This window comes from Gemmatimonas sp. (assembly GCF_046594945.1).
In the GTDB taxonomy this organism is placed as follows: Bacteria; Gemmatimonadota; Gemmatimonadetes; order Gemmatimonadales; family Gemmatimonadaceae; genus Gemmatimonas.
The window spans coordinates 1-40,506 of record NZ_JBKJRB010000018.1 but is presented as its reverse complement, the minus strand read 5'-3'; the positions used below and the strand labels follow the sequence as shown (position 1 = coordinate 40,506).

Below are 40,506 nucleotides of genomic sequence, written 5' to 3'. Positions count from 1 at the left end.
CAATCACCCCCAGCCCCCAGCCCCCAGCCCCCAGCCCCCAGCAACAGACTAGATTCCAGTAAGAACCCCTAAGCGTGTAAAGGAGTAGATGAATCGCAAGCACAAGCGTTTGATCGTCGTCGGCGACCGCGTTCTCGTGAAAGCCGAGGATGGCGACCAGCGATCCAAAGTCGGGCTGTATCTGCCGCCCACGGCCATCGACAACCAGGCCGTGCAGGGGGGAGAGATCGTCTCCACCGGCCCCGGTCTCGCGCTGCCGGAGCTCACCGACCAGGGCGAAGAGCCGTGGCGGATCTCCGGCGGCTCCGGTCGGGAAGCGCGTTTCGTGCCCATGCAGGCGCAAATCGGTGACTACGCGCTCTTCTTCAGGAAAGCCGCTGTCGAAATCACGTTCGAAAACGAGCAATATCTCGTGGTGCCGCAGGCGGCGATTCTCGCCCTCGTGCGCGAACCGCGTGAAGACATTCCGGAATACTAGGAGATCGACCCATGATGTATCCTGAGTACATGCTCCAGCCCATGCGCGAAGAACTCACGCGCCTCGGCGTGCAGGAACTGCGCACGGCCGACGCCGTGGACGCGCTCCTGCAGGAACACAAAGGCACGGCGCTCGTGGTGGTGAATTCCGTGTGTGGCTGTGCGGCGCGCAACGCGCGTCCCGCCATTGCCATGGCGCTGGCCAACGGCACGACGCCGAACGTGTCCACGACCGTATTCGCCGGGCAGGATCGTGAAGCCACCGACCGCGCGCGGTCGTACTTCACGGGCTACGCGCCCAGCTCCCCGTCGATCGCGCTGTTCAAGGACGGCGACGTCGTGTTCATGCTGGAGCGCTACCAGATCGAAGGACGCAGCGCGCAGGAAATCGCGACCGACCTCGCCGGTGCGTTCGATCAGTACTGCGCGGCGTAATGCGCGATCCGAACGACGGCACCGCCGCCGCGTTGGCGCGTGCCGTTGTCGGACAGTTCGCCATCGAACGCGAGATCGGACGCGGTGGGATGGGCGTGGTGTATCTCGCGCGCGATGAGCAGTTGCATCGCGCCGTCGCGATCAAGACGTTGCCGCCGCACCTGTCGTACGATCCTCAGGTGCGGGCGCGCTTCCTGCGCGAGGCACGCACCGCGGCGGCGCTCTCGCACCCCAATATCGTACCCGTCTTCTCCGCCGCCGAGCGCGACGCCGTCGTGTATTTCGCGATGGGCTACGTCGAGGGTGAGTCGCTCGCCGACCGGCTCGCTCGTGATGGACCGATGCCGGCCGCCGCGATCGTGCCCATCATTCGGCAGCTTGCTTCCGCGCTGGGCTACGCCCACGAACAGGGGGTCGTGCATCGCGATGTAAAAGCGGAGAACATTCTGCTCGATGCGCATGGTCGCGTCATGGTGACCGACTTCGGCATCGCACGCGTCACCGAAGCGCAGCCGCTCACGGCCACTGGGACCGTACTGGGAACCGTGCAGTACATGAGCCCTGAGCAGGTGTCGGGTGAGCCGTTGGATGGGCGCAGTGACCTCTACGCGATCGGCGTGCTGATGTTCTTCGCGGTCAGCGGTCGGTTTCCGTTTGAGCGTCCCAGCGCGTCGGCGGTGCTGGTGGCCCATGTCATCGCTCCGGCCCCGCGATTGCGGGACCTCGTGCCGGACGTCCCGTCGCCTTTCGACGATCTGGTGGCCACGCTGCTCGCCAAGTCGCCCGACCAGCGGTTGTCGTCGGCGCGCGATCTGCTCACGGCGCTGGCATTCATGTCGAGTGCCGTGGAGGGTGGCGTTGACAGTCGTACGCTGGCCCGCGCGCCGGTCGTTCCGCTGGCATTTCCTTCGCCGCTGTCGAGCGCCGACGCCCAGCAGGTGTGGGCGCGCGCGGCCGAGTTACAGGCCAACACCGGGGCGATGGTGCCGCCGGCGCACTTCGAGCCCAGTCCGGCGAGTGAGACACGGGGGTACACATCCGCCGTGGTGAGAGAAGCGGCGGTGGACGCCGGTATCGATGCGAAGTACGTCGAGCGTGCGCTTGTCGAACGGGCGGCTGCTGGTATCGGGCCGGTGCAGGTGCCGGTGCAGCGCGGCGACACGATGACGCGACGTCCGAACGTCTTTCTTGGGGCGCGCACAAAGCTCGAGCTCTCGGCGTCGTTCGACGGCGAATTGCACGGCGACGGCTTCGAGGAAGTTGCCGACGAAATCCGCCTCGCGCTGGGCGAGATGGTGACCGTGAGCGCGGTGGGGCGCACCCTCACGGTTACGACCGGCATGCCGACCAATCGGCAGGGCGGAATGCCGCGTTTCATTCAAGTGCATCTCGCCTCGCGCAACGGACGGACGACAGTGCGAGCGTTTGAGGATATGACGCAGCTGGCCGGCGGACTGTTCGGCGGATTGGGGGCAGGGCTTGGGGTTGGCGGCGGCGCGATGATGGCGGGAATTCTCGCCCAGGTCGCTGCGGTCGGGCCGGCGCTCGCCGTGGCGGCGGCCGCGGGCACGCTGCTGGCGGCGTTCAGCGCGGCGAGGTTTTTCTTCAAGCGAACCGCGAGCAGCCGACAAGACGAGCTCGAGCAGCTGGTTCGGCGGGTGATTGCGCGGGTGAGGGAGAGCCGCGGGTCGGTGTAAGGCGTCTGACGCACGGGTGCCTCATGTTTGTAGGGCAATCGTCCCTGTTGCGTTCGCACCGCGAAAACGCGGCTTGCGTGCAACGTATTTCCGAGCCTGGCGAAGGCGAACGTCATGACGCGTCGAAGCCTTGTACTACTGAGTAATACAAAATGAAGGCTTCTTAATGCGGCAATATGTTGTTGAGAATCGCTTTACATGTACTCGCGTTCACATTATGCTAGGGTTTGCCGTTCTTTTTACGCGACCATTTCAGTCTCCAACGCGGTGACGAGTCCGTCACACTGCTGGCGCGGCGATTGCTCACCAGTGGGCTGTGCGGCGAATCGCTGCCATATACCTCGAAAGGGCAGGATCGTCAGATTATTGCCCATTTCCCAACCCGGAGTGGAAATGATGTCGACCGTCAAGAACAACCTGCGCCGCTTTGTCCGTGAAGAAGAAGGCGCCTCACTGGCCGAGTACGCGCTGCTGCTCGGCGTCATCACCGTGGCCCTGATCACCGTGATCACGTCGTTCCGCAACTCGATCTCCAATATTTTCCAGAAGACCACGAACACGCTGAATTCCGCCGGCTCCTGAGCCGTGGGGCGGACCGGCGTGGTCTTGTCCCGGCGGTCTTCACGGTGCCGAGCCCTTTGCGCCTTCACCCTCACTAGGATTTGACCATGCGGAAGGTCACGAACATCGCCCGCCGGTTCCTTCGCGAAGACGAAGGCGCCTCGTTGGCTGAGTACGCGCTGCTGTTGGGTGTAATCACGGTCGCGTTGATCACCGTCGTCACCCAGTTCAAGGATTCGATCGCGAACATCTTCAGCAAGACGACGAACACGCTCAACTCCGCAGGGTCCTGATCCTCGTGCGACGTCGGTCTCTCCGTCGCCTGAACGCGCACACTTTCGCGCGGGAAGACGACGCTGCGTCGTTGGCCGAGTATGCCTTGCTGCTCGGCGTGGTAGCGGTGGCGCTCCTTGTTGTGCTGTCGCAGTTCTCGGGGGCCGTGTCGAACCTGTTTGCGCGGACTACGAACAGTTTCTCCCAGGTCAGTGCGGATGCCGGAGCGTCGGGTGGCGCCGGCGGTGGCGGCCAAGGAACGGGCACTGGAACCGGCACTGGAACCGGCGGAAACGGCGGCAGTCGGGGCAACAACGGCAACGCCAATTCCGGAAACAACGGCAGCAATAGTAAGCCGTAGGGTCGTTCCAAAAATGAACGTTGCATCATGATATCACCGACCTCAGTCGTCCTGTTGTCCTTCGCGCTGTTGGGGACGTTGCTGGCGGGCGCCGTCGTCAGTGATCTCCGTGCGCGCCGCGTCTCCAACGCGTTGAATCTTGGCGTATTGGTGGCGGGGGTTGTCGTTTCGGTGTTCACGCTTGGTGTTGCCGACGGTGCGCGACAGGTGCTGTCGGGCGTGGGCGTAGCGCTGCTGATCTGGTTCCCGATGTTCGCGTTGCGACTGATGGGCGCCGGCGATGTGAAATTGATGACGGCCAGCGCGGCGTGGCTGGGGTGGCAAGGCACGTTGGTCGCGTCGCTCGCGACCGGCATTTTTGGTGGTCTGCTTGGAGCCTTCTGGCTACTGCGGTCGCACGGCGCCGTCAGCGCGCTCCACACCATGGCAACGGCCGTTCGCGCGCCGTGGATTATGAAGTTGCGCCCATATGAAGCGCGTGATCGTGTACCATACGCCCTCGCCATCGCGGCCGGTGTCGCCACGGCCTGGTGGATCACCGTTGGTTCTGCTCTCCGGACGGCTCACCCATGATGCATGCTCTTCGTCGGTTTGTACGGGAGCGCGCCGCGGGACCTCTCGTGGAATTCGCGGTGGTGGTTCCGGTATTGCTGCTCATGCTGTTCGGGATCGTGGACTTCGCGCGGGCGTTTTTTCAACGCAACAACCTCGTGGCGGCGGTGCGTGAAGGTGCGCGCAACGCAGCGGTTCTCGAGTTCCCATGCGATGCGGCCAGCACCACAGCGATCAAGGCACGCGTAAAGAGCTATTTCTCGTCAGTGGGCGATACGGCACCGACCGATGCTCAGATTGCGGTTTCGCCGCTGCCCGCAAACGCGTGCGGTACCAATAGCATTGAGACGATTACGGTACGGATTCAAAACTACCCCTTCACGCCGGTCACTCCGCTCTTCACGCTGCTGGGTGGCAATCGAAGTATCCAATTGAACGCAAGCGCCGTCTATCGGTGGGAACGTGCCCCGTGAGTGGTGTCCTGCGGGGCACCGTCTGTCGTATACCTCTTGTCGTGACCACCTATGTTCGGTGACCGTCGCTATCGCTTCGTGCTGTATGTCGCCCTGCTCGTTGCTGGTTTGGCAACGCTCGGGGTGTATCGCGTCATTGACGGAATGCGCGCCAGCAGCCGCGTGGCCACCCAAAACGTCGTCATTGCCTCGGCCGACGTCCCAGAAGGCACTGCCCTGAGCCTCGCGACGCTGGCCGTCGTTCAGTTGCCGGTCGCTGCCGTACCGGCCGGCTCGTACACGTCGCCCGACTCGGTGGTCGGACGCGTCTCGCGCATCCCGATCTTCAAGGGCGAAGCGATCGTGCCGGGACGGCTCGCCCCCGACGGCACCGCCGGCGGCATCGAAGTGAAGATTCTCCCCGGCAAGCGCGCCATGTCGGTGCGCATCGACGACGTGGCCGGTATCGCCGGTATGGTGCAGCCCAACTCGCGCGTCGATGTCATGCTCACCACGCGTGACGGGACCGCACAGGGTGCGCAGGTCTCCAAGCTTTTCATGAGCAACATGCGCATCCTGTCGGTCGGTTCGCAGGTCGCGCGGGGCGAAGATGGTCGTCCAATCAACGCGCCCACCGCCACGCTCGAAGTCACGCCGTCCGAAGCCGAGCGTCTCGCGCTGGCGGTTCGGGAAGGCGCGATCCAGCTCGTGTTGCGCGGCTACGGCGATCCCGACTCGGTGCAGACCACCGGGGCCAAGCGCGGCGACCTCCTCACGCAGGTCGATAACGGTCCACCGCCAGCGCCGGCACCGGCGCCCGTGCCAGCGCGGAGCTTCCGCGCACCCACGCGACCGGCGCCGGTCGCCACGGTGCCGATCCCGGAAAAGACCGACTCGGTGGTGGTGCGCGTATATCGCGGCGACCAACTGTCGTCGATCAAGTTCGAACAGGCGCGAGACAGCGCGCGCCGCGATTCGCTCCGTCGCGCGGAACAGCGTAAGCGCGATTCCATCCCGCCGTCGCCGTTTCGCTGAGTGACGCGCGACCTGTCTATTGCCCCGTCATTTCGATTTCGCATTTCTGGAGACTTTATGCGTGCTTTGAACACAGCGTCCAGGCATACGGCCCACACGTCGATCGCCCGGCAAGCCATCGCTGTCGTGGTGCTCGTGGTCGGTTCGGTCACGTCACCGGTTGCTCACACGCCCCTGGCCGCGCAAGCAGTGCCCGCGGTGACGCCGATCGAGACAATCACGATGTCGGTGGGTCGCTCTCTGCCGCTCGACCTGCCCGCCGCCGTAACGCAGGTCACGCTCGCCAATCCGGCCATCGCCGACGTGGTGGTGCTCAACGAGCGTAGCGTCGTGCTGAACGCCAAGGCGGTCGGTGAAACCGACGTGTTGCTTTCCGGACCGGCCCTCGGCCGACGCCATCTACGCGTGTCGGTGTTCCAGGCTACCGACTCCCGGCAGATAGCCCTCGGTGTGAAGTTCGCCGAAGTTCGGCGTGATGCGCTGTACGAGCTCGGTATCTCCGGCCGCTACGACGGGAAGAACGGGAGCACCGTCGCCGGCAGCGGCGTGCTGGCGCCCACGGCGGCGGGCGACGGCATCGCCGGATCGTCATCCACGCGCTTTGTCGGCGCGCTCCTCAACTTCGGCACCACCGACATCACAGCATTTCTCGACGCGCAGCAGCAGGCTGGTCGTGCGCGCTCGTTGGCCGAGCCCACGCTTATCGCGGGCAATCGCGAAGAAGCCAGCTTCTTGGCCGGTGGTGAGTTACCGATACCGATCGCGCAGCCGCAGCCAGGGGGGCAGACCCTCATCACGATCCAGTACCGCCCGTACGGGGTGCAGCTCAAGTTCCGCGCCGAAGTCATGTCGGATTCGCTCGTGAAACTCAAGGTCACGCCGGAAGTGTCCAGTCTCGACTTCGGCAACGCTCTCCTGCTCTCGGGTTTCCGTATTCCGGCCATCCGGGTGCGCCGCGTGGAGACCACGCTCGATGTTCGCCCCGGCGAAAGCCTCGTGATTTCGGGCCTGTTCAACGAAGAGCGGGAGTCGGTGCGTACCGGAATTCCGGGCCTCATGAATCTCCCCATTCTCGGCGCGCTGTTCTCCAGCAATCGCTGGCAGAATTCCGAGTCGGAGCTGTTGGTGGTGGTCACGCCCACGCTGCTGAATCCGAATGCCGTGCGCGGCCCGCGCACGATCAAACTGACGCCGGACAGCCTCACGCCGGCCCTCGAGGCGCTTAAGAAGCGTCTCCCGCCGCAGTGATGCCGGGTTCCTTGTTCTCCCGGTTGTCCTGATGCGTCGTGCGGTCATCGTTCGTGACTCGCTCGGTCCCCTGACATCGCTGGTCCCCGTTTTTACGGGGGCCGGCTTTGGTAAGCCGATCGAGGTGGAAAGCGTCGAAGCGCTAGTCACCACGACGCAGGATGTCAGCGCCGATCTGATCGTCCTGCCGCTGCTCACGTCAAGCAGTGCGGCGCTCGACGAGGTCGAGACGCTGTTGCGCGATCGCCCGTCGATCGCGGCGATCGGCACCGCGCCGACCGCGAGCAGTGACCTGATTCTTGCGGGCTTTCGCCGTGGCCTTTCCGAATTTCTCGTCGTGCCCGCCGATTCCGCGGAACTGGCAGCGGCGCTGGCGCGTCTCGAGTCGCGCTGGCAACGCGCGCCCAAGGGCGGACACGTGACGGCGGTGTACAGTCCTGCTGGCGGCGCCGGCGTGACCACCGTGGCAGTGAACCTGGCCCACGCGCTCGCCCTGCGAAAGCCGGCCGGACGCGTGGCGGTCGCCGACCTCGTGGTCGGCCTCGGCGACGTTGCCACGCAGCTCAATCTCGCGCCCACCTACGATCTCGGTGAACTCGTGCGCAAGCTCGATCGCGCCGATCACGAGTCGCTGCAGTCGATCGTCGAGAACGTGGCCGACGGCATGGATGTGTTGGCGGGCACCAGCGATCTCGAACTTGGTGAAGAGGTCACGGCGGACGCGGTACAGCGCATCATGACGCTGATGCGCTCCACGTACACGTATACCGTGATGGATGTCGAACACACCGTCTCACCACGAACGATCGCGGCGCTCGACGGGGCCGATCGCATTGTGATGGTCTTTCAGGTTACCGTTGCCGGACTGCGCAAAGTGAAGCGCGCCCTCGCGCTGTTCGGCCAACTCGACTTCCCGTCGGAGAAGGTGGTGCTGGTGGCGAATCGCGTGGGCGCCGGCGACGTCATGTCGTGGCCCGATGTGGTCAAGGCCCTCGGACGGCCGGTCGATTTCCGCTTGCCGAACGCGTACCAGGTGGTGGCCGATGCGCAGACGCGTGGCGTGCCGATCACCGCCAACGCGGCCGGTCCCGGCGCGCAGGCCCTGATCGAAGCGTACCATTTGCTGGCCGTGCGTTTGATGGGACAGAAGGGATTCGTGTCGGGCAGCAGCGAGGTATTGCCGATCGCCCGCGCCGGGTTCGGGCGACTACTCGGAAAATTGAGGAAGTGACCGTGGAACGCTCGTTACGCGATCGACTCCTCGGCAAAAAACCAGCCTCCGGCGCAGGCCCGGCCGGCAACGCCGAGGCCAATGGCGTGGCGCCGATCGAGACGGTGATCGATCCGTTGCAAGGGCTGCCGCAGCCCGAAGCAAAGAAGGAAATGGACAACGGCGTGCTGTCGCCGGTCGACCTGCTCAAGCGCGACCTGCACCAGAAGCTCATCGACCGGCTCGATTTGGCCGCCCTCGAAAAAATTCGCGACGAAGCAGCGCTCGCGCAGCAGATTCGCGCGGCGGTACTCGAATTCTTGCGCATCGAGCAGGCACCGCTGTCGGCGGCCGAGCGCGATGAAGTCGTCGAACAGATCGTCTGGGAGGTCACCGGACTCGGTCCAATCGAGCCGCTCACGCGCGATCCGACGGTGTCCGACATTCTGGTGAACGGCCCGAAGTCGGTGTACGTGGAGCGCCGCGGCCGCCTCGAAAAAACCGGCATCACGTTCCGCGACAATGCGCACCTGCTCACAATCATCGACCGCATCGTGAGCAAGGTTGGTCGTCGTGTGGACGAGTCGTCGCCGATGGTCGATGCGCGTCTTGCCGACGGCTCACGTGTCAATGCGATCATTCCGCCACTCGCGATCGATGGCCCCGTGCTTTCGATTCGACGCTTTGGTGCGTCGATTGGTCCGCGTCGTCTGGTGGAACTGGGCGCCATGTCACCGCCCATGCTGCGTTTGCTCGCGGCGTGTGTGGTGGCCCGTCTGAACGTGTTGGTGTCGGGTGGTACCGGCGCCGGCAAGACCACGATTTTGAATGCGCTGTCCAGCTTCATTCCCGGCTCGGAGCGTCTGGTCACCATCGAAGACGCGGCCGAATTACGACTGCAGCAGGCGCATGTGGTCCGTCTCGAGACACGGCCGCCGAACACCGAAGGCCGCGGTGAAGTGAGCGCTCGCGATCTCGTGAAAAATGCGCTGCGTATGCGTCCCGATCGCATTATCATCGGCGAAGTGCGCTCCGGTGAGGCGCTCGACATGCTGCAGGCCATGAACACCGGCCACGAAGGGTCGCTCACCACGGTGCACGCCAACACGCCGCGCGACGCGCTTGCGCGCCTTGAAACGATGGTGCTGTTCGCCGGCACGGCGCTGCCGACGCGCGCCATTCGCGAGCAGATGGCATCCGCCCTGCACGTGATCGTGCAGGTGTCGCGCATGTCCGACGGGACGCGTCGCATCACGAGCATCACGGAAGTGACCTCGATGGAAGGCGACGTGATCACGACCCAGGAAATATTCCGCTATCGTCGGCGTGGCGTGGCCGATGATGGTACCGTCCTCGGCAATTTTGAGGCGACCGGTGTGCGCCCGTTGTTCATGGAAGCGATCATGGCCCGCGGCATCGACTTGCCTGCGGAAACGTTTGCCTTCGGCTCCGTCAGTCACGCCGGGCCTGGCGCGCTCGGACTGCTCGGCGAGGGCGGAGGGTCGGCATGACTGCGCTCGTTCTGACGCTGGTGTTTCTCGGAGCCATGTTGCTGGTGGTCGGCGGCTTCGTGTTCGCCAACCGTCGGCGGTTGTCGGCGGCCGATGCGGCGCGCGTGCGCGTGGGCGAAGTCGGCGGCGTATTGCGTAGCGACGTCCCCATTTCGATTCTTCGCGACGAGCGCGTCTCCGATTTCAAGACGCTCAACGAGCTGATGTCGGGCCGAAACATCACGGTGAAGCTGGAGAAGCAGCTGGCCCACGCTGGGTCGCGGCAGAAGCCCGGCGAGTTCGTGCTCTTCACGTTGCTCTCCGCCATGGTCGGACTCACCGTCGTGCAGTTCCTGGTGGGTGGCGTTGTGAACTTTGTCGGGGCATTCTTTTTTGCGTTCGTCCCGTGGCTGCTGCTGCGTCGGCGACAGCGCAAGCGGATGAAGCAGTTCGAAATCGCCTTTCCCGATGCGCTCGATCTGATGACGAATGCGCTGCGGGCCGGGTACTCGTTGCAGGCGGCGATGGAGTTCGTCGGGCGCGAGTCGCCGGCGCCGCTGCGCGGGGAGTTTCTGCGCTTCTATGACGAACAGCGACTGGGCGTCGACGTGCGCACGGCGCTGCTGGCCATGCAGGAGCGCATCGGCACCGAGGAAGCGCGCCTGTTCGTCACGTCGCTTATTCTGCAGCGCGAAACGGGCGGGAATCTCGTGGAGCTGCTGTCGAATATTTCGAACCTCATTCGTGAGCGGCTCAAGTTCCAGGGCAATCTGGAAACGCTCACCGCCGAACCCAAGATGTCGGCCCGTGTGCTGGCGGCGATGCCCTTCGTGATGTTCGGTATCATCTACACGATCAACCGGGAGTACATGCAGCCGTTGTTCACTGATACCCTCGGCAAGGCGCTGATCGTGTACGCGTTCGTGTCCGTGATCATCGGATATCTGATCATGGAACGGATCGCCAACGTGGACATGTAATGGCTGAGCTTCCGCTGTCGCTGCTCTTTCTCGTCGGCACGATCCTCGTGGCGGTGTGCACGATCGTCTACGTCGCGATCGCGGAACGCGAGCGCCGCGACACGATGCAGCGTGTATCGCCGGAAACCGATCCGGCTCGGCTGGCTGAGCGGTTGTTGCTGAACGAAGACGCCAAGGCGTCGTCGCGACTGGCGGCGTGGCTCCGTGAACGGATGCCCGAAGGGCTCATCTCCGACGAGGCCAGCTCCAGCAAGCTGGTGCATGCCGGATTCGATGGCACGGCGGCACCCGTGATTTTCTCGGCTATTCGCATTGCGTCCGCGCTGTTGATTCCTGTGCTCGCCTTCGTCGCTGCGCCGCGCGATAATTCGTGGTGGCTCACGATGTCGATCGTGATGGGCATCGTGGCTGGGGTGGCTGGACCGCAGGCTGTAGTGGATCGACTCGCGCAAAACCGTCAGGACCGGATTCGTCGCGCCGTGCCTGATGCACTCGATTTGTTGGTGGTATGCGTTGAAGCCGGTGTATCGCTTGATGCCGCGATCATTCGCGTGGCTCGTGATCTCGCCAACGTCCGTCCTGAGCTGGCGCTGGAGTTCGCCCAGGTCGTGCGGCGGGTGAATGCCGGTATGCCGCGCGAGCGTGCTTTGCAGACGCTGGCGGCGCGAACCGGCGTGGATGAGCTGCGCACGCTGGTGTCGAGCATGGTGCAGACGGAGCGGCTGGGTACGTCGATCGCGCGGGTGCTGCGCGTGAATGCGGAGTCGCTACGGGTGCGCCGCCGACAGAAGGCTGAGAAGAAGGCAGCCGAGGCCGCTCTCAAGATGATCTTTCCGCTGGCGCTGTTTCTGTTGCCCGCGCTGCTGGCCGTGATCGTGGGACCGGCGGCCCTCACCGTCGTGAGCCAGCTCGGTAATTTGAGTAAGTAGACCGGCATCCAATGGGGCCGTATGTGCGTCGTGACTTTCCGCGAGGAGGCGGGCTATGCGTCGGAAGCAGCGAGTGGGTATGGGTCGGCCGCGTCGCGGCGCGACGCTCGTGTTCGTGGCCGTGTTTGCGGTGGCGCTCGTGGCGATGGCGGCCTTCGTGATCGACTTGAGCCGGTTGTACGTGGGCACGAACGAATTGCAGACGGGTGCTGATGCGGCGGCGCTGCGCGGCGCGCTGCAACTACAGTACGACCCGGCGCAAAGCCCCGCCTCCGTTACCACGTCATTTGCCACGTCGAATCAGGCATTGAATCAACCGGTGACGCTCGCTGGCGCCGACGTAACACCAGTATTCTGGAATCCCGCCGGAAGCCCTAAGGCCACGATTCTCAATGCGTGGACGAACGCCAACGCCGTGCAAGTATCGGCGTCGCGCAACACGGGCCTCTTGTTCGGAAAACTGCTGAGCGAGGTGAGTCCTACGCCGCAGCGCAAGTCAATTGCGTGGGTCGCGAATATCACCCGCGTAGCGTGTCCCACACCGTGGGGGTTTCCGTTGATCTCGCTCAACGAACATTTGTATCCGAGCGGGGGCAGCGTCAATTACGCTGTCACGCCCACTATCTACGCCGATCTCGACTCGGTACTGAAATCGACCAATGGTCCACAGTCGCTCACGATGATTTTCTGGCCGCCGTCGCACCTCGAAAATGGCAGCACTAAGCAGATTCCCAAGCAGATCGGCACCGACTCCGCGTTCTACGCACTTGCGTCGAGCATCAACGAGTACGCCGATCAGATTGCGGCGCCGAAGAGCAAGTGCTTCAACTCGATCATCGAGATCGACCAGTCCGAGGCGTCCGGCGTGTTCCCAGGCCAGGGTACTGGCTCGGTGCAGAAGAAGACGGTCAACGGCGTGCAGGGTGATGGCCCTGCAAACAAACTTCCCGGTCTGTGCGAAACCGCCGGACTCCCCAGCAACCGCGCGGACTGCTGGCCAAAAGGTACGACACTCTTCACGGGGCAGACGCCCGGGGTCACCGTCACGGTCGCGTGGGTCGGAGCGATCGCGGGATCGAACGTACCGGTGCGTACCATCGGAGGCTTCCGCATTATGTGCGTTTACCGCAGCGCTGGCGGTGGAGCTGGCGGCGGTAACGGCAAGGGTAACGGCGGCAACGGTAGTGGTGGTGGTGGCGAGCGGTGCGAGTGGCTCGACGGCACGAACAATGGATTCTTCACGTCACGAGGCGTGAGTACGCCGTACGATGAGGGTACGATCGTCGGGTATCCGGTCACGACGTACCCGGGACTCGGAAACGGTGTCGTGCTCGGTAACGCCCCGTCGCTGGCGCAACGTCTCATACTCGTTCGCTGATCTCACTTATGCGCTACTCCCTCGCGCCGGGCGCCGCTGCCCTCGCGTTCGTCGCACTCTGTGCGTCGAGCGCTCGTGCGCAGGGACTCGATCCCACACCGGCCTCGCAGTGCGGCGAACGCGTCGTCACGGTGCAGCCCGATAGTGCGGTTGCCGATTCGCGAGTGTTGATCCGTTTCGCGGCCGGTCTCGCGTCCGACACCGACGATGCGTTCCTCGCGCGCGCCCTCGGCACATTGGTGGCCGAGCGTATTCGTCAGACGCTCTCGCTCGATGTGCGATCGCGCGGTTTCAGTGGTGGATCGGGCAGTGCCAGCGCCGCGAGCGCGGTGGCCGAGGGTCGCGTTCTGGGCGTGCGTTACGTGTTGGTCGGCACCGTGCAGCGACGCGATGATCGGTCCGTCATAGACTGGCGGTTAGTCGATGCACGCTCGGGCAAGCAAACGTCGAGCGGTACGGCGAGTGAGCCGGTGGGCGCCGTGGACAGTCTCGTCAATGCGATGACGTCAGTCATGACGCGCGCCCTCGGGCGGACCGCCAGCAGACCCGCAGCGCGCGATCGACTCCATTCACGCTCGCCCAGCGCCATCCTGTCGTTCCTGCGTGGACTGGCCGAAGCCGAGGCGTTCGATCGTGCCCGGTTGCAGAGCGCCGCCCGTGCCCTGCAGCGTGCCATCGAGCTCGATCGGTCCTTCATCGCGGCCCGCTATCGGCTGGCCGAACTGAGTGTGCGCCAGCTGGACTGGGTCGAGCATGGCGACCGCGCGCGTGCACTGCTCGTGCAAACAGGACTCTGGTCCATCGGCGCCGTGCTGCTCAAGGAGCCGTACGACCCGCCGGCGCTGGCGCTCATGGGGAGACTGTATCTGCACAAGGGCACGCCTGCGTTGGCGCAACCGATCGTGGCGTCGCTCCGCACCTTGGCGCCCGACGATCCGGCCACGGTGGAACTGGATGCCCGTGTGGCGCGCGCCCTCGGTCATGATGAAGACGCACTAAACATTGTGCGAGCGTCGGCCTCGGCCACGGAGCGAAGTATCGACGCGTTGATGGTGCGTGCCGATCTCGAGCGACGCGTGGGCGATCGCGTCGTGGCATGCCGCGTGCTCAATCGCGCGATCTCGCTCGACGCCACCCATGCGCCGGCCTACGTGTGGCGCGCGATCGTACGCAGCACCCTCGGCGAGTTGCGCGAGGGATGGGGTGACGCCGAAGTGGCGTCGCGTCTGGGACGTGCCGACTGGGGCGAACTCACCGGAGCGTTGATCGATGTGGCGGTACGTGACACCGTTCGGGCGCGCACGCGGGTGAAGCCGCTCATGACGCCCTCCAGTCTCGACTCCGCCGGCTGGCTCGACCTGGTGCTCCGGGCCGCGGTGGCCAATAGTCTCACCACGCCCGCGGCCGCCCAGCAAGCGATTCTTCGCATCTCCTGCCGAGACCCGCGTCGGATTGGCTTGTCCAATGAACCGTTGTTGCGCTACCTGCGACTGCCTTCCAACTGCGTCGGCGGGATCGCGGCTATCCGTCGAGACGGATCCAGCGGATAATCTCACGGATGGACGGGCGCTTGCCGTACATGAGCAACGCGGTGCGATAGAGACGGCCAGCCGCGACCATCGCGCCGATGGCAAGCAGCGACAGCAGGCCGATCGAGACCACGAGTTCCGAGGCCGGTACGGCCACCAACCCGAGTCGCAATGGCATGATGATCGGCGAGGAGAACGGCACCAGCGACAGCGTGCGGGCGATCGGACCGTCGGGGTCGGCGAGGGCCGGCTGCAACAGCGCGACACTCCCCACCAACAACATCAGCACTGGTGTCTGCGCCTGCTGCGCTTCCTGTTCGGAGCTGACAATGCTGCCCACGGCGGCGAAAAGCGCGGCATACAACACGTATCCCAGCAGGAAGTACGCGAACAGGGGAATCATGTCCGTTACTGACACCGACGGCAGTGTCATGCTGGACGACGCCACGCCGAGTGCGGACAGGATACGCCCGCGGTTCGCCATGAGTGCGACCATCGACGCGGTCCAGAACCCGAGTTGCACGAGGGCGACGCCACCGATACCGAGCACCTTACCCGACAGCAGGATGCGCGGTGAGACGCTGGCCAGCACCAGTTCCGAGACGCGCGACTGTTTCTCTTCAGTCACGCTGCGCAGCACGATCTGTCCGTACAGCACGATCACGATGTACAGCAGCACGGCCACGCCGGCGCCGAAGATCAGATTGACCTGCGCCGATCCCGTACGGCCATCGCGCATCACGCGCTCCACCTTGAGCGCCACTCGCACCTGTGCCAGCCTCAGCGCCGACTCGGCGTCGAGACCGGCCGCCGCGACGCGCTGTCGTAGCAACTCGCGTTCGATGGCGTTTTGCAGTCGCTCCGAGGTCGAAATCGGTGCGCTGCTCGATAGGAGCACCGACACGGCGCCCGACTCGATCGAGGTGGCGTCGAGATAGGCGACGCCGGGCAATCGGTCGGCCGCGATGTCGATGCGTAGAGAGTCGACGGTGTGCGTGGCCTCGGCCGCGCTCGTCGTGATCACCTTGGGTGTCGGTGCGGTGCCCATGAGACCACCGGCGAGTTCCGTCGCGATGCCAGCACCAGCCTGTTTCCCGGTGGCGTCTACGATCACGATGGTGGACAGGTCGACCGACCGCGCTGAACGATACGCGAGCCAAGGCGGCCCCAAGGTGAGGGCGGCGAACAGGAATGGACCGAAGAGCGTGGTGAGCAGGAACCAGCGTGAGCGCACGCGCTCGCTGAATTCGCGTCCGATGACGGCGTAGAGCTTACCCATTGCCACTGAGCCCCGCCTCGACGCCCGTCGCGCCCACGCGTTCAAGGAAGATCCGATGCAACGACGCTTCGGAGCGATCGAATTTCACGATCTCGACCTCGTGGGCCACCAACTGGCCGAGCAACTGCTGCGTCGTCACGCCCGCTGCGAGGTCGATCTCGACCCGTTGTCCCTGATCGTCCATGCCGATCACCAGTGCTGTGTTTTCGAGCACCGGGCGGGCGCGATCGCGTCCGTCGCCGGCGAACTCGATGCTGACTCGTCCCGGACCGCCGTATTGTTTCTTCAAGGCACTCAGCGCACCGTCGGCTACGACTTCACCGCGCGCGATGATGGCCACGGCGTCGCACATGCGTTCGGCGTTGTCCATGAGGTGCGTGCTGAATATCACGGTGCGGCCTTCGCGCCGCAGATCGAGTACCGTGTCCTTGAGGACTTGGGCATTGACCGGATCGAGACCGCTGAAGGGCTCGTCGAGAATGACGAGTTCGGGATTGTGCAGCATGGTGCCCACGAACTGCACCTTCTGTTGCATGCCGCGAGAGAGGTCTTCCACCTTGGCATTGCCCCAATCCTGCGTGGCGGTGCGAAGGCCCATGCGATCGAGCCAGAGGTCAATCCGCTTGTCGGCTTCCTTGGTGGGCAGCCCTTTCAGCCGTCCAAGGAAGCGCAGAACGCGACGGACCTCCATCTTGCGGTAGAGGCCACGCTCTTCCGGCAGGTATCCGACGCGATCGGAGACGGCGGGGTCGCCGGCGGGCCGCCCAAGTACCTCGATGTGTCCCGTGTCGGGCACCATGAGGTTGAGAATCATCCGGATAGTCGTCGTCTTCCCGGCCCCGTTGGGGCCAAGTAATCCGTACACCGTACCCGTAGGCACCGTCAGCGACACGTCACGCACGGCGACGTGATTGGCGTAGGCCTTTCGAACGTGGTCCACGCGAATGGCAACAGATGAATAAGTCACCCGAACAAACTAATACCGGCGCGGACATTGCCGAGCTCAGCCATAAAAATGGTGTTGGCTGGGACGTCGCGCTCTGTGTTCTGGTGGCAGTGGTGGCGGCGCTGCTGATGCCGCTCGACGACGCTGACCTGCCGATGCACCTGCGCACCGGCGCCTGGATTCTCGATCACGGGCGCCTGCCGTTGACGGAGCCATTTGCCTGGACGCGAGCGGGCGCGCCCTTTTTCGCCTACTCGTGGCTGCCCGAGGTGGCCTATGAGGGGGCGCAACGCCGGTTGGGGCTACGCGGGGTCTCGGTAGTGCACGCGGTGGCCGTCGCGGGCGCCGTAGTGGCCGTGTGGGATCTGGCGCGCGCGGCGCGGTGGTCATTATGGGCCACGAGACTGATGCTGTCGGTGCACGTGATACTGTGGCTCCTGGTACAACCGGCCACCCGTCCGCAGCTGGTGCTGGCGATCGCGGTGCCGATGGCGTGGGCGGCGGCCATACGGATGCGAGACGCGGCGCCGGCGAATGGTTCGGTGCTCGGGGGCGGGATCCTCACGTTTGCGGCCGCGGTGCTGGCGGTGAATTCCCACCTGTTGTTTCCGCTCACGATCGTGCCGGTGGTGGTGCTTCTCGCGGCCGCTCCTGTGAGCGCGCGTGCGGTGGCCGCGTTTGTGGGGGCGACGGTGGTGGGCTGGCTCTGCACGCCGTATGCGTGGCATCTGGTCGATATTTTACGACTCAATCTCGGCCCGAATGCGCTGTTGGGAGCGGCGTCGCCGATCATGGAGCTCGAACCGGGGTTCGGCTTTTTGCTCACGGCGGCCGTGGGCACCAAGCTGGTGGCGGGCGGACTGATGGTGTTGCCGCTGCTGCCGTTTTACGCGCAGTTGTCGCAACGGGAGCGATGGTGGTTGGGGCTCGCCTGGCTGGCGGGGCTCGGGCTCTTCGGACTGGCGATACGCGGATTGTTGCTCTGGTGGCTGCTGGCGATGCCGGTGGTGGCGATGGCCTTGGCCCGCGTTCCGTTGCCTACGCTGATGGCGACGAAGCGCGCGGTCGTGGGCGCGTGGGTGGTGGCGGTCCTCGCGCCGATCGCGCACGCGCTGAAGGCGCGGGAGTTGCTCGCGGACACCGAGGGACTACCGCACCCGGAGGCGATCGCGTTGGCGCCGGCGGTGCGCTGGTTGACGTGTGCGACGGACGGCGTGAACGCGGATAGTGTTCACGTGGATAGCCTGCCGCGCGGCACCACGGTGTTCGACGACGGGAGTTATCTCGTGTGGCGTGTGCCCGGCGTGTCGTGGTCGATGGATGGACGCGCCATTTTCCCGGACTCGGTGGCGAAGCCTGAGGCGGGTCAGCAGCTCCGATACGGTGCGGTGCTGAGTCCTCCGTGGAAGCACGGCGATATTGCGCTTCTCCCCGCCCGGCATGCCTCCGCGGTGGCACTCGATGCCGATCCCATGTGGCGTGCGGTACCGACCGATAGCGTCGCGGGCGCCACGCGCATGCGATTATGGGTACGACGGGCGTGGCTGGAGCGTCATCCTCCCGGGCGTCCCTGCGAAGCGAGGCCGGCCGCTCTGTCGCTTTCAATGGCAACGGACAAATCGTGAACGATAGAGCCGTGTCAGACATCGAGCAGTCGGAGATCGAGCTCTCAGTGGTGATGCCGTGCTTGAATGAGGCGGAGACGCTGGCCGTTTGCATCCGGAAGGCGCGGTCGTTTTTGCACGACCGCGGTGTGGTCGGTGAGGTCGTGGTCGCCGACAATGGAAGTACTGATGGCTCGCCGGCGATCGCGACGCAGGAAGGCGCGCGCGTGGTCCATGTGCCGGTGCGCGGCTACGGGGCTGCGTTGCAGGCTGGAATCAGCGGCGCGCATGGACGTTTCGTGATCATGGGCGACGCCGACGACAGCTATGATTTTTCGCGACTCGAGGCGTTCGTCGAGGCCTTGCGCGACGGACACGATCTGGTGATGGGCAATCGATTCCGTGGAGGCATTGCACCGGGGGCCATGCCGTTTCTGCATCGCTACCTCGGCAACCCGGTGCTCACCACCATCGGTCGCCTGTTCTTCGACAGTCCGGCGCGAGACTTTCACTGCGGACTGCGCGGCTTCGGTCGCGAAGCGATTCTCTCGCTCGATCTACGTACCACGGGTATGGAGTACGCCAGCGAAATGGTGGTGAAAGCCTCACTGGGTGACCTGCGCGTGACGGAAGTACCGACCACGCTGTCACGCGATGGGCGGAGTCGCCCGCCGCACTTGCGCACGTGGCGCGACGGCTGGCGGCACCTTCGGTTCTTGCTGTTGTACAGCCCGCGGTTTCTGTTTCTCTATCCGGGGGCGGCGCTGTTGTTGGTGTCGGCGGCGGTGTTCGCGTGGTTGTTGCCCGGGCCCGTGGTGTTCCGCGGATTTGGGCTCGATGTACACACGCTGCTCTTCGCGTCGGCGGGAATTCAGCTGGGACTGCTGTCGATGTACTTCTGGTGGTTCGCCCGCACGTTCACCACGTCCGTTGGCCTGCTGCCTGTATCGGCTCGGGTGTCTGGTCTGCAGCGGCTCCTTACCCTCGAAAGAGGGTTGATTGTCGGAGGCGCGGTGTTCAGCGTTGGGCTGTGGCTTGCGGTCGAAGCGGTGTTCTCGTGGAAAGCCAAGAACTTCGGGGAGCTCGACTACCAGGTCACGCTGCGCGTGGTCATCCCGGCCGTGACGGCGCTGGTGAGCGGTACGTTGATTGCGCTCGGGAGTTTTCTGGTCAGCCTGCTCACGCTCGGACGCCGATAGTACGTCGCCGTCGGCGCTACGTCGTGCTGCTCACACGAGTCGGTACCGCCCGCAGTCCGGACGCACCCTGTTCCGACGCAGTGTTGCCACCGACTTCCTCGTGGTACTCGGCGTCTTCATTCACACTCCACGCGTCATGCAGTGCACGCCCAGCCACAATGTTCTCAGCCGTCAGTAGCGCCGTCATCATGGCGTGATCCTGATTGTTGTACTTGTGCATCCCGTTGCGACCCACGAGATGCAAGTTGGGGTATCGCTGGGCGAGTTCGTCACGAATCGTCTGCACATGCGTCGCGTAGGCGTCGTCGTACACCGGATACGCCTTCCGCTGCCGCACCACGCAGCCCTCGAGCACGTCGGCCCGATCGGCCAGGCCGAGTTTCACCAGCTCCTCCGACGCACGTTCGATCAAGGCCGCATCGGTCGACGTCCACAGTCCGTCGCCTTCGAAACAGAAGTACTCGAGTCCATAGCAGGTGAGCGACGGGTCGGGCACCATCTCGGGCGACCACGACTTGAAGTTCTGAATGCGGCCCACCTTCACGCTCGAGTCGTGCACGTAAATCCAATTGTCGGCGAACCGCTGGCGCTCTGTCAGCACCAGCGCCACGGTGAGAAAGTCACGATAGCCAAGCTGCTTCGCGGCCGTTGTCACCGCCGTAGACGGGGCCGGCGATAGTGATTGGGCGATCTCGCGCAGTGGGGCCGACGAGATCACATGGTCGGCCGAGAGCTCTTGCCGATCGCCGCCGGCACTGGTGTGACCGACTGTCCACTGGCGAGTGGCTTCCTCGTAGCGTAGGTCAACCACGGTACGGCCCAGCGTGACCGCGCCGCCCTGGTCGCGCACGGCGCGTGCGCAAGCGTCCCACAACATACCCGGGCCGAGGCGCGGGTAGCGGAAGGTGCTGATCAGACTCTTGATGGTTCCGCCGTTTCCCTTGCCGAAGCCGGCGGGTTTGAGCGCCGACACCACCGCGGAGAACAGGGACACGCCTTTGATGCGCTGCGCGGCCCAGTCGGCAGAAATATCAGTGCAGCTCATCCCCCATACTTTCTCCGTGTACGTCTTGAAGAAGATCCGGTAGAGACGCGAGCCGAACTCGTTGGTCACCCACTGCTCGAAGCTGCGCGGGTTGCGAATGGGCCGCAGACGGGCGTAGGCGTACGACAGCACGCAGCGGATCGACTCCCAGACGCCTAGGTCGAAAAGGGCCCGCATGGGCTTCAGCGGATAGGCGAAGAAATGCCCGTTGTACAAAATCCGGCTGGAACGGGGACGCTCGAGGAAGTCGTTGGGGAGCATCTCCCGCCACAGCGCTTCGATGCGTTCCGATTTCGAGAAGAAGCGGTGCCCGCCAATGTCGAAGTGGAAGCCCTTGAAATGCACGGTCCGCGAAATGCCGCCCACGTATTGCGGGTCACTTTCCAGCACAGTGACCGGGAATCCAAGCTTGCTGAGGTGGTAGGCCGCCGACAGACCAGCGGGACCGGCACCGATAACAATTGTAGAAGGCGGCATGGGGCGGGGCGAATAATAGCGTGCTTGCTGTATGTCTTAGCATTAATGTATCGACCTTATGTTGACGACGCACTCGCCTGTCCCTGAGACACACCTCGGCCGCGTCATGCGGCGCGTTGCGGCGTACGCGATTCTCGTGGCCTCGTTTCTGCTCCTGCGTCCGTATATCGGAATCGTTCATGATGCGCGCCTGTATGTAGGCTACGCCATGGCGTCCATCGATCCGAGCGGCATTGGACAGGATATCCTGTTTCTTCATGATGGGCAGTCGGTCTTTTCGATCTATCCGAGGGTGTTGAAAGCGCTCGTGCTCTGGATCGGGCCCTCTCGCGCAGCAATGGCATCAGCTTTCGTCGGACTCTCGCTCTGGCTTGCGGCTTTCCTCGTGTTCGCTCGGCAAGTGTTTGGACCGCTGTCGTCGACTAAGCACTTTCTGGCGGCGTGTGCTCTATCACTTGCGGTACCGTCTTACTACGGCGGCACAACGGTACTTCGCTTCGCCGAGCCTTTCGCCACGCCACGAGCCTTTGCGGAAGCAATGTCCCTGATCTCACTCGCGTGGATGAGTGAGCGGCGGCGCCTACCAGCGGTATTCGCGTTATTGGTGGGCTTGTTGGTCCATCCGCTCATGACGCTACCAGCTATGGGCGTCGCGATTTGGATCGCTGTTCAATCTCGGCGTATGCGTCAAATCCTCATCGCCATTGGCATCTGCGGTTCGATTGTACTGTGCGCGATACCTCTATTGGGTTCACCAGCAGGTATCCTATCCGCGCGCTTTGACATCGAGTGGTTGCGGATACTGAATGAAAAGTATTCACTGGTATTCTTGCGTCACTGGCACTCGCTTGATTTCGCCAGGATTCTACTTCACCTCGCGACGATCGCACTGGCGTGGAGTACGTTGACGCTCGAAGCCAAAGCCGTAGTCGGCGGCGTGCTAATTATGTCGTTGGGCGGGGCATTGCTCTCGTTGATCGGCGCCGATCTCGTTTCGAGTGTTTTGATTACGCAGGGACAGGCATGGCGCGGACTGTGGCTGCTCGCGATAGTCGCGAGCATGCTTCTCGCAAAGCTTACGTACGATACCTTTTCTGCACGGCAAAAGAGCGATCTTGACCTGCGAGATGCCAGGCGGATCGCCGCAGTATCCTTGTTGCTAGCGGCGTGGTTTGCTGTGAGGGTCGGCTCGGCAGCGTGGGTTCTTGCTGGCCTTGCCGTGTTCTTAGGTCAAGCGCATCGTTTCGCTCCCTCGCTGACGCTTCCCAAACGCGGTGAGTTGGTGATCGTAGCCATATCAATTGCCGTTGCCGTAAGTGTGACGGCGATTGAATGTGGGGTCGTCGGCTCGCTCGTGTTGTCCTCGCCGGAGCCGAACACGATGCTCGTCTGGCAGACCGCCGTGCTCTCCGGAGTGCCGGCGCTGGCTGTGATCGTTTGGGCGATAGGCGCGATGCGAACCACAGCGGACCGTTGGTCATTGAGCGCAGTGACAGTAGTGTCGGCGGCGTCCCTCGCGGCAGCCGTATTGCTGTTCGACTCCCGCCAACCATACCAAAGATTTGTTGAACACTCACTCGACCAAGCATTGCTAGAGCACCATCCGAATGGACGCCAGCCGATCGCGTGGAGCGGCGGGGACCTTGAGCCATGGGCCATCGAAAGCGCACCCGCCTGGGGTAGCGTTCCGCAGGGCATAAGCGTTGTGTTCAGTCGAGACTTGGCATTCCTTTGGCGGGCGCGTTGGGATCTGCTCGACTCGGCGCAAATGCGCGCACCAACTGGAGCCGACAGTGCTGCGGACGCTTGGATCCCCCACGTCGACATTACTACTCTTCGCACACTGTGCTTCGCTATAGACCGACCGGGATCAATCGTAGTGCCTTCGCAGAGCTTTCAGGGATTTCCAGCCGAAGTACGTCGCCTCTCTGTTCCTCATTTCATTGCGCCGCGAAAATTCGGTGGTAGATGGGCGCGAGTCGACTCAGTGAGTCGGGTGGATTGCGCCCGAATAACGAAGCAGCAAATCGGTGCCCAGAACGGTGGCGCGGAAACCCTGATCCGTAAATCGGCTCGTTAGAAGAAAGCAATGCCCCACCCCCTCCGCTTCACCCGCGCCGAGTTCTCCGGCGCCTTCGGCGATCTCGGGACCGACCTCCCGCTGCTCGTCGGCATTGTCGTCGCCACCGGCATGGACGCCACCACGGCCTTCGTCGTCTTTGGCGCGCTCCAGATTGCCTCCGGGCTCGCCTACCGGCTCCCCATGCCGGTCCAGCCGCTCAAGGCCATGGCGGCCATCGCCATCGCCGGCAAGCTCGCCCCGCCGCTCCTCGCCGCCGGTGGGCTTGTGGTGGGCGTCGTCATGCTCGTCCTCGCCCGCTCCGGCGCCCTCGAGTGGATCGCGCGCACGGTTCCCAAACCCGTCGTGCGCGGCATTCAGGTCGGACTCGGCATCCAGCTCGCCATGCTCGCCCTCACCCGCTTCATTCCGGCCAACGGGAACCGCGGATGGTTGTTGGCGGCGGTGTCGCTCGTGATCATCCTCTGGCTGCGCGAAAGTCATCGCGTCCCCGCCGCGCTGGTAGTGCTCGCGCTTGGGCTGGTCGTCGCTGCCCTCACGTGGCCCACCGGCGCGCCACTGCCGCTTGGCTTCCGGCTTCCGACGCTCCCCGCTCGGTGGCCCACACCCAGCGAGTTCGTTCAGGCCTCGCTGCTGCTGGCGCTCCCGCAACTCGCCCTCTCGCTCGGCAATTCCGTGCTCGCCACCAAGCAAGTGGTCGCCGATCTCTTTCCGGATCGTGAGCCGCTCACCGTGCGCCGCATCGGCACCACCTACGCGCTCATGAACCTCGTCGCCGCGCCGCTAGGCGGGATTCCGGTCTGCCATGGCTCCGGTGGGATCGCCGGGCACTACGCCTTCGGGGCCCGCACCGGTGCCAGTGGCGTTATCTACGGCACGTTCCTCGTGCTCGCCGGACTGCTACTCGTGGGCGAGCCAGCCGCCTTTCAACGCCTCTTCCCCGGCCCTATCCTGGGCACGTTGCTGTTGGTCGAGGCGATCACCGTGCTGCTGCTGGTGCGCGATCTGCGCGAGACGCCGGGTTGGTTGGTGTTCGCCGTGGGCGTTGGACTGGCCGCCGCGTTCGCACCATATGGTTACGCAGTCGCGCTCGCTGGCGGTACATTTCTGAGCATTGCCCTCCGACGCTGGCCGGGCCGGGTCGTTTCAAACTGACTGCACCGGATGCTCTCGCGCTGGCTGCTGCCTACACCGCTGTCGAGGTCAAACGCCATCCTTCTCGCGATGGCGTTTTTGGCGACGCATGCGCTGTCGCTGCTGCTGATCCGCTACGGCGGCCCCCTTGCTCCCGCGTGGCCGCCCGTCGGCATCGCACTCGCCGCGCTCATCTGGCTTCCCACCTCGCACCGACGACTCATCTTCGTCGGCGTAGTGGTGCTCGACACGCTGTCCAATGCGCTGCAGGGCTACGCGTCGCTCACGACCGTCGCCTATCTCGGCGTGACGATGTCGGAGCTGCTGTTCGCCGACTGGCTGCTACGCCGGTTCGCCTCGTCGCCCCTCCGCTTCGCGCGGCTGCGCGATGTCTCCCTGCTGCTGCTGGTCACCGCGCTCGCGACAGCGGTCGGCAGTGTCCCCGCCGCGTTCATCGCGCACGCGGCCAGCGGCGACCCGCTTATCGAAAACGCGATCGTGTGGTGGGTGGGCGACATGCTGGCCTACGTCATCGTCACACCGCTCACCGTGCTCCTGCTCGAGCGCCGCGAGTCGCCGGCCGCGCACCGGCGTGCGCGCTGGTGGTGGCGCGACGCGTTCGCGTTGACCCTGCTATTTCTGGTCGGATCACTCATGGCGTTTCGCGGCGACACCGTGTTCGGGGCGCTATCGGCGCACCCATACATGCTGTCACTGGTCGTGCTCTGGGCAACGCTTCGCTTCGGTCAGATCGGTGCCCTCTGCTGCCTCATGGGCATTGCGACCGTCGGCGTGACGCTGTTGCTCGCCGGGCAGTCGCTTTCGCTCGGCGGAAAGAACGGCACTGATGCGTTGGTGATTCTGCAGGTCTACCTCGGCGTGCAGGCGCTCATCGGCCTCGTGCTGGCGACGGCACTGCGCGAGCAACGCGAGACGGCCGAGGCGAACGCGCACATGCTCGAAGCACTGTCGTCGAGTGAGCAGCGATCGCGCCAGAGTCAGAAGATGGAAGCGATCGGACAGCTGGCCGGCGGCGTCGCGCACGACTTCAACAACGTGCTCGCCGCCGTGCTGATGCAGCTCGACGAGCTGCGCCTGCTGAAGGCGATGCCGCGAGAAGCGCTCGAGCTGCTGCGCGATGTCGAAACATCCGCGCAGCGCGCAGTGCGACTCACCAGGCAGCTGCTTGTGTTCAGCCGGCAGCAAGCCATGCAGTCGAGTCTGCTCGATCTCAACATGCTCGTCCGTACCCACGTGCGACTGCTACGGCGCGTCGTGCCGACCACCCACGCGCTCACCGTGGAGACGGCGGCCGACGCGCTCGTGGTTTCGGTGGACGGCGGCATGATTGAACAGGTGCTGCTCAACCTCGTGCTGAACGCCCGTGACGCGCTCGCCGAGGGCGGTCTGATCATGATTCGGACCGATCGCCGCGTCGTCGACGAGGTCGAGGCAGGCGAGCTCACGGCGGGTCACTACGCGGTGCTCGTGGTGCAGGATACGGGCGCCGGCATTTCCCCCGAGAACATGCCGCGCATCTTCGAACCCTTCTTCACGACGAAGCCGCCAGGGCAGGGCACGGGCCTCGGTCTGGCCACGGCGTACGGTATCGCCCAGCAGCATCAGGGACGCCTTCTCGTGTCCTCCACGGTCGGTGTCGGCACCACGGTCGAAGTGTGGTTGCCCGTGGTGGCCGACGTGCTCCCCGACGACGGCGCATCAGCGTACGCGGCGTCTACCGACTCCGATGAATTTGCCGTCGCCGCCACCGTGCTGGTCGTCGAAGACGAGCCGACGGTCAGTCGGCTGTTACAGCGCGTGTTGGAGCGCGACGGCTTCACGGTGCGCGCCGCGACCAGTGGTCGCGAGGTGCTCGATCACTGGAATCTGTACGAACGATCGGTGGACTTGGTGATTACCGATCTCGTCATGCCTGGAGGCGTGAGCGGTACGCAGCTGGCCGCGGAGTTACGTCGGCTCAAGCCGTCGCTGCCGATTGTTTTTACCAGCGGCTATGACCCGGAATTCGATCCGTCCGACGAGACCATGGTGCCGGGCGAGAATTTCATTCCGAAGCCGTCAACGGCCGAGCAGATCCTCGCCGTGGTACGCCGCCAGATCGCGTCGCGCGTGTCGATCGGCGAGTCCTGAGAAAGGTGGAATCGGCGCGTGGAGGCAGTTGACTATAGTAATTGACCATGGTCCAATTGCTAGGTAGCTTCAGGTATGGCGACCGAGTCCATCTCCATTTCTGCGTTCAAGGCAACCTGCCTCGCCGTGCTCGAGCGAGTCCGTCGCACGGGTGCGCCAGTGGTCGTCACGCGTCGGGGAGAGCCGATCGCGGAGATCATGCCGCCATCCACGATGTCGTTGCGCGCCGAGTGGATCGGGGCCCTGAAAGGCACCGCGCAAATGGTCGATGATCTCGTCGCACCCGTTGGAGACGCCGACGAGTGGGACGCGCTTCGCCCATGAGCGTGCGGTGAGAGTGCTGTTGGATACGCATGTGTGGATCTGGCTCATGCTGGAGCCGGCTCGTCTGCGGCGGTCCACGTACGAGCGGCTCTCGAATCCGGAGACGGTGATACACCTGTCGCCGATCAGCGTGTGGGAGGCTGTGCTGCTGGTTGAGCGAGGGCGCCTGCGTGTGGTGGGCTCCGCACGGCGTTGGGTCGAGTCGGCCCTTGCCGCCACGCCGCATCGCGACGCACCGCTCACCACTGCGGTGGCGATGTCGAGTCGCGAGATCAGCGTTCCGTACAACGATCCTGCCGATCGATTCCTGGCGGCTACCGCCGCCGTGTTTGATCTCACGTTGGTGACGGCAGACCAGAACCTCTTGCAGGGGTCGGGCTACCACGTGTTGCCGGCGGCGTAAGCCAATCTGCTTTGCCATGATGAACTGGACTCGACCGTGCGCCCGCGTCGCCGATCCACCGATGCCTCTGGCGCCAGGCGGCACGGGTTGGCGCGCCCACTCTGGGGTATGAGGCACAGGGTGGAACGTGCGCTGAGAAGGTGGCCACTGACACCCCCGCTCGCCAACCGCCGTATAGATGATACCTTGTACAACATGGGTCCCGATCAGCTGCCGTCGAGCGTCCTCCCCCACCTTTCAGATCTCTCATCATGACCAAGATCCGTATGGCCGTCGTTTCGGTCGCACTCGCGTTGTCTGTGACGGCCGTGGCCGCGCAGCGCATGCTCGCCGACTTCAGTGGTAAGTGGAACGTCGCCATCGACGCGCAGGGACAGTCGATGCAGTCGCTCATGACCGTCGCGCAAAAGGGCGACTCGGTGTCCGGCACCACCGAATCGCAGATCGGCACCGCCAATTTCGACGGTGTCGTGAAGGGTGACTCGATTTTCTTCGGCTTCGCGCTCGACATGGGCGGCCAGCAAATCAAGATTCGCGGCACCGGCGTGATGGCAGAGAAAGACAAGATGACCGGCACCATGGAAGCCGAAGGACTCGGCGCCTTCCCGTTCGCTGCTGCGCGTCAGCCGAACTAGCCGGAAATGCCGTCGACCGTCCTCGGCGAGTTTCTCGGAACATTGGTGTTGATCCTGCTCGGCAACGGGGTCGTGGCGGGCACGTTACTCGAGGGGACGAAGTCGAACGGCGCCGGCTGGATCGCCATCACCGCTGGTTGGGGATTTGCCGTGCTCGCCGGTGTGTTGGTGGCCGTTGGCCTCGACGCACCGGGTGAGCTCAATCCGGCAGTCACACTCGCCAACGTGCTCTTTGGTACGCGCACCGCGCCCGATGCCCTCTGGCACGTCGGCGCGCAGATGCTTGGAGCCATCACAGGTGCAACGCTGGTGTGGCTGCACTACCTGAGCCATTGGGGTCTCACTCGTGATCCCGCTGCGGTGCTTGCCTGCTTTTGTACCGCGCCCGCGATACGCAAGACGGTGCCAAATCTGATCAGCGAAATTCTCGGGACGATGGTGCTTGTGATCGTGGCCAGCGCCATTGGAACGCGCGCCGTTGCCGGCACCACGCCCGCCACGAATCTCGGCCCCGCGCTGGTCGGCGCACTCGTATGGGGCATCGGGCTCTCGCTCGGCGGCCCCACCGGCTACGCCATCAATCCGGCGCGTGATCTCGGACCTCGCATCGCACACGCCCTGCTGCCGATCTCAGGAAAGGGCGGCAACGACTGGGGCTACGCTTGGATCCCCGTTGTCGGACCACTCGTCGGCGGCGTGCTCGCCTCAATGATTTGGCAAGCTTCCACAGGCACCTGACCACGATGGTCGGTCATGTACTCTCTCCCCAATTCGGTTCGCGATGAGCATCAGTAGCGGACGTATCCTGACGGCGGCGCTCTGTGCCGCCGTTGGTATTGGCACCACCTACATCGGGGTTGCGGGGGCCGGACCGCTGCCGCCGCTCGGTGGACTGCTGTCACCCTCCGTCGGACTCTGGGCGAATGCGGTCGATGACTTGCCCGCGACGGCCAGCAGGCGAATCGCCGGTCTCGATAGCGCGGTCGACGTGCGTTACGACTCGCGCAGCGTACCGCACATTTTCGCCACGACCGATGCTGACGCGATGCGCGCGCTCGGCTACGTTACCGCGCGCGACCGGCTCTTTCAGCTCGAGATTCAGTCGCGCGCCGGCGAGGGCACACTGACCGAGTTGGTGGGCGACGTGGCGCTGCCGGCCGATCAGGAAACGCGACGGCTTGGCATGCCGCGCTCAGCGGAACGGAAGTGGCGTGAGATCGGTGAAAGCACGCCGAGCGGGAAACTGCTGCGGGCATACGCAGAAGGCGTGAATGCGTATCGCGCGTCGCTCTCGCCGGGACAATGGCCGGTGGAGTACAAACTGCTCAACCGCGCGCCGCGCGAATGGCTGCCGCTGCACTCGGTACACGTGCTTAATCGCATGGCTTATACACTCGCGCGCGCACCCGGTGAGCTCGACCTGCTCGCAGCGCGCGCACTGGTGGGCGAGGCCGCGGCGAACGCGCTGATGGAAGAGAATTCGCCCGTGCAGGAGCCGATTCAGCCGATGAATCGCAACGCTGCGAGGGTGGCGCTCGCGGTGATTCCGGCTCCGGGAGCGCCCGACAGTTCGGCCGCGCGCATGGTGGCGTCGCTGCGCTTGAACTCGAACGCGAAGGCGACGGGCATGTCGCCGTTGTCGTGGCTTAAGGACATCGATCCCACCGTCGAACAGGCGCGCGCGTTCGCGAGCAACAACTGGGCGGTCGCTCCGTCGCATTCGGCGAACGGACACGCGCTGCTGGCCGGTGATCCGCATCTCGAGCTCACGCTGCCGAGCATTTGGTATGAGGTGCACATCGTCGTGCCGGGCAGCTTCGAGATCGGTGGCGTGTCGATTCCCGGTTTGCCGGGTGTGCCGATCGGCTATTCGCGAGCGGTGGCGTGGAGTGCCACGAACACCGGCGCCGACGTCATGGACTTCTGGCGCGAGAAGGTCGACAACGACGCGGCACCGACCATGTATGAACTCGATGGCGTGATGACGAAGTTCACCGACACGCGCGTGGAGTCGTATCGCGACAAGGTTGGAAACGTCATAGACGTTGACACGATCTACTACACGCACCGCGGCCCGATGCAGCGTCAGGGACGCGAATGGCTGTCGATGCGCTGGACGGTGCTCGAGTCGGGAACCGAGCTGCAAGGGTACTTCGCCGCGTTCCACGCTACGACGGCACCGGCGTTTCTTGACTCGATGGCGAAATACTATCAGGCACCGGCGCAGAACTTCATTACCGCCGACACGTCGGGCACGATCATGATCCGCTCCACGGGACGCTATCCCGTGCGGGCCGACAGTGGACGCGGCACCGAAGTGCGTGACGGATGGTTGCGTGCGAACGATTGGATCGGTGACTGGCCGGTGTCGCGCTATCCGCAGGGCCGGAATCCGGCGCAGGGCTATCTCGCGTCGGCCAATCAGCAGCCCATCGATCCGCAGCAGGATGCGCTGTATCTGGGCCCCGATCCGAATTTCGAGATTTGGCGTGCGCTGCAGATCAATCGGTTGCTTCGCGCCGACAGTACGGTCACGGTCGACGAGATGCGTGGCTTTCACACGAATCCGGGCAGTGTGCGCGCCGAGCTCCTGGCACCGGCGTGGGTATCGGCCGCGCAGGCACGCTTGGCGGCCGGTGATACGTCGCGTTCACTGAAAGCGGCCACCACGCTGTTGGCTGCTTGGAATCGGCAGTACACGAGAGACAACACGGGCGCGCGGTTGTTCGAAACCGCCGTCGCGCACACCGTCGCGTTGTTGTACGACGAGTTCATTCCCGCCAAGTCGGTGCTCCGCGTCGTGACGCCAAGTGAGTCGCGGCTGCTGCAGCTGTTGGCCGATTCCGCTAACGGGTGGTGGGACGACCGTCGTACGGGAGATGTGCACGAAGATCGCAACGTGATTCTCGCCAAGGCGCTGCGGGCGGCGTACGACACGTTGGTCACGGAGTTCGGTGATCCTGCAAAGTCGCCGTGGACGTGGGGACGCGTCGCCCCTGCGCGACCGAATCACTTGCTGCGCTTGGCGGGCTTCTCAGCGCCGGAGATGCCGATCGACGGCGGACGCGGTACGCTCAACCCGTCGGTGGGCTCGAAGCGCGCTAATTTCGGCGCGAGCTGGCGTATGGTGGTCGACATGGACACGGAGCCACGCATCCGCGCGGTCTATCCGGGAGGGCAGAGTGGCAATCCGTCCAGTACGCGCTATCTCGATCGCTATGCCATGTGGGCCAACGGACAGCTCGACAGCGTGCGTACTCCGCGTAGCGCGAAGGATCTGGCGGCGTCGGATACGCGCGCCGTGCTCACTCTCACTCGCTGACCGGGCCGCCGACGATGTGGATGAATTTCCTCAGCGCAGTCCTGCTGCAGTTCGTTGCGCAGCGCTTCTTGGGCGTGTGGGGCGCGGCCGTGGCCGGCATGTTGACCGGCGTGTTGTTCCGGCAAGGTGGCGCGATTCGCGCCGGTGCACTCTCGGCGGCACTCGCGGCAGCGGTGTTGCTGGTAGTCGCGGCCGAGCGCGGCGCCGCTCTCGGCCAGTTCGCGTCGACGATCGGACGCAACTTCTCGCTGCCCGGCTGGGCGGTGCTGGTGGCAACGCTGGCATTGCCGGCCCTACAGGCCAGTGGGTTTGCCGGCCTTGTCAGCCGCGTCCTACGACAGGAGCGCGTGGCGATTCGCTAGACCCGTCGCGACGCGATCACTTGGAGGCCCCATCGAGTTCGGTCCACAAGCGACGAATCGCGATGGGGCTTTGCTGTTCCGCCAGGAACCACTTCGCGTACGGACCCCAGTTCGCCTGTGCGATCGCCTGATCGACGGTGAGTCCGGCCGCCTTGAGCCGCGTCACTTCAGCGATCACGGCGATCACGGCGTCGCGGAACGCGACGAGCTCTTCGCGCGACACGTTCGCGTTTTCGATGAAGCCGTGACCGGGAATGAACCGGTCCACGTGCTTGAGCGCGAGCGCCTGGTTGATCGTGCGCACCCACTCGGCGCCATAAGCCGAGCGCATGGCGGGGAAAACACGGTTCAGGTACGCCTCGCTCATGAACAGCAGGTTCTCCGACGGCACTTCGACCATGAGGTCGCCACCCGTATGCGCGCGACCGAGAAAGCGCACGCGCACGCTGATGCCGCCAAGATCGATGATCTCATCGTCGCTCCTCATGGCCACCGGTGGCACGATCACCGCCGGGCGGTTGGCAGCCACCGCAGCGGCCGAATCTTTCTTGAGCTGCGCGAGCGAGTTGGCGTGCACCACGAACTGCATGTCCTCGGGAAGCACACTATTGCCGGCGGTATGATCGCCGTGATCCGAGCCCACCACGTACCATTTCACCGGCAGCGGCGAGATCGTCTTGATCCTGTCGAGCATGGTCTGCGTGGCTTGCACGCTGCCCTGACCATCGGCGACCAGCACGCCGTTCCGTCCGATCACAATGAGACTGACTGTTGTGAAGCCGGGCTGCCGGATCTCTTCGTAGCCGTACACGCGCTCGCTCAACTTTACGAAACGCGGGAAGGCACTGAGGGGAACGCCGCGAACCGCTGGGTCGGCGGTACGGACGGAGGCCTGGGCGTGAAGGCCGGTGGCGGCGAGGCAGAGGCAGAGGCAGAAGAGGAGTCGCATGGGGGTTTTTTGAACTGCGAGGGGCGCTAGAAATAGAGGGCACTAGAAATAAAGAGCGCTAGGAATAAACGGCGCTAGGAGTAAACTGCGGAACTGATGAACAGCGTGGTACTGCGCTGTTTTGTTTTTACGCTGTCAATTCCTAGCGCCCCTCAGTCCTAGCGTCGTTCGCTTTTGATGAGGCGCCCGAGCATTTCCACGAACTCCGACCGATAGCCGCCTTCGTCGCTTCCCATGGCATCGTTCGCCATCTCGAGCGCCGAGCGTAGTGTCGCCGCGCCTTTGTGTTCCGAGTTGCGTAGCACCATCCCGAAGGCGGCCACCGAGGCCGCGAAGCGGAAGTCGTTGGACGCACTCTCTCGGCGAGAGTCGATCACAACCTGTGTGAGCTGCTTGCTCGTGCTTTCGTCCGGCGTCTTGTAGCGCATACGCACGAACATCAGCTCGTTCTTCGCCGCGGCGGTGCGCGGCGCGTCGCTACTCGGCACCTGGTAGCGCAGCGAGTCCTGGTTTCGCAGCGTAATCGTGCTGGTCACGCCGGCCGGGACCACTTCGTACAGCGCCGTTACCGAGTGTCCGGCACCCATATCACCGGCGTCCTGCTTGTCGTCGGTGAAATCTTCGGTGGCGAGCAGCCGGTCTTCATAGCCGATCAAACGATACGCGCGCACCGCGGATGGATTGAACTCGACCTGCAGCTTCACGTCGTTCGCCACGGTCACCAGCGTCGCACCCATCTCCTTCACCAATACCTTCCGTGCTTCGGCGATATCATCCACGTACGCGTAGTTGCCGTTGCCGCGCTTGGCGAGCTTCTCCATCTTCGCGTCTTGGTAGTTGCCCTCACCGAAGCCGAGAATGGTGAGGTACGTGCCTTCCGATCGCTTGCTCTCGATGAGGCGCTCCAGGTCGCCGTCGCTGCTGGCGCCCACGTTGAAGTCGCCATCGGTGGCTAGGATCACGCGGTTGTTGCCGTTGGGCTTGAAGTGTTCGCGCGCCGTGCGGTAGGCGAGTTCGATGCCCGCGCCGCCGGCGGTGGAGCCACCAGCTTCCAAGCGGTCGATGGCGGCAGCAATCGTCGACTGCTCTTTACCACTCGTGCTCGGCAGCACGAGCCCCGCGGCACCGGCGTACACCACCAGCGCCACGTGGTCCTGCGGACGCAACTGATCGACCAACAGGCGTAACGACGACTTCACCAACGGCAGCTTGTTCCACTGGTTCATCGATCCCGACACATCGATCAGGAACACCAGGTTACTCGGCGGCAGCGCCGCGGTCTCGATACGACGCGCCTGCAGCGCCACACGAACCAGGCGATGCTTGGGCTGCCATGGGGCCGCCATCGTTTCGGTGGTGATCGAGACCGGCGCGTCACCGCGCGGTGATGGGAGGTCGTACGGGAAGTAGTTGATCAACTCTTCGATGCGCACCGCATCGGGCGGCGGCGTCTTCCCCTGTGAAATGAAGCGGCGCAGGTTGCTGTACGAGGCGCGGTCAACGTCTACCGAGAAGGTGGAGCGTGGGTTCACCGACACGGCGAGAAACGGATTTTCGTCGATCTTGTCGTATTGCTCGCGATTGCCGCCGTTGTCTCGGCGCGGGTAGTCGCGGGGGCGAGTCGGTGCGAGGGAGACGGGAGCGGCGACCCCGCGCGCGATGCCACCGGCCACGCCACGTCCGCTGAAGTCCTGCGCTGGCTGAGCGGCCGTGACGACCGCCGCCATCGACGCGACGGACACTCCGCGTTCCTTCGACGCCTCACCGTTGACGATAACCTCACTCAACGACATCGCGGTCGTCGTCATTACCTGATCGATGCGGAGCGTGTCGCCCGTTGCTTTCCGGGTCGCGGTTGCTGGGGTGAAACCGAGCCGTTTGAACGTAAGGCGAATGCTCGAATTTGGCATCACGCCAGAAATCGAGGCGGTGTAGAAACCATTCGTCGCGGTGACGGCGGTGCGCGCCGCCGCGAGACTCCCCGCCACCGATGCCTGCACCTGCACTCCCTCGACTGCCCGGAGGGTGTTCACGTCGCGCACCGTTCCATACACGACGACGGTACGCGGCGCGGGTGACACGGCCCGCTCCGACGATGAGGCGATCGTCGCCATGGTGCGACCACTCACCATCGGGTCAGCAGCGTTGGCCGAGGTCCCCGTGGCGGATGACGCGCTGTCCATCGGTGCCGTGGCCTTGCGAGCCTGCGCCATCGGTGCGGTGGCCGCGATCACCTCCGTTGCAGCGGGGCCTGTGGCCGCTGGTACCGCCGGTGCAGCGGATGCCGAGCCCACGAGTGGCGTGGGCGCCGGTGGCGTGGGCGCCGGTGGCGTGGGCGCGTCCGCCAACGGTTGCGTCGTCGGTGCCTGCGCCGTCGGTACCGCCATTACCGCTCCCGATACAGCCGCGCGCTCTGTCGTGACCGTCAGCTGCTCCGATCGCGACATCACCCACGTGGTACCGCCCGCCATCAACGCGAGCGCGGCGGCTACACGGAACATGGGCCGCGAGTGCCATGCCGGCGCAGCCTTCTGTTCCGCGCGGGTGCGCACATCCGCCTGCGCCACGATTGCGGCTGCCGCTTTTGCCGTGTCTGCCGGCGACACCACGCCGCCCGGTGCATCGTCGAGCGCTCCCAGCATGCGTGAAGCCGCCGCGGTATATCCGCGCAACGTCGCCACTTCCTGCTGGCACACCGCGCACCCACCTACATGCGCCTGCACCTGCGCGCTGTTCGCGCTGTCAAACGCGTGGTCCAGCCACGTCTGCAGCGATCCCTCGTCGGGATGTCCCGCGTCGGTCCACACGATCTGCAGCGTGTCGTCCGGCGTCATTTCGTTATGCGACATCGGCTCCTCCCAATGCTTTGCGTTCGCGAACGAGCGACTCGTAGATGTCCACCAGGCGGCGTCGGGCGCGCGAGAGCGTCGTGCCCACGGATCCCGCCGACAGGCCAAGGGTGGCGGCAATTTCGTGATAGTCGAGTCCTTCTTCGCGCAGGAGCAGCGCCGCGCGATCCTTCTCGCCGAGTGCGTCGATCGCCGATCGCGCGAACGCCTGTTCCCGCAGCAGATCGTGCCGCTGCTCCTGCGTCACGGACTCATGTTCGACCGTGCGCGTCTGCGACTCGTCGGTGCGCAGCGCTTCGAGATGACGACGTCGGCGCGTTTCACGGCGGCCTTCGTCGCGAATCAGATTCGTGGCCACGGAAAAGAGCCACGATCGTTCATTCGTGAGCGGCAGATGCCGCATGGCGCGGAGAAAGGTCTCCTGCGCGAGTTCTTCCGCGAGATCACGGTCACCAAGGCGCCGCGCGAGATAACGCACGACGGGTTGGTGGTACTCGCGGAACAGGCGGTCGATGTCGTCCATCGCCTCGGGAGCTGGGGGTTCACGAGTTGGACGATGACGCAGCTCAAACTTACACACACCCTCTCGGGCACCGGAACAATAGGGCGAATTTAGCCCCAACAGCGTCCAGCGGGGGTAGTCGCGGCGATCCGTGGCAAGGCAGTGCTTGAAGACGGCTGACGAACAGCGTACCGTCGATCGGCACGAATCGCTGCTGAGAAACAGCAATCGCAACATTTTCAAGTATGTGGCGCTTCGAGCGCACTCGCCGACGAGCGACGGAACCAGCCCGCAAAATACTGGTCTTCCCGACCGCCAGCATCCATGCACAGTGCTGGCGCTAGCCCCTCTTCTGCTCCAGTCGGGCCACCCGCTCCCGTACGTCCTGTACCACCGGCTGCAGCTCGGGGTCCGCATCCTTCCACAGTTCCACGAACTCGCGATAGCGGCGAATGGCCTGCGCCACGTTTCCGCGCTCCTCGTACAGCTCGCCCAGCCGCTTGAGCGCGCGGGCGCGCTCGAACACGTCCTCCCACCAGCGTGCCTCCGGGTCGCGGCTCGCCAGCATGGACTCGTAGAGCGCGACCACCGAATCGCGCTGGCCCATCGCATTATAGGCGCGGGCCAGCGCGCCCGATCCGCAGATGTTGCAGAACATTTCTGCTCCCAGCACGCGTCGGAACGACCGGACGGCGTCGGCCGGACGACCCTCCGCCATCGCGATCTCGCCAGCGATCCAGTTCCTCCACGTGGTGTCTCGCGGCAGCAACGGTTCGGCCGCCGCCAGCATGCGCCGCGCTTGCGTCACGTTGCCCGCCCGCGCATGCACGAAGGCGCGATACAACGTCCTCTGCTCCGCGGGCGCCGCGCCCGATTTCGCGATGGATGTTTCAAGTCGGGCCAAGCGGGCTCGGGCGCCGACGCTGTCGTCGAAGGCAACGATCCGCGCTTCGGCGATATTGGCCTCCGCCTCGAAAAGCGCGGCCGGATCCACCTTCATGGCCAGTGGACGAAGCAGCACATCGACGTCGCGCTCGGCGGTGTTCAGTTGTCCGCGCATAAGCTGGAGTCGGAATCGCCGCTGCACCGTCGGGCCCTCGATGTCGATCGCCGGCTTGGACGCCAGGACGCTGTCGAGCCGCGTGGCAATTGACGTGTAGTCGCCTTCCGAGGCCGCCTTGTCGATGGGCAGTACGAGCCGTGCGCGCGGCGACGAGATACTCGCGACGGTGCGCCGCAGTGAGTCGACCAGCGCTGCGTCGCCGCGGGCCAGCGCCGCGTCATACAGCATCTCCCACGGCGCCAGCGCTCCCGGCCGACTAGCGAGCGCGGCGCGCAGCAGCGGCGTGGCCTCGGCGTAACGACCCTTCCCTATCAGAAGGCGACCAAGATTGTTGAGCGCCGCATAGTTGGTCGGCTCTATCGCCAGCAGGGCATTGTGCGCCGCCATTTCTTCCGTGTATTCGCCGCGCGCCGAGTGATAGCGCGACTCGATCCGTAACCGTTCGACCTGAGGGAGCTTGCTGCGCAAGTTGTAGGCGCGCTGCACCGCACGGTCGCGATCGGCCGGCCGAATACTCATGTTGCTCAGCGTCGTGGAGAGCCCGCTCCATGCACTGGCAAAGGTGCTGTCGATCTTGAGTGCCTGCTCGAAGGCCTGCGACGCCGTGAACTGCTCGCCGTTGCGCATCAGCTCCACGGCCGACGCATACGCCACCAGGGCGTCGATCGACGACGTGGTGACAGAGGGCAGTGCGGGGCTCGCGCGCAGCGACGACACCGACTCGCCGGCCTGCTCGCGCAGCGCCTTCGACAAGCGATCGATGGCGTCCAGCAACTCCGACGACGACTTCGCCGTTTCACGGAGTGCCGCGACTTCGCTGCCATCGGCCACACTCACCAGTCGCGCCGTGAGCGCGTAGCCGGTGCCCAGCGGCCGTAGCGCGCCCGTGACAAACGCCTTGGCGCCGGTGCGCCGTCCGAGATCGCGCGCCAAGCTGTCGGTAAGTTCGGCGTTGGCTGCCACGCGCATGGTCTGCAGAGTGCTGGCTACCAACTGCGGCTCTACCACACGAACGGTCGGCGACTGCTGCAAGTCGATCCGCAGCGCTTCGGTCACGGCGCGCGAGTACGACGAATCCTTCGCTTCATGCGCGAACGACGCCACGACCAACAGATCGCGTTCGGCCGTGGTCACGGCGGTGTCTGAATCGCGGCCTTTCACGAGCAGCCATGTAGCAAGTCCCGCCGCCGCCAGGGCGAACCCGAGAAATGCGAGGCCACGACCACGCGATGTCGAGCGCGGCGGCGTTCGCGACGGCGCATGCGCATCCGCCCCCGTGACCTGCGATGAGGGTGTCGCGACCACTCCTGCGCTGTCGATCGCGTCGAGTGCTTCCAGCACCGCATCGGCCGTGGCCGGACGATCGTCCACATCTTTGGCCAGGCAGCGCATGAGCAGCGCGTCGATGGCTGGTGGCAGTTCGGTCCGCAACGTACGCGGCGCGGCCGGCATGGTCTGCACCTGCGACGCCAACGCGCGCGCGGGCGTCATACCGCCGAACGGCGCGTTCCCCGTGAACATCTCGTACGCCACAAGCGCCGTGGAATACACATCGGCCCGCGGATCGATCTCCGTCATGCCCGCCGCCTGCTCAGGCGCCATGTACGCCGGCGTGCCGACCACGAAGCCGATTCCTGTAAGCGCGGCCGAGCCACCGCCGGTTGAGGTGGCTGATGCCACAGCCTTCGCGATGCCGAAGTCGGTCACGACCGCGTGGCGACCGCTGAGCAGCACGTTGTCGGGATGATGTCGCGGTGTACCACGCCCGCCTTGTGGGCATACGACAGCGCATCGAGCATGTCACGCCACACCGTGATCACTTCGCGCACGGACATGCTACCGGTGCTCATGCGACCACGCAGCGTGTCGCCTTGCACGTAGGGCATTGAATACCACAACGTGTCCGCATCCTCACCGGTGGCGAGGACCGGCACGATGTGTGGATGCTGCAACCGCGCGACGAACTGCACCTCACGGCGGAACCGGTCGGTATTCACGGTGGCCGCCATATCCGGCGGCAACACCTTCAGCACGACGCGCCGACCGAGCGCGAGCTCCTCGGCCACGAACACGCGACTCATGCCACCGCCCCCGAGCTCCCGCTCGATACGATAGCGGTCGCCCAATTGGACCCGGAGGGTAGCGAGCAAATCACTCATGGCGATAAAATAACGCCCCAACGACCGCTACATGTCCTACGCGCCTTTGGCCCGGTAGCGCTCCAGCCAGGCCGAAGACCACGACGCGAACCGCTCGTCCCGGATCGCCGACCGGATCTGCTCCATGAGTCGCAGCAGAAACGTCAGGTTGTGCAGCGCCAGCAGTCGCTGTCCCAGTGGCTCCTCGTTGGCGTGCAGATGCCGCAGATAGGCGCGGTCGTAGTCGGTGCAGGCGGGGCAGGGACACGTATCGGTAAGCGGCCTGCGGTCGGTGCGGTGGCTGCTCTTCCGGATCGACAGCTTGCCGTCTTCGGTGAACACGGTGCCGTGCCGGCCCATTTTGGTGGGCGCCACGCAGTCGAACAGGTCCATGCCGCGGCGCACCGCCTCGATCAGATCGTCGGGGAACCCAACGCCCATGAGGTAGCGCGGCTTGTCGCGCGGCAACAGCGGGGCACAGCTGTCGAAGGTGGCATACATGAGTGGCTTGGCCTCACCGACCGACAACCCTCCCATCGCAATGCCGGCCCAGTCGCCCGTTTGCAGAATGCCGCGGATCGACGCCGTGCGCAGCTCGTCACTGGTGCCGCCTTGAATGATCGGAAAGAGCGCCTGCGGTGGTGCCAAGCGTTCGCGTTCGACATCGCCACCGTACATCGCGGGCGCGCCTTCGGGCACCGCGAACGGCGTGGCCGGCTCCCGCCCGTCGCGCTCGAGGCGGTCGAACTCGATGCGGCAACGCTCGAGCCAACGCAGACTACGCTCCATGGCCGAACGCGACGCCGCATGTTCGGCGCCACCTTCGATCAGTTCGTCGAGCTGCATGATCACATCGGCGCCGAGATTGCGCTCGATCTGCATCACGCGCTCAGGCGTGTAGTTATGACGTGACCCATCCACGATGCTCTTGAACGTCACGCCCTCTTCGCGCACGTGGCGGAACTTGGCCAGCGAGAACACCTGATAGCCACCGGAGTCGGTGAGCATGGGGCCGCTAAAGCGCGAGAACGCATGCAGTCCACCCAGCGCCCGCACCATCCGGTCGCCCGGATTCAAATACAGGTGATACGCGTTGGCGAGTATCATCTGCGCCCCCGCGGTGCGCACCTCGCGCATGTCGAGGCCACGCACCGCAGCACGCGTACCCACCGGCATGAACTCCGGCGTCTGCACCACACCGTGCGGCGTGGTAAACCATCCCAGTCGGGCGCCGTCGCGATCGTGCGACGCGCGAAACGCAAAGCCCGGCGAACTCGTGATACTCACGACGAGTCGGAGGTCGCGGCGTCGTGCCGCAATGCGTCGTGCCGCAATGCGTCGTGCCGCAATGCGTCGTGTATCGACGGCGGATACTCTGCCGGCTCACCGGCGCGCTGGCGCGTTTCCGCATCTAGCATGCCACGTAACGCCGAAAGC

At 64.7% G+C, this 40,506-nt stretch carries 36 protein-coding genes; 27 read left to right on the top strand and 9 right to left on the bottom strand.

Annotation, left to right across the window (positions count from 1 at the left end; translation table 11 throughout):
* The first annotated feature begins 88 nt into the window (after nucleotides 1-88).
* From ACLL97_RS02560 to ACLL97_RS02485, 16 genes are all read left to right on the top strand, one after another.
* Complete coding sequence (locus ACLL97_RS02560) at nucleotides 89-478, top strand: co-chaperone GroES (RefSeq protein ID WP_411278904.1); 390 nt, start codon at nucleotides 89-91, stop codon at nucleotides 476-478.
* Between the two features lie 14 nt (nucleotides 479-492).
* On the top strand, nucleotides 493-912 hold the full coding sequence (locus ACLL97_RS02555) for a BrxA/BrxB family bacilliredoxin (protein ID WP_411278909.1): 420 nt from the start codon (nucleotides 493-495) through the stop codon (nucleotides 910-912).
* Nucleotides 912-2,609, top strand: coding sequence for a serine/threonine-protein kinase (locus ACLL97_RS02550; RefSeq protein ID WP_411278903.1), 1,698 nt, complete (start codon nucleotides 912-914; stop codon nucleotides 2,607-2,609). Before ACLL97_RS02555 ends, ACLL97_RS02550 begins: the two co-directional genes overlap by 1 nt.
* 393 nt (nucleotides 2,610-3,002) lie before the next feature.
* Entirely contained in the window at nucleotides 3,003-3,191 is a 189-nt protein-coding gene (locus ACLL97_RS02545) for a Flp family type IVb pilin (RefSeq protein ID WP_411278902.1), read from the top strand.
* Nucleotides 3,192-3,277: 86 nt separating this feature from the next.
* The gene (locus ACLL97_RS02540) at nucleotides 3,278-3,463 is read left to right on the top strand and encodes a Flp family type IVb pilin (protein ID WP_411278901.1); all 186 of its coding nucleotides are present in this window, start codon (nucleotides 3,278-3,280) and stop codon (nucleotides 3,461-3,463) included.
* 5 nt (nucleotides 3,464-3,468) lie between these two features.
* Nucleotides 3,469-3,804 carry a hypothetical protein gene (locus tag ACLL97_RS02535; RefSeq protein ID WP_411278900.1) on the top strand — a complete coding sequence of 112 codons (336 nt, stop codon included), beginning with the start codon at nucleotides 3,469-3,471 and terminating at the stop codon, nucleotides 3,802-3,804.
* 27 nt (nucleotides 3,805-3,831) lie between these two features.
* Nucleotides 3,832-4,377 carry a prepilin peptidase gene (locus tag ACLL97_RS02530; protein WP_411278899.1) on the top strand — a complete coding sequence of 182 codons (546 nt, stop codon included), beginning with the start codon at nucleotides 3,832-3,834 and terminating at the stop codon, nucleotides 4,375-4,377.
* A complete protein-coding gene (locus ACLL97_RS02525) occupies nucleotides 4,374-4,829 on the top strand; it encodes a TadE/TadG family type IV pilus assembly protein (protein WP_411278898.1) in 456 nt (151 codons plus the stop codon). Before ACLL97_RS02530 ends, ACLL97_RS02525 begins: the two co-directional genes overlap by 4 nt.
* Before the next feature lie 51 nt (nucleotides 4,830-4,880).
* The gene (gene cpaB / locus ACLL97_RS02520) at nucleotides 4,881-5,843 is read left to right on the top strand and encodes a Flp pilus assembly protein CpaB (protein WP_411278897.1); all 963 of its coding nucleotides are present in this window, start codon (nucleotides 4,881-4,883) and stop codon (nucleotides 5,841-5,843) included.
* Between the two features lie 57 nt (nucleotides 5,844-5,900).
* Entirely contained in the window at nucleotides 5,901-7,091 is a 1,191-nt protein-coding gene (locus ACLL97_RS02515; protein ID WP_411278896.1) for a type II and III secretion system protein family protein, read from the top strand.
* Between the two features lie 31 nt (nucleotides 7,092-7,122).
* Nucleotides 7,123-8,322: a CpaE family protein gene (locus tag ACLL97_RS02510; RefSeq protein ID WP_411278895.1), complete on the top strand. Its 1,200-nt coding sequence runs from the start codon at nucleotides 7,123-7,125 to the stop codon at nucleotides 8,320-8,322.
* A gap of 152 nt (nucleotides 8,323-8,474) precedes the next feature.
* Nucleotides 8,475-9,812 (top strand): CpaF family protein, encoded by a 1,338-nt coding sequence (locus ACLL97_RS02505; protein ID WP_411278908.1) that lies wholly within the window; start codon nucleotides 8,475-8,477, stop codon nucleotides 9,810-9,812.
* Nucleotides 9,809-10,771: a type II secretion system F family protein gene (locus tag ACLL97_RS02500; RefSeq protein ID WP_411278894.1), complete on the top strand. Its 963-nt coding sequence runs from the start codon at nucleotides 9,809-9,811 to the stop codon at nucleotides 10,769-10,771. The genes ACLL97_RS02505 and ACLL97_RS02500 overlap by 4 nt, the downstream gene beginning before the upstream one ends.
* A complete protein-coding gene (locus ACLL97_RS02495; RefSeq protein WP_411278893.1) occupies nucleotides 10,771-11,700 on the top strand; it encodes a type II secretion system F family protein in 930 nt (309 codons plus the stop codon). The genes ACLL97_RS02500 and ACLL97_RS02495 overlap by 1 nt, the downstream gene beginning before the upstream one ends.
* Nucleotides 11,701-11,755: 55 nt before the next feature.
* Complete coding sequence (locus tag ACLL97_RS02490; RefSeq protein ID WP_411278892.1) at nucleotides 11,756-13,078, top strand: pilus assembly protein TadG-related protein; 1,323 nt, start codon at nucleotides 11,756-11,758, stop codon at nucleotides 13,076-13,078.
* 8 nt (nucleotides 13,079-13,086) lie between these two features.
* Nucleotides 13,087-14,628, top strand: a complete 1,542-nt coding sequence (locus tag ACLL97_RS02485) for a hypothetical protein (protein ID WP_411278891.1) — start codon at nucleotides 13,087-13,089, stop codon at nucleotides 14,626-14,628.
* Here ACLL97_RS02485 and ACLL97_RS02480 read toward each other — a convergent pair.
* The gene (locus tag ACLL97_RS02480) at nucleotides 14,600-15,886 is read right to left on the bottom strand and encodes an ABC transporter permease (protein WP_411278907.1); all 1,287 of its coding nucleotides are present in this window, start codon (nucleotides 15,884-15,886) and stop codon (nucleotides 14,600-14,602) included. The genes ACLL97_RS02485 and ACLL97_RS02480 overlap by 29 nt on opposite strands.
* The gene (locus ACLL97_RS02475) at nucleotides 15,879-16,853 is read right to left on the bottom strand and encodes an ABC transporter ATP-binding protein (RefSeq protein WP_411278890.1); all 975 of its coding nucleotides are present in this window, start codon (nucleotides 16,851-16,853) and stop codon (nucleotides 15,879-15,881) included. The genes ACLL97_RS02480 and ACLL97_RS02475 overlap by 8 nt, the downstream gene beginning before the upstream one ends.
* On the opposite strand from ACLL97_RS02475, the gene ACLL97_RS02470 reads away from it, so the two are divergent.
* Both ACLL97_RS02470 and ACLL97_RS02465 read left to right on the top strand, forming a co-directional pair.
* Nucleotides 16,841-18,457, top strand: a complete 1,617-nt coding sequence (locus ACLL97_RS02470; protein WP_411278889.1) for a hypothetical protein — start codon at nucleotides 16,841-16,843, stop codon at nucleotides 18,455-18,457. The genes ACLL97_RS02475 and ACLL97_RS02470 overlap by 13 nt on opposite strands.
* 53 nt (nucleotides 18,458-18,510) lie before the next feature.
* On the top strand, nucleotides 18,511-19,635 hold the full coding sequence (locus tag ACLL97_RS02465) for a glycosyltransferase family 2 protein (RefSeq protein ID WP_411278906.1): 1,125 nt from the start codon (nucleotides 18,511-18,513) through the stop codon (nucleotides 19,633-19,635).
* 16 nt (nucleotides 19,636-19,651) lie between these two features.
* Here the strand turns inward: ACLL97_RS02465 and ACLL97_RS02460 are convergent, their stop codons facing one another.
* The gene (locus ACLL97_RS02460) at nucleotides 19,652-21,157 is read right to left on the bottom strand and encodes an NAD(P)/FAD-dependent oxidoreductase (protein WP_411278888.1); all 1,506 of its coding nucleotides are present in this window, start codon (nucleotides 21,155-21,157) and stop codon (nucleotides 19,652-19,654) included.
* Nucleotides 21,158-21,293: 136 nt separating this feature from the next.
* On the opposite strand from ACLL97_RS02460, the gene ACLL97_RS02455 reads away from it, so the two are divergent.
* The 9 genes from ACLL97_RS02455 to ACLL97_RS02415 all read left to right on the top strand — a co-directional run bounded on the left by ACLL97_RS02455 (nucleotide 21,294) and on the right by ACLL97_RS02415 (nucleotide 31,568).
* Complete coding sequence (locus ACLL97_RS02455; protein ID WP_411278887.1) at nucleotides 21,294-23,237, top strand: hypothetical protein; 1,944 nt, start codon at nucleotides 21,294-21,296, stop codon at nucleotides 23,235-23,237.
* Nucleotides 23,238-23,246: 9 nt separating this feature from the next.
* Nucleotides 23,247-24,392: a putative sulfate/molybdate transporter gene (locus ACLL97_RS02450; protein ID WP_411278886.1), complete on the top strand. Its 1,146-nt coding sequence runs from the start codon at nucleotides 23,247-23,249 to the stop codon at nucleotides 24,390-24,392.
* 9 nt (nucleotides 24,393-24,401) lie between these two features.
* Entirely contained in the window at nucleotides 24,402-26,522 is a 2,121-nt protein-coding gene (locus tag ACLL97_RS02445; protein ID WP_411278885.1) for an MASE1 domain-containing protein, read from the top strand.
* 75 nt (nucleotides 26,523-26,597) lie between these two features.
* A complete protein-coding gene (locus ACLL97_RS02440; protein ID WP_411278884.1) occupies nucleotides 26,598-26,846 on the top strand; it encodes a type II toxin-antitoxin system Phd/YefM family antitoxin in 249 nt (82 codons plus the stop codon).
* A 7-nt stretch (nucleotides 26,847-26,853) separates the two neighbouring features.
* Nucleotides 26,854-27,249 (top strand): type II toxin-antitoxin system VapC family toxin, encoded by a 396-nt coding sequence (locus tag ACLL97_RS02435; protein ID WP_411278883.1) that lies wholly within the window; start codon nucleotides 26,854-26,856, stop codon nucleotides 27,247-27,249.
* Between the two features lie 251 nt (nucleotides 27,250-27,500).
* On the top strand, nucleotides 27,501-27,884 hold the full coding sequence (locus tag ACLL97_RS02430; protein WP_411278882.1) for a hypothetical protein: 384 nt from the start codon (nucleotides 27,501-27,503) through the stop codon (nucleotides 27,882-27,884).
* Nucleotides 27,885-27,890: 6 nt separating this feature from the next.
* Nucleotides 27,891-28,622, top strand: a complete 732-nt coding sequence (locus ACLL97_RS02425) for an MIP/aquaporin family protein (RefSeq protein ID WP_411278881.1) — start codon at nucleotides 27,891-27,893, stop codon at nucleotides 28,620-28,622.
* 43 nt (nucleotides 28,623-28,665) lie between these two features.
* Nucleotides 28,666-31,206 carry a penicillin acylase family protein gene (locus ACLL97_RS02420; RefSeq protein WP_411278880.1) on the top strand — a complete coding sequence of 847 codons (2,541 nt, stop codon included), beginning with the start codon at nucleotides 28,666-28,668 and terminating at the stop codon, nucleotides 31,204-31,206.
* Nucleotides 31,207-31,226: 20 nt separating this feature from the next.
* Complete coding sequence (locus tag ACLL97_RS02415) at nucleotides 31,227-31,568, top strand: hypothetical protein (RefSeq protein WP_411278879.1); 342 nt, start codon at nucleotides 31,227-31,229, stop codon at nucleotides 31,566-31,568.
* A 16-nt stretch (nucleotides 31,569-31,584) separates the two neighbouring features.
* Here the strand turns inward: ACLL97_RS02415 and ACLL97_RS02410 are convergent, their stop codons facing one another.
* The 6 genes from ACLL97_RS02410 to ACLL97_RS02385 form a co-directional block, all read right to left on the bottom strand.
* A complete protein-coding gene (locus tag ACLL97_RS02410) occupies nucleotides 31,585-32,517 on the bottom strand; it encodes a hypothetical protein (protein ID WP_411278878.1) in 933 nt (310 codons plus the stop codon).
* Between the two features lie 158 nt (nucleotides 32,518-32,675).
* Entirely contained in the window at nucleotides 32,676-34,649 is a 1,974-nt protein-coding gene (locus ACLL97_RS02405) for a vWA domain-containing protein (protein WP_411278905.1), read from the bottom strand.
* 706 nt (nucleotides 34,650-35,355) lie between these two features.
* The gene (locus ACLL97_RS02400; protein ID WP_411278877.1) at nucleotides 35,356-35,889 is read right to left on the bottom strand and encodes an RNA polymerase sigma factor; all 534 of its coding nucleotides are present in this window, start codon (nucleotides 35,887-35,889) and stop codon (nucleotides 35,356-35,358) included.
* Nucleotides 35,890-36,208: 319 nt separating this feature from the next.
* Nucleotides 36,209-38,665 carry a protein kinase domain-containing protein gene (locus ACLL97_RS02395; RefSeq protein WP_411278876.1) on the bottom strand — a complete coding sequence of 819 codons (2,457 nt, stop codon included), beginning with the start codon at nucleotides 38,663-38,665 and terminating at the stop codon, nucleotides 36,209-36,211.
* Nucleotides 38,635-39,090, bottom strand: a complete 456-nt coding sequence (locus tag ACLL97_RS02390; protein ID WP_411278875.1) for a serine/threonine-protein kinase — start codon at nucleotides 39,088-39,090, stop codon at nucleotides 38,635-38,637. Before ACLL97_RS02390 ends, ACLL97_RS02395 begins: the two co-directional genes overlap by 31 nt.
* A gap of 36 nt (nucleotides 39,091-39,126) precedes the next feature.
* Complete coding sequence (locus tag ACLL97_RS02385; RefSeq protein WP_411278874.1) at nucleotides 39,127-40,356, bottom strand: tRNA guanosine(34) transglycosylase Tgt; 1,230 nt, start codon at nucleotides 40,354-40,356, stop codon at nucleotides 39,127-39,129.
* Nucleotides 40,357-40,506 lie beyond the last annotated feature (150 nt).

Excerpts from the sequence above, each read along its gene's own strand:
- ACLL97_RS02560 (WP_411278904.1), top strand. The coding sequence starts at position 89 with ATGAATCGCAAGCACAAGCGTTTGATCGTCGTCGGCGACCGCGTTCTC.
- ACLL97_RS02555 (WP_411278909.1), top strand. The coding sequence starts at position 493 with ATGTATCCTGAGTACATGCTCCAGCCCATGCGCGAAGAACTCACGCGC.
- ACLL97_RS02550 (WP_411278903.1), top strand. The coding sequence starts at position 912 with ATGCGCGATCCGAACGACGGCACCGCCGCCGCGTTGGCGCGTGCCGTT.
- ACLL97_RS02545 (WP_411278902.1), top strand. The coding sequence starts at position 3,003 with ATGATGTCGACCGTCAAGAACAACCTGCGCCGCTTTGTCCGTGAAGAA.
- ACLL97_RS02540 (WP_411278901.1), top strand. The coding sequence starts at position 3,278 with ATGCGGAAGGTCACGAACATCGCCCGCCGGTTCCTTCGCGAAGACGAA.
- ACLL97_RS02530 (WP_411278899.1), top strand. The coding sequence starts at position 3,832 with ATGATATCACCGACCTCAGTCGTCCTGTTGTCCTTCGCGCTGTTGGGG.
- ACLL97_RS02525 (WP_411278898.1), top strand. The coding sequence starts at position 4,374 with ATGATGCATGCTCTTCGTCGGTTTGTACGGGAGCGCGCCGCGGGACCT.
- cpaB (WP_411278897.1), top strand. The coding sequence starts at position 4,881 with ATGTTCGGTGACCGTCGCTATCGCTTCGTGCTGTATGTCGCCCTGCTC.
- ACLL97_RS02515 (WP_411278896.1), top strand. The coding sequence starts at position 5,901 with ATGCGTGCTTTGAACACAGCGTCCAGGCATACGGCCCACACGTCGATC.
- ACLL97_RS02510 (WP_411278895.1), top strand. The coding sequence starts at position 7,123 with ATGCGTCGTGCGGTCATCGTTCGTGACTCGCTCGGTCCCCTGACATCG.
- ACLL97_RS02505 (WP_411278908.1), top strand. The coding sequence starts at position 8,475 with ATGGACAACGGCGTGCTGTCGCCGGTCGACCTGCTCAAGCGCGACCTG.
- ACLL97_RS02500 (WP_411278894.1), top strand. The coding sequence starts at position 9,809 with ATGACTGCGCTCGTTCTGACGCTGGTGTTTCTCGGAGCCATGTTGCTG.
- ACLL97_RS02495 (WP_411278893.1), top strand. The coding sequence starts at position 10,771 with ATGGCTGAGCTTCCGCTGTCGCTGCTCTTTCTCGTCGGCACGATCCTC.
- ACLL97_RS02490 (WP_411278892.1), top strand. The coding sequence starts at position 11,756 with ATGCGTCGGAAGCAGCGAGTGGGTATGGGTCGGCCGCGTCGCGGCGCG.
- ACLL97_RS02485 (WP_411278891.1), top strand. The coding sequence starts at position 13,087 with ATGCGCTACTCCCTCGCGCCGGGCGCCGCTGCCCTCGCGTTCGTCGCA.
- ACLL97_RS02480 (WP_411278907.1), bottom strand. The coding sequence starts at position 15,886 with ATGGGTAAGCTCTACGCCGTCATCGGACGCGAATTCAGCGAGCGCGTG.
- ACLL97_RS02470 (WP_411278889.1), top strand. The coding sequence starts at position 16,841 with ATGAATAAGTCACCCGAACAAACTAATACCGGCGCGGACATTGCCGAG.
- ACLL97_RS02465 (WP_411278906.1), top strand. The coding sequence starts at position 18,511 with ATGCCGTGCTTGAATGAGGCGGAGACGCTGGCCGTTTGCATCCGGAAG.
- ACLL97_RS02460 (WP_411278888.1), bottom strand. The coding sequence starts at position 21,157 with ATGCCGCCTTCTACAATTGTTATCGGTGCCGGTCCCGCTGGTCTGTCG.
- ACLL97_RS02450 (WP_411278886.1), top strand. The coding sequence starts at position 23,247 with ATGCCCCACCCCCTCCGCTTCACCCGCGCCGAGTTCTCCGGCGCCTTC.
- ACLL97_RS02445 (WP_411278885.1), top strand. The coding sequence starts at position 24,402 with ATGCTCTCGCGCTGGCTGCTGCCTACACCGCTGTCGAGGTCAAACGCC.
- ACLL97_RS02440 (WP_411278884.1), top strand. The coding sequence starts at position 26,598 with ATGGCGACCGAGTCCATCTCCATTTCTGCGTTCAAGGCAACCTGCCTC.
- ACLL97_RS02430 (WP_411278882.1), top strand. The coding sequence starts at position 27,501 with ATGACCAAGATCCGTATGGCCGTCGTTTCGGTCGCACTCGCGTTGTCT.
- ACLL97_RS02425 (WP_411278881.1), top strand. The coding sequence starts at position 27,891 with ATGCCGTCGACCGTCCTCGGCGAGTTTCTCGGAACATTGGTGTTGATC.
- ACLL97_RS02420 (WP_411278880.1), top strand. The coding sequence starts at position 28,666 with ATGAGCATCAGTAGCGGACGTATCCTGACGGCGGCGCTCTGTGCCGCC.
- ACLL97_RS02415 (WP_411278879.1), top strand. The coding sequence starts at position 31,227 with ATGAATTTCCTCAGCGCAGTCCTGCTGCAGTTCGTTGCGCAGCGCTTC.
- ACLL97_RS02410 (WP_411278878.1), bottom strand. The coding sequence starts at position 32,517 with ATGCGACTCCTCTTCTGCCTCTGCCTCTGCCTCGCCGCCACCGGCCTT.
- ACLL97_RS02405 (WP_411278905.1), bottom strand. The coding sequence starts at position 34,649 with ATGGTGAGTGGTCGCACCATGGCGACGATCGCCTCATCGTCGGAGCGG.
- ACLL97_RS02400 (WP_411278877.1), bottom strand. The coding sequence starts at position 35,889 with ATGGACGACATCGACCGCCTGTTCCGCGAGTACCACCAACCCGTCGTG.
- ACLL97_RS02390 (WP_411278875.1), bottom strand. The coding sequence starts at position 39,090 with ATGAGTGATTTGCTCGCTACCCTCCGGGTCCAATTGGGCGACCGCTAT.